This window comes from Thiomicrorhabdus heinhorstiae (assembly GCF_013391765.2).
In the GTDB taxonomy this organism is placed as follows: Bacteria; Pseudomonadota; Gammaproteobacteria; order Thiomicrospirales; family Thiomicrospiraceae; genus Thiomicrorhabdus; species Thiomicrorhabdus heinhorstiae.
Genome location: NZ_JACBGI020000021.1, coordinates 1 through 44,023, shown reverse-complemented (window position 1 = coordinate 44,023; position 44,023 = coordinate 1). Strand labels below are relative to the sequence as shown.

The 44,023-nt window shown below is 48.4% G+C and carries 39 protein-coding genes; 9 read left to right on the top strand and 30 right to left on the bottom strand.

Translation table 11 applies throughout. The annotated features are described in order from the left end of the window. Positions 1–292: 292 nt before the first annotated feature. The 5 genes from H8792_RS09590 to H8792_RS09570 all read left to right on the top strand — a co-directional run bounded on the left by H8792_RS09590 (position 293) and on the right by H8792_RS09570 (position 3,989). Positions 293–1,117 carry a TIR domain-containing protein gene (locus tag H8792_RS09590; RefSeq protein ID WP_185978733.1) on the top strand — a complete coding sequence of 275 codons (825 nt, stop codon included), beginning with the start codon at positions 293–295 and terminating at the stop codon, positions 1,115–1,117. Between the two features lie 90 nt (positions 1,118–1,207). Further along, the gene (locus H8792_RS09585) at positions 1,208–1,810 is read left to right on the top strand and encodes a DUF4145 domain-containing protein (protein WP_185978732.1); all 603 of its coding nucleotides are present in this window, start codon (positions 1,208–1,210) and stop codon (positions 1,808–1,810) included. A 129-nt stretch (positions 1,811–1,939) separates the two neighbouring features. Next, the gene (locus H8792_RS09580; RefSeq protein WP_185978731.1) at positions 1,940–2,464 is read left to right on the top strand and encodes a hypothetical protein; all 525 of its coding nucleotides are present in this window, start codon (positions 1,940–1,942) and stop codon (positions 2,462–2,464) included. Continuing rightward, the gene (locus H8792_RS09575) at positions 2,448–3,407 is read left to right on the top strand and encodes a ComEC/Rec2 family competence protein (protein ID WP_185978730.1); all 960 of its coding nucleotides are present in this window, start codon (positions 2,448–2,450) and stop codon (positions 3,405–3,407) included. Before H8792_RS09580 ends, H8792_RS09575 begins: the two co-directional genes overlap by 17 nt. Positions 3,408–3,503: 96 nt before the next feature. Continuing rightward, on the top strand, positions 3,504–3,989 hold the full coding sequence (locus tag H8792_RS09570; protein ID WP_185978729.1) for a GNAT family N-acetyltransferase: 486 nt from the start codon (positions 3,504–3,506) through the stop codon (positions 3,987–3,989). A 69-nt stretch (positions 3,990–4,058) separates the two neighbouring features. Here the strand turns inward: H8792_RS09570 and H8792_RS09565 are convergent, their stop codons facing one another. Beyond that, positions 4,059–5,003 carry a Nudix family hydrolase gene (locus H8792_RS09565; RefSeq protein WP_185978728.1) on the bottom strand — a complete coding sequence of 315 codons (945 nt, stop codon included), beginning with the start codon at positions 5,001–5,003 and terminating at the stop codon, positions 4,059–4,061. Between the two features lie 116 nt (positions 5,004–5,119). Here H8792_RS09565 and hisC point away from each other — a divergent pair, with 116 nt between their 5' ends. Further along, positions 5,120–6,178, top strand: coding sequence for a histidinol-phosphate transaminase (gene hisC / locus H8792_RS09560; RefSeq protein WP_185978727.1), 1,059 nt, complete (start codon positions 5,120–5,122; stop codon positions 6,176–6,178). 136 nt (positions 6,179–6,314) lie between these two features. On the opposite strand, the gene argJ is transcribed toward hisC, so the two are convergent. Both argJ and secA read right to left on the bottom strand, forming a co-directional pair. Continuing rightward, entirely contained in the window at positions 6,315–7,517 is a 1,203-nt protein-coding gene (gene argJ / locus H8792_RS09555) for a bifunctional glutamate N-acetyltransferase/amino-acid acetyltransferase ArgJ (RefSeq protein WP_185978726.1), read from the bottom strand. Positions 7,518–7,646: 129 nt separating this feature from the next. Then, positions 7,647–10,379 carry a preprotein translocase subunit SecA gene (gene secA / locus H8792_RS09550; RefSeq protein ID WP_185978725.1) on the bottom strand — a complete coding sequence of 911 codons (2,733 nt, stop codon included), beginning with the start codon at positions 10,377–10,379 and terminating at the stop codon, positions 7,647–7,649. Between the two features lie 220 nt (positions 10,380–10,599). On the opposite strand from secA, the gene H8792_RS09545 reads away from it, so the two are divergent. Then, positions 10,600–11,034 carry a DciA family protein gene (locus tag H8792_RS09545; RefSeq protein ID WP_185978724.1) on the top strand — a complete coding sequence of 145 codons (435 nt, stop codon included), beginning with the start codon at positions 10,600–10,602 and terminating at the stop codon, positions 11,032–11,034. A gap of 50 nt (positions 11,035–11,084) precedes the next feature. On the opposite strand, the gene lpxC is transcribed toward H8792_RS09545, so the two are convergent. The 11 genes from lpxC to H8792_RS09490 form a co-directional block, all read right to left on the bottom strand. Continuing rightward, positions 11,085–12,005, bottom strand: coding sequence for a UDP-3-O-acyl-N-acetylglucosamine deacetylase (gene lpxC, locus H8792_RS09540; protein WP_185978738.1), 921 nt, complete (start codon positions 12,003–12,005; stop codon positions 11,085–11,087). A gap of 226 nt (positions 12,006–12,231) precedes the next feature. Continuing rightward, the gene (ftsA, locus tag H8792_RS09535) at positions 12,232–13,470 is read right to left on the bottom strand and encodes a cell division protein FtsA (RefSeq protein WP_185978723.1); all 1,239 of its coding nucleotides are present in this window, start codon (positions 13,468–13,470) and stop codon (positions 12,232–12,234) included. A 77-nt stretch (positions 13,471–13,547) separates the two neighbouring features. Then, complete coding sequence (locus H8792_RS09530) at positions 13,548–14,246, bottom strand: cell division protein FtsQ/DivIB (RefSeq protein ID WP_185978722.1); 699 nt, start codon at positions 14,244–14,246, stop codon at positions 13,548–13,550. Between the two features lie 6 nt (positions 14,247–14,252). Continuing rightward, the gene (locus tag H8792_RS09525; protein WP_185978721.1) at positions 14,253–15,170 is read right to left on the bottom strand and encodes a D-alanine--D-alanine ligase; all 918 of its coding nucleotides are present in this window, start codon (positions 15,168–15,170) and stop codon (positions 14,253–14,255) included. Between the two features lie 11 nt (positions 15,171–15,181). Then, complete coding sequence (murC, locus tag H8792_RS09520) at positions 15,182–16,567, bottom strand: UDP-N-acetylmuramate--L-alanine ligase (protein WP_185978720.1); 1,386 nt, start codon at positions 16,565–16,567, stop codon at positions 15,182–15,184. 249 nt (positions 16,568–16,816) lie between these two features. Further along, positions 16,817–18,046, bottom strand: a complete 1,230-nt coding sequence (locus H8792_RS09515; RefSeq protein ID WP_185978719.1) for an aminotransferase class V-fold PLP-dependent enzyme — start codon at positions 18,044–18,046, stop codon at positions 16,817–16,819. Between the two features lie 2 nt (positions 18,047–18,048). After that, positions 18,049–19,353: a Fe-S cluster assembly protein SufD gene (gene sufD / locus H8792_RS09510; RefSeq protein ID WP_185978718.1), complete on the bottom strand. Its 1,305-nt coding sequence runs from the start codon at positions 19,351–19,353 to the stop codon at positions 18,049–18,051. 17 nt (positions 19,354–19,370) lie between these two features. Further along, positions 19,371–20,129, bottom strand: coding sequence for a Fe-S cluster assembly ATPase SufC (gene sufC, locus H8792_RS09505; protein WP_185978717.1), 759 nt, complete (start codon positions 20,127–20,129; stop codon positions 19,371–19,373). Positions 20,130–20,183: 54 nt separating this feature from the next. Beyond that, the gene (sufB, locus tag H8792_RS09500; RefSeq protein ID WP_185978716.1) at positions 20,184–21,680 is read right to left on the bottom strand and encodes a Fe-S cluster assembly protein SufB; all 1,497 of its coding nucleotides are present in this window, start codon (positions 21,678–21,680) and stop codon (positions 20,184–20,186) included. A gap of 119 nt (positions 21,681–21,799) precedes the next feature. Beyond that, positions 21,800–22,588 (bottom strand): GTP-binding protein, encoded by a 789-nt coding sequence (locus H8792_RS12770; RefSeq protein WP_185978715.1) that lies wholly within the window; start codon positions 22,586–22,588, stop codon positions 21,800–21,802. Further along, positions 22,581–23,552 carry a zinc ABC transporter substrate-binding protein gene (locus tag H8792_RS09490; protein WP_185978714.1) on the bottom strand — a complete coding sequence of 324 codons (972 nt, stop codon included), beginning with the start codon at positions 23,550–23,552 and terminating at the stop codon, positions 22,581–22,583. The genes H8792_RS12770 and H8792_RS09490 overlap by 8 nt, the downstream gene beginning before the upstream one ends. Positions 23,553–23,636: 84 nt before the next feature. Between H8792_RS09490 and H8792_RS09485 the strand changes: the two genes are divergently transcribed. Beyond that, a complete protein-coding gene (locus H8792_RS09485; protein ID WP_228767061.1) occupies positions 23,637–24,521 on the top strand; it encodes an ATP-binding cassette domain-containing protein in 885 nt (294 codons plus the stop codon). Then, entirely contained in the window at positions 24,514–25,308 is a 795-nt protein-coding gene (locus H8792_RS09480) for an iron chelate uptake ABC transporter family permease subunit (RefSeq protein ID WP_228767060.1), read from the top strand. Before H8792_RS09485 ends, H8792_RS09480 begins: the two co-directional genes overlap by 8 nt. A gap of 30 nt (positions 25,309–25,338) precedes the next feature. Here the strand turns inward: H8792_RS09480 and folA are convergent, their stop codons facing one another. The 16 genes from folA to mraZ form a co-directional block, all read right to left on the bottom strand. Beyond that, positions 25,339–25,827, bottom strand: a complete 489-nt coding sequence (gene folA, locus H8792_RS09475; protein ID WP_185978713.1) for a type 3 dihydrofolate reductase — start codon at positions 25,825–25,827, stop codon at positions 25,339–25,341. Next, entirely contained in the window at positions 25,824–26,657 is an 834-nt protein-coding gene (locus H8792_RS09470) for a thymidylate synthase (protein WP_185978712.1), read from the bottom strand. Before H8792_RS09470 ends, folA begins: the two co-directional genes overlap by 4 nt. Before the next feature lie 29 nt (positions 26,658–26,686). Continuing rightward, positions 26,687–27,496: a prolipoprotein diacylglyceryl transferase gene (gene lgt / locus H8792_RS09465; RefSeq protein WP_185978711.1), complete on the bottom strand. Its 810-nt coding sequence runs from the start codon at positions 27,494–27,496 to the stop codon at positions 26,687–26,689. A gap of 152 nt (positions 27,497–27,648) precedes the next feature. Further along, positions 27,649–29,688: a methyl-accepting chemotaxis protein gene (locus H8792_RS09460; protein WP_185978710.1), complete on the bottom strand. Its 2,040-nt coding sequence runs from the start codon at positions 29,686–29,688 to the stop codon at positions 27,649–27,651. A gap of 343 nt (positions 29,689–30,031) precedes the next feature. Continuing rightward, a complete protein-coding gene (locus tag H8792_RS09455; RefSeq protein WP_319557302.1) occupies positions 30,032–30,811 on the bottom strand; it encodes an SDR family NAD(P)-dependent oxidoreductase in 780 nt (259 codons plus the stop codon). Positions 30,812–30,821: 10 nt separating this feature from the next. After that, positions 30,822–31,886: an undecaprenyldiphospho-muramoylpentapeptide beta-N-acetylglucosaminyltransferase gene (murG, locus tag H8792_RS09450; protein ID WP_185978709.1), complete on the bottom strand. Its 1,065-nt coding sequence runs from the start codon at positions 31,884–31,886 to the stop codon at positions 30,822–30,824. Further along, a complete protein-coding gene (ftsW, locus tag H8792_RS09445) occupies positions 31,879–33,024 on the bottom strand; it encodes a putative lipid II flippase FtsW (RefSeq protein WP_185978708.1) in 1,146 nt (381 codons plus the stop codon). The genes murG and ftsW overlap by 8 nt, the downstream gene beginning before the upstream one ends. A gap of 2 nt (positions 33,025–33,026) precedes the next feature. Beyond that, entirely contained in the window at positions 33,027–34,352 is a 1,326-nt protein-coding gene (murD, locus tag H8792_RS09440; protein WP_185978707.1) for a UDP-N-acetylmuramoyl-L-alanine--D-glutamate ligase, read from the bottom strand. Positions 34,353–34,432: 80 nt separating this feature from the next. Continuing rightward, positions 34,433–35,515 (bottom strand): phospho-N-acetylmuramoyl-pentapeptide-transferase, encoded by a 1,083-nt coding sequence (gene mraY / locus H8792_RS09435; RefSeq protein WP_185978706.1) that lies wholly within the window; start codon positions 35,513–35,515, stop codon positions 34,433–34,435. A gap of 83 nt (positions 35,516–35,598) precedes the next feature. Next, positions 35,599–37,092 carry a UDP-N-acetylmuramoyl-tripeptide--D-alanyl-D-alanine ligase gene (locus H8792_RS09430; protein WP_185978705.1) on the bottom strand — a complete coding sequence of 498 codons (1,494 nt, stop codon included), beginning with the start codon at positions 37,090–37,092 and terminating at the stop codon, positions 35,599–35,601. 2 nt (positions 37,093–37,094) lie between these two features. After that, the gene (locus tag H8792_RS09425) at positions 37,095–38,666 is read right to left on the bottom strand and encodes a UDP-N-acetylmuramoyl-L-alanyl-D-glutamate--2,6-diaminopimelate ligase (protein ID WP_185978704.1); all 1,572 of its coding nucleotides are present in this window, start codon (positions 38,664–38,666) and stop codon (positions 37,095–37,097) included. After that, complete coding sequence (locus H8792_RS09420; protein ID WP_185978703.1) at positions 38,663–40,615, bottom strand: peptidoglycan D,D-transpeptidase FtsI family protein; 1,953 nt, start codon at positions 40,613–40,615, stop codon at positions 38,663–38,665. The genes H8792_RS09425 and H8792_RS09420 overlap by 4 nt, the downstream gene beginning before the upstream one ends. Further along, entirely contained in the window at positions 40,605–40,952 is a 348-nt protein-coding gene (gene ftsL, locus H8792_RS09415; protein ID WP_228767059.1) for a cell division protein FtsL, read from the bottom strand. Before ftsL ends, H8792_RS09420 begins: the two co-directional genes overlap by 11 nt. Before the next feature lie 65 nt (positions 40,953–41,017). Continuing rightward, positions 41,018–42,238 (bottom strand): cell division protein FtsZ, encoded by a 1,221-nt coding sequence (gene ftsZ / locus H8792_RS09410; protein ID WP_185978701.1) that lies wholly within the window; start codon positions 42,236–42,238, stop codon positions 41,018–41,020. Positions 42,239–42,285: 47 nt separating this feature from the next. Then, on the bottom strand, positions 42,286–43,227 hold the full coding sequence (gene rsmH / locus H8792_RS09405; RefSeq protein ID WP_185978700.1) for a 16S rRNA (cytosine(1402)-N(4))-methyltransferase RsmH: 942 nt from the start codon (positions 43,225–43,227) through the stop codon (positions 42,286–42,288). Positions 43,228–43,240: 13 nt separating this feature from the next. After that, on the bottom strand, positions 43,241–43,717 hold the full coding sequence (mraZ, locus tag H8792_RS09400) for a division/cell wall cluster transcriptional repressor MraZ (protein ID WP_319557296.1): 477 nt from the start codon (positions 43,715–43,717) through the stop codon (positions 43,241–43,243). Positions 43,718–44,023: the final 306 nt, after the last annotated feature.

The following is a 44,023-nucleotide window of genomic DNA, read 5'->3' as shown; positions in this document are numbered from 1 at the left end:
ACGCAATATCTAGCATTTAGGATGTCTAATAATAGTTAAAGCGAAGTTATTTTTTTAAATAGGTTTCGTGTTTTTAGAACTTTCCGCAAAATTATTTTGCGGTTCAATTTTTAGCTTAAAAACCACCAGGCCTGGTTAAAATAGATGGCTTTTAAAATTAAAACTGGCGGATTGTCAAAGAACGAAAAGTCTCGTTTTCTTCTGACTTATCTCGCTTTAACAAATCGCTCAAGCGGACTGCGCTAAAGCGCAGCTCGCTTAGCTTGGTCGTTAGCTTTCAAAGGAGAAATTCGTGGCAACAAAGGTTTTCATCAGTTGGTCAGGAGATTTAAGCAATAAACTCGCAGATGCTGTTCGGCAGTGGCTGCCGGGCGTACTTCAGTTTGTTAAGCCATATTTCACACCATCTGACATAGAAAAAGGAACGAAGTGGGCATCAGGTATCGCTGGAGAATTAGAGAGTTCAGATATTGGAATTATCTGCCTAACCAAAGAAAACCTCACAAAACCATGGATACTCTTCGAATCTGGGGCATTATCTAAAAACCTAGAAAATTCTCGAGTATGCACGTTGCTTTTTGGTATTGACTCAACAGATTTGAAAGGACCGCTTACTACTTTTCAGACAACACGATTCGAAAAGTCTGATTTCAAGAAACTTGTTAAAACCATCAATAATACCGGGGGAGATAATAAGTTAGAGGACAATGTTCTCGAACAGGTTTTCGAAATGTGGTGGGAAAAGCTTGAAAACCAAATTAGCGAAATTCTGAGAAATCACCAAGACTCGGAAGAAACCGAGCATCGGAGCGAAAGGGACATTCTTGAAGAAATATTAGAGCTCTCAAGGCTCGGCGCTCGAAGAAGATCAAGTCGCTTAGAAATGCCACCTGATGTTTTGATGGATTTGGCAGAAAGCGCAATGGAATTACAGCATGTTGTCGAGAGAGAAGGATCAAAGCGAGCGTATATGGCCCTACGCAGAATGCAAAAGCCACTCGAATACTTGATGCGACGCTCTGATTACCCTGAAGTTTACGAAAGATACCGAATGATGCGGAATGAAATGCGACATAGAGTTATGCCGGAAGAAGTGGATTCTGGAGATGAAAGCTAACAAGGCAAATTCACTCGGACACCAAAAAGCGCCGCTGCGCTCTGCTTTTTGTCTCCGGTGATTTGCGGCGTTAAGCATAAAAGGAAAAGCATGGTCGTTTATTGCCCTGCATGTGAAGCGCTGGTTCAAACAGAGAAACTTTCATCACATGAAAAATTTAACGTAGATTATGATTTTGCACCTATGCGTTATTCACTGCTTAAATGCACGGCATGTAATGAAATCCAGTTGGTTGAACAGTATCTTGTTGGCTATGAACCAGAAAATGAAGATCATTGGTCTTCCGCCAAACGCAACTGGCCACTACCTGAACTAGAACTTCCATTACATGTTCCAGCGGTAACAAAAAAATCAATTGAAGAAGCCGAAAGGTGTCTTCGAGCAAAAGCATTTACAGCTTGTACAGTTATGACTGGTCGAGCACTAGAAGGTATCTGTAGACATTATGCTACTAGTAGCAGATACCTAGGTGCTGGAATAAAGGAGCTTAAAGAACAGGGAGTAATTGATGAAAAATTATTTGAGTGGAGTGAAGCTCTTCATCTTCATAGAAACATAGCTGCTCATGCAGATGAAAGAACAATTACTGAAGAAGATGCTAGGGATTTAATGGATTTCACAATTGCTATCTGCGAATACATATTTGTTCTTAGTGAAAAGTTCAAGGATTTTAAGGCTCGCCAAAATTCTTAGGCGCAATATCAATGCTTAACAATCACACTAAGTTTGCTCCCTACGGTCGCCGGACCGACCTCGCTATCGCTCGGCCGCTTATGTGGGCGTTAGCGTCACAAGTGCTGTATCCGGGCAATGGAGAAAAAAATGGAGAAAATTCTTGAAAAATTATCTTCCTACAATATTTTTAATTATCTGTTTCCCGGCGTAGTGTTTTGCGTTGTCGCTGATAGGTACTTATCAATTCCCTTGCTACAGGACTCGATTGTTAACGGTTTATTTCTGTACTACTTCATTGGTTTGGTGATAAGCCGGTTTGGGTCGGTCGCAATTGAACCTGTCTTGAAGAAAACCGGTTTCGTAAAATTTACTGAATATCATGATTTCGTTAGGGCTGCGAAAGAAGACCCTAAAATTGAATTGCTTTCAGAGTCTAATAACACGTACAGAACCTTGATGTCGGCAATCTTCATTTTGTGCATCGTAGCTATTGGCGCGCATATGGCCAACAACAATCCAAACTTTCTAGAGTTCGTAAAATATTTGATACTGCCTGGGCTTGTGTTGTTGTTTGGCTTATCTTACAAAAAACAGACTGAGTACATTTCAAAAAGAGTGTCTGCAGCATTAAAGGAAAAAGAAAGGACGGAACCAAGTGGCGATAAAAAGTAAACAAACTCGTTTCAGGGCGTATCAACTAGGTAATGCCGGGTCGTCATTCTCGTATTTCAATGGCGATACCTTCACCCTTATTGAGGCGCGATACAACGATGTAAATAAAGAAAGTATCGAGCAAGAGCTTTCGCTGTGTAAGGTGAAAGGGATAAGCAACATCCACATTACTTCATGGGACATGGATCATTGCTCACCTTCGCAGCTCGAAGAACTACTTGAAGAGTTCAGTCCAAATAAAATTGAATATCCGGGATATGAGCCACACACAGATTCCGGAAAAGAAAGTTTAAAAATAATTCGTGCATACGAAAAGAAAGGAAAAGAAGCCAAGAAAAGCAGAAAGATTGTCAGCGTAACGCCAGAATATATATCAAGTTTAAACGAAGCCGAAAATTATGGTTATAGAGACACCCTGCATCACCCGAGGTCCATTGATAAAGAAAGCTCAAACAATAATTCAACGGTAAAACATTTCAGGTCAGGTTCATTTAATGTACTGAGTCTAGGTGATGTTGAGTGTAATAATATTGCATCGGGTCTTCGTAGACAACGAACAATTAATGAGGAAACGGATGTAATGATTCTTGCGCACCACGGTGCCAGCAATGGATTCACTACATCTGCATTTATCAAGACCGTTCGCCCCACTGTCGCAATTGCGAGTGCAGATTACGCGAATCAATTTAAACACCCAAAACAAGAAATACGGGATCTATTACATAAACACAAGGTAAAGCTATTCACGACGAAAACTGGAGATATCGTAATCTTTTCCACCGGAAATCATACTGGTCACTATCGGCTCGTTAATCTTAAGGCGGGTAGTTCTGAGGTCTCGAGTCAGTGTGATTTTTACGCCCGTAAGTCGAGCTTTCTAAAAAACAATATTGATACTATCAGAGCAAAATTGAACAGAGGCAACCGTGGGCCAAGACGCTAACAAGGCCGTCAACTCGGACGCATTTTTCGCTCGCTGCGCTCACTACAAATGCCCCGGTTACGGCTGGCGTTAGACAGAAAGTAAAGGGAAACCAATATGGTAATCCGCCCTGCCGAAACCTCTGACACAGAAAAAATCGCCGCAACTCATAAAGCATCCATTGAGACGATTTGTTCCAATTTCTACAATTCTCAATCTATTGCAGGCTGGGTGGAAATCTTGTCACCTGCCATCTATGAAGATGCAATAGAAAATAAAGTCATGATTTTGGCCGAAGAAAATGAAGAAATTCTTGGGATCGGAATTCTCGACCTTGCAGAGGGAGAAATAGGGGCAATTTATATCCATCCGAAAGCGAAAGGAAAGGGTTATGGCCGAAAGCTGTTGCTCGAACTGGAATCTATAGCCCTAAAAAATAACGTTACTCAACTGGCCTTGTGCTCGACAATGAATGCTTTAGGTTTCTATCAGCATCATGGATATATCGGCACAGACAAGACCTTTCACGAATTACCAAACGGTATCAAACTCGAGTGCATTAAAATGAGTAAAAATCTGAAAAAACAAAATGAGTCTGCCTAACAAGTAGTCCCAACGGCCCCAAAATAACCAGGTCCAGAATAAATAACTTTACCCTTACCCTATTTCTTCTCACTTCCAAAACTCCGAAATCGCGGCAATGCCTTGCGCGCCATTTAATTTAGCTTGGTTTAGCAATTCTGTTTTCATGCCGCCTAGTGCAAAGACGGGAACTGGAATTTCTTTGACCATTTCGGCAAAAGCCTCCCAACCGAGTGCGTCCATATCGGGATGAGTGGCAGTTGGCAGTACCGGCGAGAGCAGGATAAAGTCGGCGTCTATTTTCAGTGCTTGAGTAAGTTCTTCGGCATTATGGGTCGAAGCACCGAGCAGTTTGTCTTTTCCAATTGGACGAGAATCGTATTCAAACAGTTGGTTGGAGGCGAGTTGAATACCATCAGCTCGGGTTTGTGCCAACCATTCCGGTGTGCCATTCAGCATCAATTTTGCACCCGCCTTATGGATCGCATCGATATTATCCTGCGCCAGTTTTAATACTTCCGCTTCATCCAGACCTTTGGCACGCAATTGAATCAGTTTAATACCATCACTCAACACCTTGTCCAACCTGGCTGAGAAATCTTCGCTATCGGCAAACCGGCCGCTGATCGCATAGCGATCGCCAAGTTCCAGCGCAGTCAAAATACCTTGATTGGCTTGCGGAAAAGTCAGTTCACGCAATTCGTTTTGGTTAAACCAGCGAACCAGCTGTCCTTCCTTGCCGTGCGGCGTGCCGTCAAAATCGTAAGTCTGGTAAACATGCAGACGAACGCTGACTTCTTCTCCTTTCTTGTCATATACCCAAGGAATTTCAATCAATGGTTGCCAGTTATCGGTCTGCACACCAAGTTCTTCGATAAATTCGCGTTTCAAGGCTTCATCAATCGATTCGCCCGCTTCAATCTTTCCGCCGGGGAATTCCCAATGATCGGCATGGCTCTGGTGCTTCTGGCGCAGGCTTAAACAGATTTCTTCTTCACAGCGTAAAACACCGACCGCTATATCCAAAACATCCATGTGACACTTCCCTTGCTGAATTCAAATTGATTGTTATTGTACGGCATTATTTTCCGTTAAAATACACGGCTAATCCAAAGTAACTTAATCTTTAGTCAGCGCAGGAAAGCCGTTTTATGAGTCAATTCTGGAGTCAACTGGTTCACAGCCTTACCCCTTATGTTCCGGGTGAACAGCCAAAGGTGGATAACCTAATTAAGCTCAATACCAATGAGAACCCTTATCCTCCATCGCCAAAGGTAACTGCGGCGATTGCCGAGCAGAATAACGACAAACTGCGCCTGTACCCTGACCCGAATTCGGATCTGTTGAAGCAGGCGATTGCCGATTATCACGGTTTACAGACTAATCAGGTGTTTGTCGGTAACGGTTCCGACGAAGTGCTGGCACACGCTTTCCAAGCTTTACTGAAACAGGATGCGCCACTGCTGTATCCGGATATCACTTACAGCTTTTATCCGGTGTACTGTGGTCTGTACGATATTGATTATGAATTGATTCCGTTGAATGATGATTTTGAAATCGTCGCCGAAGATTATCAACGTGATTGTGGCGGAATTATCTTCCCGAACCCGAATGCGCCGACTGGCCGACTGCTGGGATTGGATGTCATTAAACAACTGTTGGAAATGCACCCTAACCGCGTGGTCGTAGTGGACGAAGCCTATATCGATTTTGGTGGCGAAAGTGCAATTGCCTTGGTCAATGACTACGGCAACCTATTAGTTATCCAGACGCTATCCAAATCGCGTTCACTGGCAGGGATTCGTGTTGGTTTTGCTATTGGTCAGGCGCATCTGATTGAAGCGCTGGAACGTGTTAAAAACAGCTTTAACTCTTATCCGATTGACCGTTTGGCGCTGTATGGTGCAGCGGCTTCTTTTGGCGATGAAGAGTACTTCCAAAATGCATGTCAGAAGATTATCAGTACCCGCGAAACGCTGGTATCTGCGATGACTGAGATGGGCTTTAAAGTCATTCCGTCGGCAGCGAATTTTATCTTTGCGACGCATCCGCAACAGGATGCAGCAGAACTGGCTTTGGCGCTACGTGAGCGTAAGATTATTGTGCGCTACTTCAATAAAGAGCGTATCGACCAGTACCTGCGAATTACCATTGGTACCGATGCTGAAAACGCAGCACTGATTCAGGCGTTTAAAGAGATTATTGGTTAACCTATCCACAGCATCCGGAAATAAAAAAGGGAGCAAGGTTTTAAACCAGGCTCCCTTTTTTATTTGATCGACTTCTTATTCTTAAATCGAAAGATTAAGAACGATGACATCCGAGCGATGCATTAAGATCGATACATCACGAGCGATACTCTGCATTAATCTTTACATAGTCGTATGAGAAGTCGGTGGTCCAAACCGTTTCGTTAACCGTTCCACGTTTCAGTACGATACGGATATCGATGTCAGTTTCATTCATCACCGCCTGACCCTGTTCTTCGGTATAGCTCGCGGCACGGCCGCCGTTTTCGACAATACACACATCACCCAGATAGATTTTCAGAGCTTCAATGTCCAGATTTTCGACACCGGCACGCCCGACGGCTGCCAGAATTCGTCCCCAGTTCGGATCGGAAGCGAACAACGCGGTTTTGACCAGCGGAGACAAGGCAACCGCATGCGCGACCTTCAAGGCTTCTTCTTTACTGTCGGCTTCTTCTACAATCACCGCAACAAACTTGGTTGCGCCTTCACCGTCGCGCACAATCATTTGCGCCAAATCGGTCATGATCTCTTTCACAGCTTTTGCAAATTGCTGGTAGGCAACCGATTCCAGATCGTGGATTTCCGGCATATCGGCCTGTTGAGTCGCGCTCAGGGTACAGGCATCGTTGGTCGAAGTATCGCCATCAACGGTAATGCGGTTGAAACTGCTTTCCACCGCAGCGCTCAAAGCAGCCTGCAGACAAGCCTGATCGATCTTGGCATCGGTGGCAACAAAACCGAGCATGGTCGCCATATTCGGATGAATCATCCCGGAACCTTTCGACATGCCGGTAATCACAATGCGATGACCGTCGATATCGACTTCACGACTGACCAGTTTCTGCACCAGGTCAGTGGTCATAATCGCTTTGGAGGCTGCATCCCAACCGTCGATCTGTAAACCGGCCATTGCCTGAGGAATACCGTTTTCAAACTTTTCCATCGGTAGATTTTCACCGATCACCCCGGTTGAAAACGGCAGCACACGAGTCATATCGCAACCTAGTTCAGCCGCGACAAAAGCGCAGCTAGATAGAGCGTCTTTCATCCCCTGCTCACCGGTTCCTGCATTGGCGTTCCCGGCATTAATCAGCAATGCGCGCGGCGAAACCTCGGCAAGATGGCGCTTAGCCAGAGTCACCGGTGCTGCACAAAAGGCGTTGGTGGTAAAGGTCGCCGCCGTCAGGGTGCCTTCGATCAATTCGATCACCACCAGGTCCGGTTTACCATTCTTTTTAATTTTCGCTGCCGTCGCACCCAAATAAACGCCGGCAACCGGATGAATCTGCATTTCCATGCTTATGTATTCCTCACATAAAATTTACTATGGTGTTTTGTTGTTCTAGTTTAATCCAACACCTTGAACGAAAAAACCCACCGGAAAAAATCACAGTGGGTTTTTTGGCTTTGAGACTGAATTTCAGTCTTAGCTCAATTTTCCGCAGCAGTGCTTATATTTTTTTCCCGAACCGCAAGGGCAAGGATCGTTACGTCCAACCTTAGGCTGTTCACGTCGGAAAGTTCCTTCTTCGGAAGCTTCCTCGATCTCCTCCTCCGCATGCGACTGAATTGCATCGGCAATACCGGCCGCCGCAGGGTGGCTGGCATCCAGTTCCAGAGGGACGTTCTGATCGTCAAAATCCTGTACGTCCTGCGAACCTTGAATTTGTACCAATGACAGGATCTTAACCGTTTCAAAGGTGACTTCGTTCAAGAAGCTGCGGAACATTTCCGCCGACTCGCGGCGATATTCCTGGAACGGATCTTTCTGAGCATAACCGCGCAGGTGGATACCGCGACGCAGATAATCCATTTCCGCCAAATGTGTACGCCACTGCTTATCGATGGTGCGCAACAGCACTTCTTTCTCGAAATGGTGCTTGGTTTTATCATCAATCACAGACATCTTCGTACTGTAGATGTTCTCCATTGTCTCGACGATTTTATCCAGCATTTTCTCTTCATATAGGTTTTTGTCTTCCTCAAGCCAGGTTTGCAACGGAAGATCGACACCGAATTCCTCTTTCAACGCCAGAGTCAAACCATGAATATCCCACTGCTCTTCCAAAGAACCCGGTGGAACATAATTACCCATGACTTCTTCAATTACCTGAGCACGCAAACCGTCAACAATGTCTTTGACATCATCACTATTTGCAGCCATCAGTTCGTTGCGCTGCGCATATACAACCTTACGCTGTTGATTGGAGATATCGTCAAATTTCAACAGGTTGGCACGTTCATCCTGATGCAAACGCTCAACCTGTTTCTGAGCGCGCTCGATCGACTTGGTAACCATTGAGTGTTCAATCGCCTCATTCGACGACATACCCAAACGTTTCATCATCGACTTAACGCGTTCGGAAGCAAAACGGCGCATCAAATCGTCGTCCAAAGACAAGTAGAAACGCGTTAAACCGACATCCCCCTGACGACCGGAACGGCCGCGTAGCTGGTTGTCGATGCGGCGAGATTCATGGCGTTCCGAGCCGATGACTTTCAAACCACCGTAACTTAATACTTCATCATGACGTGCTTGCCAGGCGGCTTTTACTTCAGCGATTTTTTCTTCGGTCGGATTATCAAGAGCTTCGATCTCCATCTCCAAATTACCACCTAGAACGATATCGGTACCGCGACCGGCCATATTAGTGGCAATCGTCACGGCTCCCGGACGTCCGGCATCGGCGATAATTCCCGCTTCTCTTTCGTGCTGCTTGGCATTCAAAACATTGTGCTTGATTCCGGATTGCGTCAATAACCGCGACAAAAGTTCCGACATTTCAATCGATGCAGTACCGACCAAAATCGGCTGTTTGGTTTCATTAGTGACACGGATATCTTCGACGATCGCGGCGAACTTCCCTTCCATATCCAGATAAACCAGATCAGGCAAATCAATACGCTGCGGCGTTTTGTTAGGAGGGATCACGACCACTTCAAGGCTGTAGGTCGATAGAAATTCGCCGGCTTCGGTATCCGCCGTCCCTGTCATGCCCGACAATTTTTCATACTGACGGAAATAATTCTGGAAGGTAATCGATGCAAAAGTTTGACTTTCTTGCTGGATTTTAACGCCTTCCTTGGCTTCAACGGCCTGATGCAAGCCTTCGCTCCAGCGACGCCCTTCCATCTTGCGGCCGGTAAATTCATCGATAATCACCACTTGATTGTTCTCAACGATATAATCGCGATCTTTTTCAAACAGCAGATTGGCTCTAAGGGCTGCATTGATATGAATCATCAGACCGATATTCGTGGCATCATAAAGGCTGTCGCCTTCCTGTAGCAGGCCGATCTCGGTCAACAGTTCTTCGATCTTGGCGTGTCCTTGATCAGTCAGGTAGATCTGTTTGGCTTTCTCGTCAATTGTAAAATCACCGGTCGACGTTTTGGTTTCGGTATCTTCTTCACCTTTTTCCAAATGCTCGATCAGCGGATTAATCGCCTGATAGATTTCGGATTTATCTTCCGAAGGACCGGAAATAATCAACGGCGTACGCGCTTCGTCGATCAAAATCGAGTCGACTTCATCGACAACCGCATAATGCTGGCCACGCATTACGCGCTCTTCGGCAAAGATTGCCATATTGTCGCGCAAATAATCGAACCCGAATTCGTTGTTGGTTCCGTAAGTAATATCCATGCTGTAAGCCAGCTGTTTTTCCTGCGGAGACTGGCCGCTGATGATCACACCGGTCGACAAGCCCAGAAATTCAAACAATTGTCCCATCCAGTCAGAGTCACGCTTGGCAAGATAGTCGTTCACGGTAATAACATGAACACCTTTTCCGGTCAAAGCGTTCAGATAGGTCGGCAAGGTCGCAACCAGAGTCTTACCTTCACCTGTCCGCATCTCGGAAATTTTCCCTTCATGCAGCGCCATACCACCGATCATCTGCACATCATAATGACGCATTCCGAAAACACGCTTACCCGCCTCTCTTACTACCGCAAAAGCTTCCGGCAGAATATCATCCAAACTTTTCCCGGCAGCCAGTTCACTTTTGAAGAAGTCGGTTTTCTGCCTTAGCTCTTCATCGCTTAAGGCTTCTAGTTCCGCTTCCAATGCATTGATTTTTTGGACAGTTTTACGATAGTTTTTCAGCATGCGTTCGTTGCGGCTGCCGAAAAGTTTTTTAAAGATATTAAAGGCCATAGTGAATCTGGTTTCCGGTTAACAAAATATGCGCAGTGAGAGCGGGGGAATCTCTCAAACTACATTTCATTTCTAATAGGGATGTTTTTATCCCTTTCAAGCGCCAAAAGCGTTTTGCGAAATTTTTTGGGTCGATCCGCCTGCAAACGAAATATCAAGCCAGACATTTTTCTGCGCTAAAATGACACAGTATTCTAACACACCTCAGAATCTTATCAGGATGAAACCTATATTAAATCAAGCCAAAGGCGCGCTTAAAAACTTACTTGAAGATGCACAGATCTTTCAGGCCTTGCTTGAGGTCGGACGCGACAATCTGCCGGAGGATTTAAAACCGCATCTGGTCGGTGTCGGCTTTGAAGGACAAACCCTGCTTTTACAGATCGATGTAGCGGTTTTTGCAACCCAATTGCGGTTTTACGAACCAACGATTCTAGGCTGCTTCCAGGAACATTTTCCGCATTATGTCCTCAACCGGGTCAAAGTACAGATTCTCCCACAGACGGCACCACCGGAAAGAAAAATCCGTCCCAGACAGTTGCCGAACGAATCCGACGCACAAATGATGCAACAGCTCAGTGAAGAGATCGAATCTCCGGGATTGAGTGCCGCACTGAAAAAACTCAGTCAACTGGCACAAAAAAAATCCCCGTAAGCAGAACCTACGGGGATTTTTTATTGATACGCTGGCAAACTTAAAGTCGCTTAGCTGGCAATCTTGGTACTGTTATAGCGATAAGGTTCAGTGCCTTCTTCATAAGAAACGAATTCGTAAGAATCCGGCTGCGCCAACATCGCACGAAGCAGTTGGTTATTCAAAGCATGCCCCGATTTAAAGGCGATGAATTCACCGACGATAGGATGACCGATCATATAAAGATCGCCGACCGCATCGAGAATTTTGTGGCGGACAAATTCGTCTTTATCGCGCAAACCTTCGGCATTCATGACTCCCTTCTCGTCTAGACCGATGGCATTTTTCAAGCTGGCGCCCAACCCAAGGTTACGTGCACGCAACATCTCAATGTCCTTCATAAAACCGAAGGTACGCGCCCGGCTGACTTCTTTGAAATAGGACGTGCAGGAAAATTCCAGAATCATATTTTCGGCGGTTTCCTGAAAAGCAGGGTGTTCGAATTGGATCGAAAAATCCAGACGGTAACCTTCGTACGGACGGAACTCCGCAGTCCCGCCCTTCTCGTTTTCTACCTTGATCGGCTTAAGAATGCGAATAAATTTTTTCGGTGCATCCTGAATATGAAGACCGGCGGACTGCAGCAAAAAGATAAAGTGTGAAGCACTGCCATCCATAATCGGCACTTCGTCGGAGGTCAGTTCGATATAGATATTATCGATACCGACCCCAGCCAAGGCCGACATTAAATGCTCGATGGTGGCGATCTTGATCAATTCACCGGCAGCGTCATTGACAATCGTCGTACACAAAGTGGTTTCCCCAACGATTTGCGGAGAGACTTTAAATTCAACAACCGGATCCAAATCAATACGGCGGAAAACAATTCCGGTATTCTCTGGTGCCGGCTTCAGGGTCATGATCGCTTCGTGACCGGTATGTAAACCGATTCCCTTGGCCTTAATCTTATTTGCTATGGTTCTTTGATTCAAAACTTCAAACTCGTCTTTCAATGCAAGCCACCCGCGGCTTTCGGTTATTTTATCTGTTAGGGTTTATTCGATAATCCTTCACACAATAAACCCGTCAAAATCTCAGTTTTCAAAAATGAAAAATCCGGTGCCTATTCTATCACCGGATTCAACTGAGGTAACTGCGCTCAATTCCCTAGTTACGAAATAGAGAACCGAAGCTCAAATGCCACTTTACATGGCGATTTTAGAAACTGTTTTTAAACCAGTTTTTCATACGTTCAAAAACTGAAGCCGTATCCGACAGGCGACTTCTGGCCGGTTCGCTTGGCAGATTGCTATGCTCTTTCGCATACATCAACAATCCGACCGTGGTTGCATACGCCGGACTATTTACCGCTTCGCTCAAACCGGTCACACCTTCCGGATAGCCTAGACGCACCGGCATATGGAAGACTTCTTCAGCCAGCTCAACAGCACCTTCGACCAATGAACTGCCACCGGTCAAAACAATACCTGCCGCCAAAACATCCTCAAAACCGGAAGAACGCAACTCTTTCTGAATTAACTGGAAAAGCTCTTCATAACGCGGTTCGATCACTTCAACCAGCGTTCGGCGTGATAAGCAGCGCGCCGGACGATCGCCGACGCTCGGGACTTCGATTTCTTCGTCGTGATTGATCAACTGCGGCAGAGCGCAGGCGTATTTCAGTTTAATTTCGTTGGCAGCCTGAGTCGGCGTTCTCAGGGCAACCGCAATATCGTTGGTAACCTGATCACCGGCTACCGAGATGACCGCCGTATGACGAATCGCGCCACTGTGGAAAACCGCAATATCGGTTGTTCCACCCCCGATATCCACCAGACAGACACCGAGTTCTTTTTCATCTTCGGACAATACCGACTCGCTGGAAGCCAGCTGCTCCAAAATAATATCTTCTACGGCAAGCCCGCAACGTTCGACACATTTTGCAATGTTCTGCGCGGCACTGACCGAACCGGTTACCATGTGAACCCGCGCTTCAAGGCGCACTCCGGACATGCCGATCGGTTCGCGAATTCCGCCCTGATTATCGATAATATACTCTTGGGCCAAAATATGCAGAACGCGTTGATCGCCTGGAATCGCCATCGTCTGAGCGGCATCCATGACTCTTTCAATATCGTCATACTGAACGTCCTTATTGCGGATCGCCACCATACCATTCGAGTTGAAACTCTGAATATGGCTACCGGCAATCCCGACATACACCGATTCCACCGTATAGCCGGACATGCGTTCCGCTTCATCTATCGCGCGCTGAATCGACTCTACCGTCGAATCGATATTAACGACAACCCCTTTTTTCAACCCACGGGACGGATGTGTTCCCATGCCGATGATTTCAATTTCTCCATCGGATTTAATCTTGCCGATTACCGCGGCGATTTTAGAGGTTCCTATATCAAGACCGACGACAACATTCGAAGCCTGCTTACGAGCCATTCATTCTTACCTTTTTCAACGCTTCTTTGATTTAGACACACAACGGAGAACATATTTTCGGCTTTCGACAGCCACCGTCATTTGTCTTTTTGACCTACTACAAACCCATTACTATAGCGTAAATCATAACGGCGTGCTGAGTTTCTTAAATCTTCGGACAACGCCGGCAGAGCTCTCAAAAAACGCTGCAAGTGCTCTTGCCAGTTTTCATTACCGAGAACCACTTCAACGCCGTTTTGCATCGCTATATCCCACACTCCGTCACCGCGTAATTTTACAGCCGCCACATCCAAACCGGCTTCTTTCATTTTCGGCTGGATTCGGGTCAGCATCAACAGGATATCGGAGGAACGGCTAAGGTCGCCGTCAAGACGGATTAGATTGGAAAACTCCTTAATATCGTTCGGATAGAAGACAACCCCTTCACGGTTGACCAGACCTTCATCACCCCAGCGTGCAACGGGAAACTGCTCCTGCACACTGATATACAACTGATCCGGCCAGCTTCGAGTCACCGTTACCTTATCAACCCAATCCAAACGCGCCAGATCACTTTGGATTTCATCCAAAGGCACATTCCAGAACGAGCTGCCCAAATATGGCAGCAGGACTTCCTTGATCTCTTCGGAACGAACATGCTGAAGCGGAGTCAGAATCTTAAAATCCTGAATCGGTTTGAAAAAAGGCGAATCTTCCTTACTGGAGTAAACCAGCAGAACACCGACTGCTCCCAGCAGGGCTAATAACAGAAGAATCCGCAGTAAGCGTTTTTTCACTGCCAACTATCCGTCTTTTTTCTCTAGGGTCGCCGCAAGGATTTCATGCACCAACTCCTCAAAGGAGATCCCTTTGGCACGGGCCGCCATCGGTACCAGACTGTGATCGGTCATACCAGGCACGGAATTCAACTCGATCAGCCACGGCTGTCCCTGTTCGTCGACCATCAAATCGACACGACCCCACCCTTTGGAACCGATTACATCAAACGCCTGTAAAACCAGTGTCTGTAGTGCTGACTCGACTTCTTCATCTAGACCGCACGGGCAGATATACTGAGTGTCGTTCGAGCGATATTTGGCTTCGTAGTCGTAAAAATCACGCGGTGTCTGTAAACGGATCAGCGGCAAAGCTTCGCCATTAAGTACACCGCCGGTATATTCCTTGCCGGTAATCCACTGCTCGATCAGAATTTCATGGTCGAACTGCTGAGCATACTCCACAGCTTCCTGCAGCTCTTGCAAGTTGTAAACCTTGCGCATACCGATGCTGGAACCTTCATGGCACGGCTTAACAATCACCGGAAAGTCCAAATCAAAAGCCGTTAAATCAAGCGGCATTTTCTCGCTGACACGAACAAATTTCGGGGTTGGTAAACCGGCTCCCAGCCACATCCATTTAGTGCGCAACTTATCCATGGCGATCGCCGACGGCGCCATCGGACTACCGGTAAAAGGAACATCCAGGTCTTCCAATACCGCCTGAACCACGCCGTCTTCACCCCAGCGGCCATGCAGTGCAATAAAAGCGCGGTCGTACTCTTTTGCGACTTCTTGCAAGTCGTCAATCGACTTGACATCCAGGCCGTGCGCGTCAATTCCCTGCGCTTGCAAAGCTTCGGTTACCGCCTTGCCGCTTCGCAGGGAAATTTCGCGTTCGGCAGCCTTACCGCCCATTAATACAGCCACCTTTCCAAACGGCATATTTTTTCCTTTTATACTTCTTGTTGCGATTGCCAGGCCTTGGAAACCTGACCGATATCACCAGCCCCCATGACCAGCACTAAATCATTATCTTCCAGCAGATCACCAGCCAGCGTCTCAAGCTGATCGAAATCTTCGGCATAGAATCCTTGGCCGCCTCTTAGTCGCAAGGCCTTCAGTAACGCCTTGGAATCGAATTTCGGCAGATGCGCTTCACCGGCAGCATAGACTTCGGTCAAAATCACCAGATCGGCTAACAACAACGCCTGCACAAAATCATCAAACAAATCACGGGTACGTGTGTAACGGTGCGGTTGAAACACCAACACCAGACGCTGCTCAGGGAAAGCATTGCGTGCAGTAGTCAAGGTCGCCGTCAGTTCGGTCGGATGATGACCATAGTCATCGACCAAGGTGACATTTTTCCCTTTTATGCAACGCTGCGGATAAACTTCAAACCGACGGCCAACTCCGCCAAATTCCAGCAAGCCCTGTTGAATCGCTTCTATGGAAACATCCAACTGCAAACCAACGGCTATCGCCGCCAAGGAATTTAGAACATTATGCTCGCCCGGTGTATTTAATCTTACCGGAAAGCAATCAATCCCATCAAGACAAACATCGAAGCTCATTTGCAAACCCTCGGATTTGACGTTTGTCGCGCGTACATCGGCTTCTTCGGAAAAACCGTAAGTCAGAATTTTACGTGTCAGTTTCGGAACAATATTGCGGATATTTTCATCGTCTGCGCATAGAATTGCCAATCCATAAAACGGCAAGCGATGAATAAATTCGATAAAGGTATTTTCCAGGTTGTGATAATCGCCCTGGTAGGTATCCATATGATCTTCGTCGATATTGGTGACCACCGACATCATCGGCGACAAATGCAGGAAAGAGGCATCAGATTCATCCGCTTCGGCCACCAGATAATGGCTTGATCCGAGACGCGCATTCGAACCGACCTGGTTCAACTTCCCGCCGATTACAAACGTCGGGTCGACTCCGCCCTGAGTCAGAACCGCCGCTGTCAAACTGGTCGTCGTCGTTTTACCGTGAGTTCCGGCAATAGCGATACCGAATCGCATGCGCATCAGCTCAGCCAGCATCTCGGCACGCGGAATTACCGGAATACGTGCATCCCTTGCCCAGCTGACCTCTGGATTATTTGGCGCGATGGCCGTCGAAACCACAACCACATCCGAATTTTTGACATGTTCGGCCGAATGACCGATCTGAATCCGAGCTCCGAGAGATTGCAGACGTTCCACCGTGGCATTGCACTTAATATCCGAACCACTGACGATATATCCGAGGTTCAAACACACTTCGGCGATACCCGCCATACCAACACCACCGATACCGACAAAATGAATCTGCTTAACTTGGTCTTTCATTTGAGGAGCTGCTCTTCCTATGCGATTTTTAATCGGCATATGATACAACGCTTTGTATCTTTTCAACGAATTTTCTAATGAGTCGCTCAGAGCTTGAGAATGGAAAAATCTACACCGTGAAACCCATTAATTGGATTGAGTCACTACTTTAGTTTTCATAATCGCTTATCCAGAGTTTCTTAGCAGCGGAAATAAAGGTAGAAATAAAAAAGGAGGCTTATTGCCTCCTTTTATAAGGTAAAAATCGGCCTATAGCAGCATCTCTTTGGCTTCTTCAACCGACGCGACCAGGCGATCGATATCATCAAAGTTATTATAGATACCGAAAGAAGCGCGAACCGTAGCAGGCACTTTAAAGTGCTGCATAACCGGCATGGCACAGTGATGGCTGGCGCGAACCGCAATACCGTCCTGATCCATCAAAGTCGCCATATCGTGCGGATGAACCCCGTCAACGATAAAGGAAACCACCGCCCCCTTATGTTCCGCTTCGCCGATAATTCGCAAACCTTCCACCGTCTTGAGCTTTTCCGTCGCGTACGCCAATAACTCGGCCTCATAAGCGGAAATTCTGTCCAGACCAATGCCTTGCATAAATTTCATCGCCGCTGCCAGACCGATCGCACCGGAAATATGCGGTGTACCGGCTTCGAATTTATACGGCAGAACATTGTATTCCGTTTTATCGAAGGTCACCGAGTAAATCATGTCACCTCCACCCTGATATGGCGGCATAGCTTCCAGCAGAGCTTCTTTGGCATACAGCACGCCGATACCGGTCGGCCCGTACATCTTGTGACCGGATAAAGCGTAAAAGTCACAGTCCAGATCCTGAACATCGACTTGCATATGTGGGGTTGCCTGAGCACCGTCAATCAGGATTTTAGCGCCGACTGAACGAGCGATTTCCGCCATTTCCTTAACCGGGTTAATGGTTCCAAGCGCATTCGACATATGAGTCACCGCCAGCAACTTGGTCTTTTCCGAAACCAACCCTTTCAAGGCATTCAGACAAACTTCGCCCTTCTGGTTCATACGCAGAACCGTCAAACGGATACCGATCTGATCGCGCAATAATTGCCAAGGTACGATATTCGAGTGGTGCTCCATTTCAGTCACGACGACTTCGTCGCCTTCCTTAAGCTGCGCGCGCGCCCAACTATGGGCGACTAGATTAATGGCTTCGGTCGTTCCGCGCACAAAGACGATCTCGCGAGTCGAAGCGGCATTCAAGAATTCGCGAACCGTTTCACGCGCACCTTCGTACAACTCGGTCGCTCTTTCGCTTAAGCCGTAGACCCCGCGATGAACGTTGGCATTCTGTAGACGGTAATAGTCGTCCAGTGCTTCAATAACCGACAAAGGCTTCTGCGAAGTGGCGCCATTATCCAGATAAGCTAACGGCTGACCGTTTTCCTGCTGCTGTAAAATGGGAAACTGCGCACGAACCTGAGAAAAATCGACTGTTGAGTTTTGCATTTTTACCCGTTCATTTTCTGTAACTGTTGTGACAATTCCGCCATCAGCCAACTACGCACAGGAGCTTTAGACAACTCTTCCAGCGGCTCTAATAGGAAAGCTTCGGTAATCATGCGAATCGCATGTTCGCGATGAATGCCGCGTGCCTGCAGGTAAAAAATCTGATTTTTATCGATCTGTCCGGTGGCAGAACCGTGCGAACACTGGACGTCATCGGCATAGATTTCCAGCTGAGGCTTGGTATCCATCTTGGCTTTGTCCGACAACAACAGGTTTTTATTATCCATCTGACCATCAGTTTTCTGGGCTTTCTGATCAACACGGATCATACCGTTAAACACTCCGACTGCCTCGTCGAACAGGACGAATTTATGCAACTGGCGACTTAAGCCCGCTACTTCGTTATGCTCGGTATGAGTACGCGAATCGACGGTCTGCTTTGCCGCTGCCAGACAAGCGCTGTTCTGGTTGCTTTCTATGTGCTCGCCGTTCATATACAGATGGTTCTGATGACGGGCAATCTGTGAGCCGGTCGAAACAAAGAACGTATTGAAAACACTGCTCTCGGCTTGAGAAATATACTGATTGGCAAAATAGTAATCGTCGTCATTCATCTGCTGCATCACGATCTGATTGACACGCGCATTTTGCGCCACATCGATCATAGTTACCGCATTACAGAAGCTTGCAGCGTCCATAGAGACATGGCGTTCGATCCAGCTGATTTCGGCATTCTCGCCGATACGCACCAGATTACGACTATGATCGGCCTGACCACCGGTGTGTACGAAAAGAACCAGCAACGGCATTTCCATAAAAGCGTTTTTTGCCACTTGCACGACAAAACCGTCCTGCATCAGAGCCGAGTTCAAGTTAGCGAAAGGCTCTTTAGCCATTTCGGTTTCGTCCACAAACAAATTTGCAGCCTTTTCATCATTCGTCAGCCACGTTGCAGATGGTTCAAAGCTCACGCCTTTCGGCAGCTGACTGACATCGTCGGACAGAGCAGCTTGAAAACGACCATTGACGAAAACCAGTTTGAAGACGTCAAAATCAGGCAAATAAGGTGTGATCTGTTCGGCACTCAGCTGTGGAACTTGATCGTTGGCAAACAAATTCTGCAAAAAACCGCTCAAACGCGTGTATTGCCAATCTTCGTCTTTCAGCGTTGGAAAACCTTCCGCTGCAAGACGAGCGCAAGCCTGCTGACGCAAAGCACCAAGTGCGCCTTGCGAATTCATAGCCTGCGATTGGGCCAGATAAAAATCGACCGCTTTTTTCGCGACCGGAGACATTTTTCTACTCATGACACTGCAACCCCGGATTATGCTTCTTGGTGTTGCTGAATAATGTCGTCATAGCCGTGCTCTTCCAACTCGTGAACCAGCTCGAAACCGCCCGACTTGACGATACGACCGTTATACAGAACGTGGACGTAATCCGGCTTGATGTAATCCAACAGACGCTGATAGTGAGTAACAATAATAAAGCTACGTTCAGGCGTTTTCAGGCTGTTTACCCCGTTGGCCACCAGACGCAAGGCATCAATATCCAGACCTGAATCGGTCTCGTCCATAATGCATAACTTCGGCTCAAGCAGCGCCATCTGGAAAATGTCGTTACGCTTTTTCTCACCACCGGAGAAACCGACATTCACTGAACGATCCAACAGGTCGGCACGCATATCCAACAGTTCGATCTTCTCTTTGGCATATTCGTCGAAATCGAACATATCCAAAGCCGGCAGGCCCTGCTCTTCGCGTACCGCATTCACTGCGGTCTGCATGAACAATTTGTTACTGACACCCGGAATTTCCACCGGATATTGAAACGCCAAAAACAGACCTTTACGCGCACGCTCTTCCGGATCCATATCCAGCAAATCTTCGCCGTTGAATTCAACCGATCCGGCGGTCACTTCGTAGTCTTCGCGCCCGGCAAGAACACTTGCCAGAGTACTTTTACCGGCACCGTTCGGCCCCATGATTGCATGAACTTCACCCGGTTTTACTTCGATACTCAAGCCCTTCAAGATTTGCTTGTCTTCAATTTCCGCTTGTAAATTTTCAACTTTCAATAACATTGTTATGGTCTTCTTTTAAATTTTAAATTCGGTTAATCAAGGTGGTGTGAGCGTTTAGCCCACCGACCCTTCCAGACTGATCGCCAGCAATTCTTCGGCTTCCTGAGCAAACTCCAACGGCAGTTCGCTAAATACCTCTTTACAGAAACCGTTTACGATCATCGAAATCGCATCCTGCTCGCTGATACCGCGTTGCTGGCAATAGAACAACTGATCTTCACCGATACGCGAGGTGGTCGCTTCGTGCTCGATCTGCGCCGTCGAGTTCTCCACTTCGATATACGGGAAAGTGTGCGCTCCGCATTTATCGCCGATCAGCATGGAATCGCACTGCGTGAAGTTACGCGCACCTTCCGCAGAAGCGGCAATTTTCACCAGCCCTCGGTAGGTGTTATCACTATGACCAGCCGACAGACCTTTCGAAATAATGGTACTGCGGGTATTTTTCCCAAGGTGGATCATTTTGGTTCCGGTATCGGCCTGCTGACGACGGTTAGTCAACGCCACCGAATAGAATTCACCGATTGAATTATCGCCTTTCAAGATACAGCTCGGGTATTTCCAGGTAATCGCCGAGCCGGTTTCCGCCTGAGTCCAGGACAACTTCGAGTTCTTGCCTTCACAGATACCGCGCTTGGTTACGAAGTTCAAAATACCGCCTTCGCAGTTCTCGTCGCCCGGATACCAGTTCTGAACGGTCGAGTATTTTACTTCGGCATCTTCATGCACGATGACTTCAACCACCGCCGCATGCAACTGATAGCTGTCGCGAACCGGTGCGGAACAACCTTCCAGATAGCTTACATAACTGCCTTTATCCGCAACCAGAATGGTACGTTCAAACTGACCGGTTTTGGCTTCATTAATACGGAAATAGGTCGAAAGATCGATCGGACTGTGGACACCTTCCGGAACATAAACAAAGGTTCCGTCCGAAGCGACAGCCGAGTTCAAAGCGGCAAAGTAGTTGTCATGATAAGGCACGACCGTACCGATATATTTCTGAACCAGCTCCGGATGATCCTGCACTGCTTCCGAGAACGAACAGAAGATAATACCCAGCTTCGCCAACTCTTCACGTTTGGTGGTGGAAATCGAAACCGAATCGAAAATCGCATCCACCGCCACATTGGCATCATCGTCGTAAATCGGCACACCAAGCATCTCAAACGCCTTGGCTACTTCAGGATCGATTCCGGCTTCTTCTTCGGTTGAGCAGGTTCCGGCGCAACTGCCGCATTCCGGCGCCGAATAGTAGCTGTAATCCTGATAATCCAGAGGTTCGTATTTAGCTTTGGCCCAATGCGGTTCACTCATAGTTTGCCAATGTTTAAAGGCACGTAAGCGAAACTCCAGCATCCATTCCGGCTCGTTTTTCTTTGCGGAAATGGCTCGAACCACCTCTTCGTTAATCCCTTTCGCAAAGGTTTCTACCTGAGTTTTGGTCTCGAACCCTTCGCGATAGCTCAGGTTCTTCTGTAATACGCTTGTGATCTCTTCATATTCCGATTCAACCGAAGTCAAATCGGTCACATTTGCTAATTCAGCCATGAAACTTTACCGTCTATTTTTAATTCCACAGTATTTTAGTAGGTTATTAATTCAATGTCTATGCTTTGGGAATTTTATTGATATAAAAAAACAAACAACTTTGCAGAATCGATAAAGATTTAAACACGACAGGCGTGCAACATCGATTCCAGCCAGGATGAGTCCAGATCGATCCCTTGAAGGCAGAGCTTCCCTAAACCGGACTGATCAAAATCCTGGTTATCGGCGGCATAGGTATCGATCCGCTCGACACCGGCTTCCAGAGCGACTAGATTTTCGTACTCCAAAGTGTGGAAAACGCCTTTGGCACGATAAATCTGCATTCCCAAACTGCGGCGGGCATTGTCCAGCACCATCACCAGATGGTCAAGTACCACTTTTCCCAACTGAAAATGTAACACCTGCATTTGCGCGGCTTGCCAGTGCTGCAATTTGTCTTGCAGATTCATCGGAGGTGAGAGGAATTGCATTGAATCGAGACCGTGTCGTCCCCAACGCAAAACTTTGATATCCGGGTAGTTATGTTTGATGAACAGCGACCAGCGGTTGTGATCCAACAGCGAAACCTCGTCGGCAAAGGCCAGAACCAAAGCGTCGCTGGACTGCAAAAGCGAATCCAGACGTTGATAAACCCACTGCCCTTCAGTTCTTGGAGGTTCACTGCGCGCATCTACCACGCACAGGACGCGGCAACTGTACCCTTCAGGCTCTTCAAAAGCCTGAAATGGCGGCTGAATGCCGCGATCAATCGCAAAAAATCCGCTATCGTCGGCATTATTTTCGTCATCACGCCACTCTTTGAGGTCAAGATGCTCGCTTAGAAAAGCGGCAAATCTCTGCTTGCCGCTGCCGGGTAAACCGGTAACCACAAATAACTGGGCCGCATCTGTCGGCAAACGTTCAGTCACGTTTTTTCTCAAAGCAGTTCTGCATATGTCGAGCCAGTTCGCCGATAAAGAGATCGTAATCGCTAAATTGCTTGCCTTCAGGCGCATAGGTCACCCCCATCGGATCAAGGGTTTCCGTATTGACCTCAAGGCCTTTCGTAACGGCCAGAATGCGTTTTTCAGGGAACTGCGGCTCCTTAAAAATACACTGAACTTCACCGGCCTTCACGCGTGCTCTCAGCTCCAAAATACGTTTTAAACTCGGAGCGATTTCCGGATTCAGACGAATTGAACCGACACCATTCAAACCGTAGTGATGTTCGAAATAATGGAAAGCGTCATGCAAGACCAAGAAAGGCACTTCTTGAAAAGGGTTCAAAATAGTTTGATTTTTTACGTCCTGCACGGAAATTTTCGCCAACCAATCTTCGGTACGCTGTGCAATTTCGGCCGATGATTCCGGTTTTAACTGCTGCAATTTCCGAGACGCCGCTTGAATCAAAATGCGTGCATTATCGACCGACATCCAGATATGCCCATCGTAAGGCGGCAATTCTTTGTGACTGTCGGCAGCCTGCTGTTCGTGCTCATGATGTTCGTCGTGCTCATGCTCGTCAGCATGGACATGCCCGCCCTTCTGCCAAATTCCGCCGGCTCTGAAAGGCAGCGTCTCAATCCCTTCAAGTTGCGCCATTCTCAAAGTTTGCCCATCCGGCAATTTGACCTTCTGCGCCCATGCATCGACCGGCGTACCAACAGTGATTACCAGATCGCTTGTATGCAGCGCCTGCAGATGCGACGGTTTTAATTGAAAACCGTGCGGAGAAGCCCCGGGAGTCAGTAACAGCTGAAGCTCGTCATCCTGATCCAATAAAGGTGCAATCATTCCGGCCAGAGGCGGAACCGATACGGTAATATTAATTGCCTTGGCAGGCATAGCCGGTAGAATCCAAAGACCACACAGCATTCCTAATAGCTTTTTCAAAACTTTACTTCCTTAGATTCAAAAACTCGCTAAAATAAAAACTCAATTCGGGAAGCGGTTCTGCCTGCTACCCCGAATCAACCCATGAACTCTTTGTCCGGCAGACACATTTTCATGAAATACGCCGCGACGGATTTAGATCATTTCAGCGAGTCAACGTTGCACACTATTCCACTTATCGAAGCGAAACACTTAAATCTCAGTTTCGGAAAACAACAGGTTTTGGAGAATGTTTCTCTCAACATCCATCCAAAAGAAATCGTTACCCTTATAGGCCCAAACGGTGCAGGTAAATCCACCCTTCTGAAAATCCTGCTCGGACTCTTGACACCGGACAGCGGAAAAGTGGTTCGTAAACGCCACCTCAATGTCGGCTTTATGCCGCAAAAAATCCAAATCGATCCAACCTTGCCAATGACCGTCGAACGCTTTTTGCAATTAGGGCTAAAAATACAAAAACGCGGCTTTTTCCGGCGAGAATATAGTACCACAAACCTTGAAAAATACGTCGACGAACTCAATATCGGCTATCTGTTAAAGCAACCTATTCAGCAGGTTTCCGGCGGTGAAATGCAACGCATTCTTCTGGCCCGCGCCCTACTGCGCGAGCCGGATCTTCTGGTGCTTGACGAACCGGTTCAAGGTGTCGACCTTCAAGGCCAAACCGAACTTTACCAGTACCTTAACCAGCTCCGTCATCGCGAAGGTTACGGTATTTTAATGGTCAGCCACGATCTGCATATTGTTATGAAGCACACTGATGAAGTTCTGTGCTTAAACCGTCACATGTGCTGCTCCGGCCACCCGCACAGCGTCAGCCAATCCAAAGAATTTCAGGATCTGTTCGGCGAACACACCGAAGCGATCGCGGTGTACGAACACCACCACGACGAAGCCACCTGCGACCACTCTCACGGTCATAACCATATCCACCTGGATGAGACTGGGGAGAGTAAGCACAATGATTGAAATGACTCAATTTCTGGTATTCGCACTACTCGGCGGAATCGGACTGGCGTTGATTTCTGCCCCTCTCGGGGTGTTTATGGTCTGGCAAAGACAGTCCTACTTCGGCGCAACCCTGGCCCATTCCGCTCTACTCGGAATCAGCCTAGGCCTGCTACTCCAAACCGACCTGACCATCACTGTCATCGTCGTTTCAATGGTGATCGCTTGGGGCATCTTTACCCTTAGCCATAGCAAGCAGCTCTCTTCCGACACGCTGCTTGGAATACTAGCGCATAGCAGCCTCGCCCTCGGTTTGGTTTTAATTAGCCTGCAGAACAGCGTACAAATCGACATTATGGGTTATTTGTTCGGCGACATTCTCAGCATTACCAAAACCGATCTATGGCTGATCGCTTTCACCGGAGTTTTAATCCTGCTATTTTACTGGCGCCACTGGCGCGATCTTCTGAACATCACTCTGAATCCACAGCTGGCACAGGTAGAGGGTACGGCAGTTAAGACGGTTCAACTGCAATACATCCTCTTGCTGGCGTTTATGATTGCGCTATCGATGAAAATCGTCGGAATTCTACTGATCACATCTCTACTAATTATTCCACCGGCGGCGGCGAGACGCATCTCCGACACTCCAGAAAAGATGCTGCTGATCAGTATGCTGATCGGTTTATTATCCGTTCTCGGAGGCCTGTTTGCTTCCTACCACTTCGACTTGCCTCCAGGCGCCTCCATCGTTCTGGCAGCCACCGCATTCTTCGCGATACTGCAATTAAAAAAAGCGCCGATGTAAGGCGCTTTTTATCAGGGCAACATTCGTTCGTCAACAACGATCCAGCGTAACAAAATCGAATGCATACGCATGCCGCTCGTCGACAGCGTGACTCTCGCGCTCGATCTCTTGCCAGGAAAGCGCCCGCCAGTCAGGAAAATGGGTATCACCATCAATTTGCGCATGAATCAATGTCAGATACAAACGATCGGCTCGTGGCAGCATCTGTGCATACAGCTGACCGCCTCCCATAATAATCGCTTCCTCCACATCACCGAGACTCTGCAAGGCTTCATCAACCGAAGAGAATACCGCTACCCCATCCAGTTGCAATTCAGCATTGCGACTAATGACGATATTCGGACGGTTCGGCAAAGGTCGCGAGCCAATCGATTCGAATGTCTTGCGCCCCATAATCACCGGCTTGCCGGTCGTCTTGGCTTTGAAATGGCGTAAATCATCCGGAAGATGCCACGGCATATCGTTATCCAGGCCGATGACGCGCTCATCGGTCATGGCGGCAATCATGGCGATTCTCATATCGATACCGTCGCTTTGATATGTTCGTGTGCCTGATAGTTCAGCAATTCGAAATCTTCGAACTTGTAGTCGAAAATCGATTCCGGCTTACGTTTAATGTGCAGGGTCGGTAACGGCAGAGGTTCGCGCTGCAACTGAATTTTCGCCTGCTCAATGGTGTTGTTGTAAAGATGAACATCTCCGCCGGTCCAGACAAATTCGCCGACATCGTAACCGGTTTGCTGCGCCATCATATGGACTAGGAAAGCGTAGCTGGCGATATTGAACGGTACGCCGAGGAAAGTGTCGGCACTGCGCTGATACAACTGACAGGATAACTTACCGTCGGCGACATAGAATTGGAAAAAGGCATGACAGGTTGCCAGCGCCATCTTGCCGTCCAGCACATTCTGCTGCGGACTTTTGGATTCATCCGGCAGATCGGCCGGGTTCCAAGCAGTCACGATCATGCGTCGGCTGTTCGGATTACTTTTCAGAGTTTCAACCACCTCGGCAATCTGGTTGATCACTTCGCCGTTCGGAGACTGCCAGGCAACCCACTGTTTACCGTACAGAGGACCAAGATCACCGTTTTCGGTGGCCCATTCATCCCAGATACGCACACCGTTGTCTTTGAGATATTTGATATTGGTATCGCCCGACAGGAACCACAACAACTCATGCAGAATCGAACGAATATGCAGCTTTTTGGTCGTCATCAAAGGAAAGCCTTTTTGCAGGTCGAAACGCATTTGATAGCCGAAAACCGACCGCGTACCGGTACCGGTCCGGTCTCCCTTATCGGCACCATTCTCAAGAATATGGGATAACAACTGCAAATACTGCTGCATAAAACTCTCTTCTTTTTCTTTGTAAAACCTTACACCACTGCCGATTGAACCGGCTGTTTACGATTATAAGCCCAATAGATCAGACCGGCACCGAATAGAATCATCGGCAAGGACAGGATCTGTCCCATCGTCACCCAGCCCCATAGCAGATAACCAAGCTGAGCATCCGGCACACGCCAGAATTCGACAGTAAAACGGAAAACACCGTAACCAATCAGGAACATCCCGGCGACACTGCCTGCTGGACGCGACTTACGCGCATAGATCGCCAGAATGATAAACAAGACCACACCTTCCAGAAGCGCTTCCAGCAGCTGGGTTGGATACTTTAAAACCGTAGCATGCAAGTGCGGATCATACACCGCCATCCCCAGAGGAGAGTCGGTGACCTTACCCCAGAGTTCACCGTTAATGAAATTACCGATTCGCCCGGTAAACAATCCGATCGGAATCAACGGAGCAACGAAATCGGCCACCTGAAACAGCGATTGCTGAGTTTTGCGTGCAAACAAAACCATTGCGACCGTTACGCCGAGCAGACCGCCGTGGAAGGACATCCCGCCTTCCCAGACTCGCAGCATCGCCAGCGGATCTTGAAGATAATGGCTTAAATCATAGAAGAAGATATAACCGATACGTCCGCCGAGAATCACGCCCATAGCGACGTAGAACAGCAGGTCACCGACCATTTCCGAATTCCACGGCGGGCGACGCTTGCTGCGCATCACGCCATACAACCAGCCACCGCCAAAAGCGAACAGATACATCAAACCGTACCAGTGAATTTTAATCGGCCCCAGCGCTAAAGCGACCGGATCGATAGACGGATACTCCCACATAAGAAGGCGCTCTTCATTGCAATCAAAATTGCTATGCATAATATCAAAAAAAGCGCCCTAACAGAGGCTAATCCGGAAAGGAAATCGAGAAACTTACATGACAAAATCCCGGCGCACTTGTCTCGACACTTCTCGACAAGCCCGCCGAACTTTTAAATTCGAAACTGTTTGACCAGCGTTTCCAGTTGATCGGCCAAGCCTTTCAGACCATCGCCATAGCGTTCGGTATTTTCCGAACGGGCCACCGTCTCTTCGGAAACTTCGTGAATCTGCAAAATATGCTGCTTGACGGTTTCCGCCAATTGCGATTGCGATTGGGCGGCGCTCAAAACCTGCTCGCTCATCTTTTGAATATCGTCCATCAGCACCGACACCGGCTGCAGGGTATCGCGGGTTTTCATGACCGCCTCGCAGCTTGATTTGGTTGCTGCCTTACTGGCTTCAACCACCGATACCGTCGACAAGGTTGCACTGCGGATCTTATCGATAATCGCCTCGATCTCGACGGTCGATTCCTGTGTACGTTGCGCCAAGCCACGCACCTCATCGGCCACCACGGCAAAACCGCGACCATGCTCTCCTGCACGCGCCGCTTCGATCGCCGCATTCAGTGACAGCAGATTCGTCTGCTCGGCGATCTCCTTGATGACACTCACTACAGTACCGATCAGCTCACTGTCCGCACGCAACTGCACAACCGACTCGTTCATCGCCCGCATGCCTTGCGAAAGCTTTTCAATCTCTTCGGCAGCCACCCCTACCATCTCGCCACTCTGCTTGACTCTATCCGTCGCCTGATCGGTTGCGCGCGTGGTGTTACGTGAATGATCTTCGACCGAGGCGGCCTTCTGACGCATCGCCATGACCGAATTCGACAGGTCTTCGGTAGCGGAACGTTGCTGTTGGCTTCCCAAACGAGCATCATGGGTAATATCCAGCAAACGCTTCGAAGACAAATCCAGCTCGTCAACAGTTAGGGCAACCTCTTTTAACATCTGACGGATTTTTTCCATAAAGTCGTTAAAATAACGCGCCATCTCGCCCATTTCGTCCGCGCTGTTCACCGGCAGACGACGGGTCAGATCTCCTTCACCTTCGGAAATATCGCGCATCGCATGCGAGACGGTTTTGATCGGTTCAATCACGGAACGGGTCACCCGTCGCGAAATCAACATACCGACCAGCTGACCGGTAATCGACAGTAATAGCAGCAACACGATATTATTCCAGCTGCTGTCGATCACGTCCCCGCTTAACTGCTTCATCTCGGCAACACTCGCGGACGAAATTTGGTTCAACTCATTCTCCATTTCACGGAAAATCGGCTCGATCTGATTTTGTGCAATCCACAGATCCATTCGCCATTTAGGACTTTCATGGATGTTTCTTAACTCATGGTAATTCTGCAGATACTCTTTGGATAGTTCAGTCAGATTTTCTAGACCGCTCTCTTCTTCAAGCGTCAGATTCTGCGAGTCGGCTTGCTGATTCAGATCGCTTAGCTGCTGGTCGAAATAACCGAGATAGTTTTCGGTCATTTTCTGCATGGAATCATTTCTAAACGCCATATAGCCACGTACCGACGACATCACATTCAACCAGGTTTTCTGTAACTCGATCAGTCGCCCGAGCAGTTGACGGCGGTTTTGAGAATATTCGACCAGTTCGGAATCCAGCATTTCGCTCAGAATCTGCTGCATGCGAATCGCCTTCGGATTCATGTTTTCATCCACATAGGCGAATCCGGGAAATTTCAGCGACGGCTGACTTTGCACCTTCTGAATTTCGGCAATATGCGATGGCAAACTTTCCAGTAATGTCTGCAATCGACGATATGAGCCCGCTATCTCCGAATCCTCCGCCAAATCGACTTTATCGGCGTCACCTGACAGGCGGCTTTCAATCGTTTTAGCCGCCCCTTGGACGCTGGAATTATAAAATTCCAGATTCTTGTCTTCCCCGGTTGCCAGAAACATGCTCAAGGCATTCATCCCTTTTTCCAACTCGAAAGAAATCGACTGTGCTTCAATTGCCAGCGGCTGCTTCTGCTCGATGACTTCCGATACCTTTTCTCGCACCAGAAACAAATTCACTGCCGCTTGAATGGTAATCAACGCCAAAGCAAACCAGATCACTCCGAAACCGAAGCGGATTTTCTGCTGGATCGTCAAACGATGTAAAAACTGATCCATAACTTCTTCTTCCCTTTAAGGCTTGAATGACCAAGCATAGCAATCATACTTCCAGCTTTAAGCAAAGCCAGTGCCAGCCAATCACCCGATAGACGGTCTTCAAGCAAATAGAATAAGCACAATTCTCCGGTACCTCAAACACATAAGCGAACCTTGATACACCTAAGAAAACATGCAATGAAACGGTCTTGTTGGCAAGATCTGCCGTATCTACCTAAACACAACGGCAACGAGACGAAATTCTTAAAGGAAACCGCGCTTAAAAATGCGAAACAGACCAGAGAAAAAGCAAAAAGGCAGCCTAAGCCGCCCTTTCAAGAAGTTGAGAATGACTGTTGTATTCCTAGCGAACCGGATAATTACCGCGAGCGATCAGGCCACCGTCTAATGTCAGGATCGAGCCGGTCATCCAGGCCGCCTCATCCGATAGCAGATAGGCGGTTGCTTCACCCATCTCTTCGGTAGTGCCGTAGCGACCCAACGGCATCCGATTACACCACTTTTTTTCCATCGCCGGTTGCGACAGAATCGCTTCGGTACGTTCAACCGGAACGACACCCGGTGCCAAAACATTGACACGAATACCGTATTGCCCCCATTCCGCCGCCTGAACCTTGGTCATCGCATCCAGCCCGGCTTTGGAAGCGGCATAGGCAGAAAACCATTCGCAAGTCGCCTGACCGTGGATACTGCTGTTATTGACGATCGCACCGCCGTGTCCAGCAGCGATACAGGCTTCGGCAAACGCGCTGCTGAGGCGGTAAGGCGCAAGCAAATTGACGGCAATGGTTTCGGCAAATTGCTTGCCTTCGACATCGTTCAAAGAGGTGACTTTGCTGACCACTCCGGCATTATTAACCAATGCATCCAGGCCATCGAATTTCTGCCATGCCTGTTCGAAAAAACCGCCTAAAGCCGCAGAATCGCGAAAGTCGCATTGCAGGCTAACCGCTTCAGCCCCCATCTCTCTGACTGCCGCCAGCGTCTTTTCAATTCCGCTTTCATTGCGGTTGTAATGCAAAACCAGACGACAACCTTTCCCGGCCAGGACACGCGCCATTCCAGCACCGATACCGCTGGAGGCTCCGGTAATTAAAACTCGTTTCTTTTCCAATCCTCGCACACTTCCCCTCCTACTTTCGGTTGCTGTTGAGAATATCCAGAATCAGACCGACGATTTTTTCGCTGGCTTGAACAGGCGCTTTTTGACGAATCGCATTCGAAGCGGCACTGCGTTTTTCGGCATTCCAGGCCAGCAAACGCTCCTTTAGTAACTCGGCTGTCAATTCATTCTGCTGGATCACTTCGCCGCCTTGCAGGTCGACCAGCGCCTGCGCATTTGCCGTCTGATGATCATCGACCGCATGCGGATACGGCACCATAATTGCCGGACGTGCCGCACCCATCAACTCACTGACGGTTAAGGCACCGGAACGGCATAGGACCAGATCGGCCTGCTGATAAGCGTCGACCATATCGTCGATAAAAGAGACAATTTCTGCCTCGACACCGGCTGCGGCATAAGCATCTTGCGCTTCCTGCAAAGTTTTTTCTCCGGTTTGGTGATGCACCGTGGGACGCTGCTCCTCAGGAAGCAATGCCAACGCTTGCGGCAGAGTCGTATTCAGCGCCAAAGCACCGCGGCTGCCGCCGAGAACCAACAGATTCCACGATTCACGCTCTTCGACTGTCGGCAAGCTTTCCAGACCGGCACGAATCGGATTTCCCAGCATGGTTACTTTATCGCCGTGCAATGCCTGCTGCGGAAAAGCGGTAATCACTGCCTTGGCTATAGGAGTCAGCAACTTGTTGGTCAAACCGGGAATTGCATTCTGCTCGTGCAATACCAGCGGCAACCCGAGACTTTTCGCAGCCAGACCGCCCGGACCGCAGACAAAACCACCCATACCGAGCACCAGCTGAGGTTCAAGCTGTTTCATCAAGCGGCGCGCCTGCCACCAGGACTGCGTGATTTTCAGCGGCGCTTTCAACCAGCCAAGCAGCCCGTTGCCGCGCAGACCGCGTATCGAAATTTCATAAAACGGCAGACCGGCTTTTTCAACCCACTGGCGTTCCATGCCTCCCTTGGTCCCCAACCAGACGGTTTCCACGCCCAATGGCTTCAAAGCGGCAGCCAGAGCCAAGCCCGGAAAAACATGACCACCGGTCCCACCGGCCATAATCATGATTCTAGCCATCTTTATCCTCCTTAATTCCGGCTCTGGTTTCATAATCGACGCGCAATACGACCGCAATCGCAATACTCAGCAACAGCACACTACTTCCGCCGTAACTCATAAACGGCAGGGTCAGCCCTTTGGTCGGAAAAGCTCCAAGGTTTACCCCCATATTGATTCCCGCCTGTAGAATAATCCAGATACCGATACCGTAGGAAATCATACCGCCGAAAAAACGCTCGGAGATGATCGCTTTATGACCGATGCGGAACAGGCGTTGCAAAATACCGATATACAGCAGAATCAAAACCAAGACACCGATAAAACCGAACTCTTCGGCGTAGACGGAAAACAGGAAGTCGGTATGTGCATCGGGCAGGTAAAGCAGCTTCTGTACACTGCCGCCAAGTCCGGTACCTAACCATTCGCCGCGCCCGGAAGCGATTAGCGCCTGCGTCAACTGATAGCCGCTGCCGAACGGATCCTGCCAAGGATCAAGAAAGCTGCTGACGCGAGCCATTCGGTATTCGGAAGTGGTCACCAGAACCACCAGAATCGTCACCATCGGCAGAACCGTCAGCACGAAATAACGCCAGGGCGCACCGGCAATCAGCAGCATACCGGTAATCATGACCGCAATAACCAGCGTACTACCGTAATCCGGCTCCATCAGCAATAGGATCGCCATCAGCCCAAACGGCAGAGCGAGTCGAATAACCGCTTCGAAACTCTCGCGCACCGCATTGGCATGCCGATCAAGATAACCGGCCATAAAGATAACGATGACCAGTTTCATGAATTCCGATGGTTGAAAATTCATTACCACCAGCGGCAACCAGCGTTTACTTCCGTTGATCTCGCGCCCGAAAATCAGTACTGCGATCAGCAGAAAAATTGCCAGGAAGAAGAGTTTTCCGCGATGTTTGGCCCAGAAATCGACGGGAATCTGGAAAAGAAAATAGCCGAACGCGGCGCCCATTCCCATAGAAATCAACTGACGCCAAAAATAGTGATCGGAAGTACCAAAACGAGATTCGCTGATCGCTACCGAACTGGAAGCGACCATTGTCAGGCCGAGAATGCACAGCGCAGTAATCAGACCCAGTAACCAGAAATCCAGTGGCCACTTTCGGCTCGCTTCGCGCCAGGCATCAATCACCTTTACTCTCCTTGCAAATCCATTACCAGACGGCTAAAAACTTCGCCGCGATGCACATAACTATCGAACTGGTCAAAGCTGGCGCAAGCCGGTGAAAACAGGACAACATCACCGTCTTCGGCATTTTCCGCCGCCAATTTGATCGCGCTCGGCAAATCCTCTACCAGCTGCAGATTCACTCCCGGCAGAGCCTGTTGAATAATTCCTTTATCGCGTCCGAAAAGAATCGTCTGCTTGCAGTATTTCCGAACCGCCGGTTGCAGCGACGAGAAATCCGCATCCTTACCGACACCACCGGCCAGTAGAATCAAATGCCCCTCACTCTGCTCACCCAGACTCTGAATCGCGGTCAGGGTCGCACCGACATTGGTTCCTTTGGAATCGTTAATCCAGTCAACTCCTCGCAAGGTGGCAATATGCTGGGTTCTATGCGCCAGACCGTTAAAATTCTTCAAGACTTCGAGAAAGTGTTCTTCGGAAACCGAAAAAGGATGACACAGAGCCATTGTTGCCAAGGCATTCAGCAGATGATGACGCCCTTGTAAACGCATATCCTCTACGGCAACCAGAGGCTGGCTGTGATAGCCGAGCCAGGTTTTTCCTTCGGATTCAACCAGACCGTAATCGCAGTTTTTCAAAGGGCAGTCTAAACCGAAGCGCAAAATTTTAGCGTGGTGAAAAACCCCTTGCGGGCTGAAATCAATCGGCAGAACGGCATAATCGGTATCGGCAAACACTTGTGTTTTAGCCTGAATATAGGCTTCCAGATCATCATAACGATCCATGTGATCTTCGGAAATATTCAGTACTGTAGCGGAAACGGTATGCAGCGAATAGGTCGTTTCCAGCTGAAAGCTAGACAGTTCAATCACGAAAACATCGTAAACATTTTCGTCCAATAACAGATCCAGCACCGGTTGACCAATATTACCGCCGACGGCTACCTTATAGCCGGCTTTTTCCAAAGCCAGGCCGGTTAAGGTTGTTACGGTGCTTTTACCGTTGGAGCCGGTAATTGCCACAACCTGAGAACCGACTGCACGGGCAAAAAGTTCGATATCTCCGATCACTTCCTTACCGAGCTTGCGCAAAGCAACCACCCAGGGTTCGCTCTTGGCGATACCGGGACTTAATACAATGCAGCGAAAACGGTTGAGCCAGCTGCTGGGAATTTCTCCCAAAGCAATCTCCACTCCCGGGTACTGTGCATCAATCGCATTGATATCCAGATTTTCTCGTGTATCAAATGCCAGACATTTTACTTTCTGCGCTTTGAAATAGCGCAACACCGACTGCCCGGTTATCCCTAATCCCGCAACCAGATACATAAGCGACCCTTCCAGTAATAATTAAGCCAAGTCCGTTTAAACGACTTTTAAACCGCTGTTAACTTTGGTACTGAAACCCTCTAACGGATTTTCAAACTAGCCAGTCCGATCATGACCAAAATAATGGTAATAATCCAGAAACGCACGATCACTTTGGATTCGTGCCAGCCTTTTTGTTCAAAGTGATGATGCAGCGGCGCCATCAGAAAAATACGCTTGCCGCGCAGCTTGTAAGAACCAACCTGCAGAATAACCGAGACGGTTTCCGCGACAAAGATTCCGCCCATGACCACTAACACCAATTCCTGCTTGACTGCCAGCGCCATGGTGCCCAAAGCCGCACCGATCGCCAATGAACCGACATCGCCCATAAAGACTTGTGCAGGATGGGCGTTGTACCATAAGAACCCCAAACCGGCGCCGGCCAGAGCGGCGGCAAAGATCGTCAACTCTCCTACACCGGGAATATACGGAATATTCAGATAATCGGAAAAATATACGTGCCCTGACAGGTAAGCGAACACTCCGAGTGCGGCCGAAATCATTACGGTCGGCATAATTGCCAGACCGTCCAGACCGTCTGTCAGGTTGACCGCATTCGAGGTCCCGACAATCACGAAATAGCCCAGCAAAATACTCCAGGCTCCGAGGTGAATCACGGTATCTTTCATGTAAGGAATCAGCAGCTGAGTTTCCGCCGGCACCGTTGCCATCATATACAGCGCTACCGCGGTGGCAAAACCGATGATCGATTGCCAGAGATATTTGGTGCGCGCACGCATACCATTCGGATCACGGTAGACCACTTTTTTGTAGTCGTCGATAAAACCGACGATCCCGAAGGCCAGCATGGAAAGCGTTACCGTCAACAGATAATGATTGCTCAGGTCTCCCCACAGCACGACACCGACGGTGACCGAAAACAGAATCATGGTCCCACCCATCGTCGGGGTACCGGTCTTAACCAAATGTGTTTGCGGGCCGTCCTCTCGAACCGCTTGACCGACTTTTAAACGCTTCAACCAGCGAATCATCGTCGGTGCAATCAAAAACGACAGTATAAGAGCCGTGAGAATACTCATAATGGCTCGCATGGTAATGTAGCTAAACACCCCAAAACCAGAAATATACTGCTGCAAATATTCGGTTAAATAGACCAGCATAATTTACTCTTCGCTCTAATCCGCATCCGCCAGTCAGACGAACGCTTACTGATAAAATTCAAAGACTCGGTTTATTCTTTGTTCTACTTCTCGACAGCGAATTCATCAGTCAAAGCCTGAGTGACCAATTCCATTCGCGCCGTTCGCGAGCCTTTCACTAAAATATTGACCTCATTCGATTGCCGCAAAAAAGCTTTCAATTCGGCAATCATCTGCTGGTGATCGTCAAAGCGTCGTCCATCCGCATGAAACACACTCAACATAGGTTCAGTCTCTTCTCCCAAAAGCCAAAGGTGCTGAATCCCTGCCTGCTGCGCAAACTCGGCCACAGAACGATGTCCCTGCTCACTGTCCACGCCCAATTCACCCATGGCTCCCAGACACAGCATCGAAATTCCGCCCAAATCCTTAAGAGCGCGAATTCCGGCCTTGACCGATTCCGGATTGGCATTGTAGCTATCGTCAATCAGATAACCGAATTGCAAACGGCACGGTTGCAAACGACCGCCAACTCCGGTAAACGACTGAAGAACCGGTTGCATTTGTTGCCATTGCAGACCGGCTGCATGACAGACTGCAATGCAGGCTGCTGCATTATAAGCGTTATGCGTCCCAAGCACAGGCATTTTAACGGCATGCTTCTCTGCGGCGTATTCGACTGTAAAGCCGACTCCGTCCGCGTCACTCTCAACGGAGTTCAAACGCACATCTGCTGACGGAGCCAGACCGAATTTCAGTATTTTGCAGGCGTTATTTTGCTGTAATTTTTGTAGCCAAAAATCGAATCCGGCCGATTCGCAGTTAATGATCGCCACGCCGTTTTGATGAAAACGGTTGAGACCATCAAAAATCTCTCCTTTAGTCTCGATCACCCCTTGCAAACTGCCGAAGCCTTCCAGATGCGCACCGGAGGCGTTATTAAGCAAAGCGATGTCCGGCTTGGCCAACTCGGTTAAATAGGCGATTTCACCGGGATGGTTCGCCCCCATCTCGATCACCGCATATTGATGCCTCGGCCGCAGATTCAGCAAAGTTCGAGGAACCCCTAAATCGTTATTCAGGTTACCTTGCGTTGCCAGAGTCTCTCCAACTGAGGAAAACAGCTGATTCAATAAAGTTTTGGTTGTAGTTTTACCGTTACTGCCGGTTATCGCTACCAGAGTTTGCACCGGCATCTGCATCCGATGCCAAGCGGCAAAACGCCCCAAAGCCAGACGGCTGTTATCGACCACCACTACCGGCACAGCAGCATCAACACTGCGTTCGGCCAAAATCACTGCTGCGCCTTGTACAACCGCCTGTTCGATAAAATCATGCCCGTCAAAACGCTCACCCGCCAAGGCGATATACAAAGCTCCTGGCGCGAGCGTTCGGCTATCGGTACTCACTGAATTAAAATGAATCGCTTCCGGCTCGCATGCTGCGGCCTCCAGACTCAATTCGGCGTCACCTTGCAGTGCTAATAACAAATCCGCCAAAGTCCATGAGAACTCAGAGCTCCCAATATCGCTTTGCAGGCTTCTTAACTGTGCTTCCGCTTGGGCCAGCGTTTGTTCAGGCGACTCCGTCTTCTGCATTTCTATCCTTTGAGTACCAATTCGATTGTATCTTCTGCACTTTGTCTGTTTTCGGTTAAGCCAACGCGGCAAAACTCACCTGCTATTTGTGCATCGCTAAACGGATATTTTATTCCGGCTATTTCCTGATAGGTTTCATGCCCTTTACCCGCCAGCAGCACCAGATCGTGATCGGCAGCCTGTTGCAGAGTCCACTCGATCGCTTGTCTACGATCCTGTATAACCGTCACCATTTCAGATTGCGAAAAGCCCTGGCAGATTTCACCGATGATTGCCTCCGGATCCTCGTCGCGCGGATTGTCACTGGTCACAACCACTTTATTCGCCAACTGCTCGGCAATCTGAGCCATCAATGGTCTCTTACCTCTATCTCGATTACCTCCGCAACCAAACAGCACCCACAATTGCGACTCTGAAGCCGATAGATGATCACGAATAGCTTGCAACACCGAACGCAACGCATCTGCCGTATGTGCAAAATCCAACACGACAATCGGTTGTCGGCACAGCGTCTGCATGCGTCCGTCAACCGCTTTGAGTTTGTGCGCACCATTCAGAAGCTCATGCCAGGAAAAGCCGTTTGCCAATAAGATACTCAAAGCGCACAGCAGATTCTCGGCATTAAACCGTCCCAGCAGAGAGACACTTAAATCCGCATGCTTTTCGGAAAAACTCAAGCTCAACTGCAAACCTTCCGGGTGCAATCGCAAATGATTGCACAGTAGTTCCTTACTTGACCCGCTATGACCTCCTTCTTCTAACCGATAAGAATAAAGATCAGATAAGGCCATACTGTCACACAGCTCTCTGCCGGTTTCATCCTGCAGATTCACTATCTGGACATTTGAAGCAAACTCGGTAAACAAACTCTTTTTAGCATTCCGGTAAGCTTCGACACTGCCGTGAAAATCCAGATGATCGCGAGTAATCTGCGTCAGTGCCACCGTTTGAAAATGAACACCATCAACACGCCCCAAACTCAGAGCATGTGAAGAAACTTCCATCACCACCCATTCATAGCCTTGGCGAAGGAAATCCGCCAGCAAACGCTGAACCGAAATCACATCCGGTGTGGTATTGAGTGTCGGACTCAAATTTTTCCAGTAACCGTTACCCAAAGTGCCTATCAGAGCAACTCTGTTACCGAGATGCTCCAGCAGCTGAGCGGTATAAAATGCCGTCGACGTTTTGCCGTTGGTTCCGGTAATTCCAACCACCTTCAGATGTCGGCTTGGTGCGTCATAAAACCAATCCGCCAGCAACGGAAGAATGGCCTTTAAATCACTGCTCCAGAAAAAAACACTTTCGCATCCACTCTGTTCCCAGATGCTGCGCTCTTCTTCATTCAGAGGGCGGTCGCTTAAAACCAGGCCTGGTTTTTTATCCAGCACCTGAGATAAAAATGCCAGCCCGTGCTTTTGACCACCCTGTATAGCAATAAAAGCATCACCCGCGTTTACACCTCGTGAATCCAGATGCAGGTCAAACACCGGTTCGGAGTGTAAGTCTCCCAGACTCTGCACAGCAAAGCCGTGGTTTTGAAAAAACGCTTCAATCCGTTGCAGCGTTTTCATCTATGCGACGCCACAAGATGGGTTTCGGTTTCAACCTGGTCAGGAGGTACATTACGCAATCGCAACGCCTGCTCCATGACCTCTTTAAAGACCGGAGCTGCAACGGCACCACCATAGTAAATACCGCGCGCCGGTTCGTTAATCGCCACCACCATGACCATATTCGGATCGGACACCGGCACAACACCGGCAAACAACGACATATAGGTGTTTTGCTGATAACCGCCTCCGCGACTGGTTTTATGCACGGTCCCGGTTTTCCCTGCCACTCTATAACCCGGGACCTGAGCCAAAGGCGCAGTCCCTTTCTTGGATACCACCGATTCCATCATCGACAGCACATCAAATGCCGATTGCGGTTTGACCAATTGAACCCCCTGCGGCGGTTGCTGCAACTTAATCAAGCTCAAAGGCAACATTTCACCACGGTTGGCAAACAACAGATAGGCGTGTGCCAAAGAGAGAATATTGATATTAAAACCGTAACCGAAGGAGGCCGAAGCCTGGTCAATCGGCTGCCACTGCTGCGCGGGTTTTAAATAACCGTTATTTTCCCCCGGCAGATAAAGACCGCTCTCCTGCCCGAAACCAAGCTCCTTCCAAAACTCACGTTGCTGTTCGGCCGTCAATTTCAGGGCAATCTTCGAAGCACCGACGTTACTCGACTTCTCGATAATATCGTGTGGCGTCAATTCGCCGTAATTATGAGTATCGGTGATTCGCTCGCCCTGAATCCGCACCGATCCGGGAGCGGTATCAATGACCGTATCGGTCGTAATCACCCCTTCGTCTAGAGCCTTGGCGATCACGAAAGGTTTGATCGTCGAACCGGGCTCGATTAGGTCGGTAATCACTCGATTGCGAATCGCCCGTCCTTTTCTCTGCGATGAATCGTTCGGGTTATATCCCGGCAGACTGACCATCGAAAGAATTTCTCCGGTTTTCGCATCCAGAACTACCGACACTGCCGATCTTGCCTGATGCTTGATCATGGTCTCTTTCAGCGCTTTATAGGCAAAATGCTGGATGCGCTCATCCAAACTCAAAACGATCGGTTTGCCGGCTTCCGATGCCTTAACATCGCGGACAAAATCCACCACATGCCCGGCGCGGTCTTTAATGACCTGTTTCTTTCCGGGCTGTCCGCTCAACCAGTCCTCATACGCCAATTCGACACCTTCCAGTCCGCGATCGTCGATATTGGTAAACCCGATCAGGTGCGAGCTGGTTTCCGCCGCTGGATAATAGCGTTTATATTCGTCCTGAGTATAAACACCGTACAAATTCAACTGATCGATTCGTTCGGCGATCTGCGGTTGCAACGAGCGTTTTAAATAGAGAAAACGCCGCTTATCATGCGATTCAATCTTCTTGCGTACAACCTTTACCGGCTCGCCAAGCACCTGAGCCAATAGAGCAAAACTGTGTCGATAGCGTTCGATCAAACGCATATCCACCCATAAAGACGGTGACTCTTTATTAATAACGATTTTGCGGCCGTCACGCTGCAGAGTCATTTCGATTAATTTCAAATAGACGCCGGGAAGCTGCAGTTCCTTAAGAATCTTCAAACGCTCGGAATCGTTTACCTGTGTAATAAAGCTAAGCTTTTTATCCCGATTCTTTTCTGCCAGCGCGACCAGCTCAGCATCATTCAATCCCAAAACATTGAGAAAAGAGCGATAATTTCGGTCATACTCCAGCAGTATTTTCGGGTCGACCCAGACCGATGCCATCGGCGTACTCAGAGCCAGCAACATACCGTTGCGATCATAAATTTCACCACGAGGCGCCGGAATTTCGATATTACGAACATGGCGCTTATCACCTTCGTTGCGCAGAAAATCGGTTTTAAGAACCTGCACATAAAAGGCCCGCACTGCAACCGCCAAGAAACCGATTACAATCAGATAGAACACCACCTTGTCACGTCGAAACTCACTGGCCACTCTCTACCTCGAAGGCTTGTGCGGACTGAGGCGGCAAAATCACCGTCTCGTAATGGTCTTTTTCAGATGTCATATGCAAACGACTGCGTGCGATCTGCTCAACGCGGATCGATGAAGTCAGATGGGTTTTTTCCAACATTAGACGTCCCCACTCTTCACGCGCTTTCAGCGCCTGCTGCATCACATCGTAGTACTGCGATTCCAGATAACGGATTTCATATTGAATTTTCACTATGGCAACCAGACTGCCCAGAATCGCAACCAGGAATATAAATAGAAAAAGCCCGCGCCATTTAAACGCAATTAAATGGGCAGGCATTGGGAATCGATTGATCATCTTAAACCTTTATCAAGCGCTATAGAGTTGACAATTCAGAGGTTGCGGCTCCGAATTGTACCCTATTAATCCGCTTGACGGCGTAAGAAGGCCGGGATATCCAAATAGCTTGAACCGCTTCCAGCAGAAGGGGCCACACTACCGTTAACGGCCATTTTAGGACGAACCAGTTCCGGTTCAGCCAACATATCCGGCTTAATTGAATCGGTTGAACCAAAAGCCGGCTCACTCTTAACCGCTTCAATGACAGGCTCAGCTTCCAGTTTAGGAGCCGGCGCTTCTACTGAAGTAGCCGTTTTAACAAACTGCGGCTTGGTAGAAATCGCATCGCTTGGCACAAGACCGGTTGCAACAACAGTAACACGAATGTCTTCAGTCATACTTTCATCAAGAGAAGTACCAATAATAACGCGGGCATCCGGGGCAGCTACCTGATCGATAACATCACCCACCTCATTGAATTCACCCAGAGTAAAGTCCAAACCGCTGGTGATATTGACCAACAAACCTTTCGCACCGGAAACAGCAATATTATCCAGCAGAGGGTTGGCAATCGCTTTTTCGGCCGCCTTGATAGCGCGGTCGTCGCCTTTCGCGTGACCGACACCCATCATCGCCATTCCACGCTCACCCATAACGGTACGCAAATCTTCAAAGTCGACGTTGATCATACCTGGACGGGTAACCAATTCAGAAATACCTTGAACTGCACCGTACAAAACCTCGTTAGCGTAGTCAAACGCTTTGGCCAGGACAAAATCGCGTCCAAGCACTTTTAGCAATTTATCATTTGGAACCGTAATCAGAGAATCAACATGTTCGGCCAGCTCTTCAATACCGGCATCGGCCACCTTATTACGGCGTTCGAAGCCAAACGGCTTGCTGACAACACCTACTGTCAGAATACCCATTTCGCGCGCAGCCTGCGCAACAACCGGAGCCGAACCGGTCCCAGTTCCACCGCCCATACCAGCAGTGATAAATACCATGTCGGCACCACGCAAAGTCTCTTTGACTTTTTCGATATCCGCCTTAGCCGCTTGTTTACCTTTTTCAGGATCAGCTCCGGCACCTAAACCGTTTTCGCCCAATTGTAGACAAATATCTGCAGGAGAGTGTTCCAAAGCCTGCGCATCGGTGTTAGCACAAATAAACTGCACACCTTCAACATTCGAGCGCACCATGTAGTCAACGGCATTACCGCCGCCGCCGCCCAGACCGATAACTTTAATGACCGGCATGCCGGGCTTGCGTAAATCCGTTGTTTCTGTTCCGATAAATTTCATGACGACGATTCCCCTTGATCAACATGATTCTAATAAGCTAATGGACTTTACTCCGCTGAACCGATCCGTTCGGCAACCCGCAACACAGCGCTTCGGGATCTTGCATTCAAGCGGCACTCTTCTGCAGATGGAAAGACAGGCTTTCCAATTCTCTTCAACACCGGCTCAATTACTTCGATTTGAATCGGCGAATCAGGAAATAGATCTTGAAATCGAGACTGATCTCGAATAAACACCTTGACGATTCGGTCTTCCAGAGAGTGGAAACTGATCACTGCCAATCGTCCCTGCGGTGCCAACACCTCAATCGAGGCCTGCAATACATTCTTTAAAACATCCAGCTCTCGGTTGACCGCTATGCGAATCGCTTGAAATGTCCGGGTAGCCGGATGTTTGTTTTTTTCGGTTTTCGGCGAGGCTCTTTTAACCAGCTCCGCCAGTTCCAGAGTGGTATTTAGTTTATTTTCCGCCATCGCCTCTTTTATTTGTCGTGCGATGCGTCCGGAAAAACGCTCTTCACCATAATTTTGCAAAGCCAGTTTGAGAGTCTTCTCGTCCACTTCCGCCAACCACTGTTTGGCACTCAAACCGCTTTTATTATTCATGCGCATATCCAAAGGACCTTCGCGCATGAAACTGAAGCCTCTATCAGCGTCATCCAACTGTGGTGACGACACACCTAAATCAAGCAGCAAACCGTCAATTTTTCCGAGCAATCCACGTTCTCGGCAATAATCGGCAAGCTGCTCAAAACTCCCGTAGACTATTTCAAATCGCGGATCGTCAAAATATTCTTTGGCATAAACAATCGCTTGCGGATCCTGATCGATGGCAATCAAACGACCTTTTGCACCTAAACGGGAAAGAATCGCTTTTGAATGCCCGCCTCTTCCGAAAGTGCCGTCAATATAGATACCATCTTCTTTAATATTCAAGGCATCGATCGACTCTTCCAACAATACGGAAAAGTGACTCAAGTTTTCCGACACACAATTCTCCGTTTTACAGACTCAAGCTTGCCAAAGATTCAGAAACTTCATTGGACATGGCTACATCCAACATTTGAGGACGACTGGCATCCCAGGCTTCCTGCGACCAAAGTTCAAACTTATTTCCCTGACCCAATAAAATCGCCGGCTTATCAATCTTGGCGTGTTCGCGCAGCAGGCTCGGCAATAAGACACGGCCCTGGGAATCGATTTCCATCTCAGAAGCATGCCCCAGCAACAGACGCTGATAAAGACGTGCCTGAGGGTCGACATTCGGTAAGGACATCAGTTTGCGTTCAATCACTTCCCACTCGTCCAGAGGATAGATCAGTAAACAGGGGCTATGCAGATCAATAGTCGCCACCAGCTGATTATCGCTGGCTTCTTCTATAGCCTCACGATACTTCTTAGGAACGGCCATGCGTCCCTTAGCATCGATATTGACCGAATTGATCCCTCTAAAAAACAGCATAACACCAAAATTCGCCACTTTTCCCCACTTGATGCCACTATATTGATTATCAGCGCCACTGTCAACCACCCTTACTAACGGAATTTTTCATTACAAGACAATGACTTAGCGAGCTACCAACAAGTAATCGCCACAAAACTTAAAATTTTTTATACTTAGTTATCAATAACTTAAAAGACACTTAAAAACTTGTCACTTAAGTATCAAACAAAAACTATTAAATTTTTTTTGTAAAAAGCGCATTTTCAGGCATTAACAGACAAGTAACTATATATTGTGGACACAATTAAGCACATGCACTAAATAAAGGAATTACCCAATAAC

Coding starts and splice junctions, on each gene's coding strand:
- H8792_RS09585 (WP_185978732.1), top strand. CDS start 1,208: ATGGTCGTTTATTGCCCTGCATGTGAAGCGCTGGTTCAAACAGAGAAA.
- H8792_RS09580 (WP_185978731.1), top strand. CDS start 1,940: ATGGAGAAAATTCTTGAAAAATTATCTTCCTACAATATTTTTAATTAT.
- H8792_RS09570 (WP_185978729.1), top strand. CDS start 3,504: ATGGTAATCCGCCCTGCCGAAACCTCTGACACAGAAAAAATCGCCGCA.
- H8792_RS09565 (WP_185978728.1), bottom strand. CDS start 5,003: ATGGATGTTTTGGATATAGCGGTCGGTGTTTTACGCTGTGAAGAAGAA.
- hisC (WP_185978727.1), top strand. CDS start 5,120: ATGAGTCAATTCTGGAGTCAACTGGTTCACAGCCTTACCCCTTATGTT.
- argJ (WP_185978726.1), bottom strand. CDS start 7,517: ATGGAAATGCAGATTCATCCGGTTGCCGGCGTTTATTTGGGTGCGACG.
- secA (WP_185978725.1), bottom strand. CDS start 10,379: ATGGCCTTTAATATCTTTAAAAAACTTTTCGGCAGCCGCAACGAACGC.
- H8792_RS09545 (WP_185978724.1), top strand. CDS start 10,600: ATGAAACCTATATTAAATCAAGCCAAAGGCGCGCTTAAAAACTTACTT.
- ftsA (WP_185978723.1), bottom strand. CDS start 13,470: ATGGCTCGTAAGCAGGCTTCGAATGTTGTCGTCGGTCTTGATATAGGA.
- H8792_RS09525 (WP_185978721.1), bottom strand. CDS start 15,170: ATGCCGTTTGGAAAGGTGGCTGTATTAATGGGCGGTAAGGCTGCCGAA.
- murC (WP_185978720.1), bottom strand. CDS start 16,567: ATGAAAGACCAAGTTAAGCAGATTCATTTTGTCGGTATCGGTGGTGTT.
- H8792_RS09515 (WP_185978719.1), bottom strand. CDS start 18,046: ATGCAAAACTCAACAGTCGATTTTTCTCAGGTTCGTGCGCAGTTTCCC.
- sufD (WP_185978718.1), bottom strand. CDS start 19,353: ATGAGTAGAAAAATGTCTCCGGTCGCGAAAAAAGCGGTCGATTTTTAT.
- sufC (WP_185978717.1), bottom strand. CDS start 20,129: ATGTTATTGAAAGTTGAAAATTTACAAGCGGAAATTGAAGACAAGCAA.
- sufB (WP_185978716.1), bottom strand. CDS start 21,680: ATGGCTGAATTAGCAAATGTGACCGATTTGACTTCGGTTGAATCGGAA.
- H8792_RS09485 (WP_228767061.1), top strand. CDS start 23,637: ATGAACTCTTTGTCCGGCAGACACATTTTCATGAAATACGCCGCGACG.
- H8792_RS09480 (WP_228767060.1), top strand. CDS start 24,514: ATGATTGAAATGACTCAATTTCTGGTATTCGCACTACTCGGCGGAATC.
- folA (WP_185978713.1), bottom strand. CDS start 25,827: ATGAGAATCGCCATGATTGCCGCCATGACCGATGAGCGCGTCATCGGC.
- H8792_RS09470 (WP_185978712.1), bottom strand. CDS start 26,657: ATGCAGCAGTATTTGCAGTTGTTATCCCATATTCTTGAGAATGGTGCC.
- lgt (WP_185978711.1), bottom strand. CDS start 27,496: ATGTGGGAGTATCCGTCTATCGATCCGGTCGCTTTAGCGCTGGGGCCG.
- H8792_RS09460 (WP_185978710.1), bottom strand. CDS start 29,688: ATGGATCAGTTTTTACATCGTTTGACGATCCAGCAGAAAATCCGCTTC.
- murG (WP_185978709.1), bottom strand. CDS start 31,886: ATGGCTAGAATCATGATTATGGCCGGTGGGACCGGTGGTCATGTTTTT.
- murD (WP_185978707.1), bottom strand. CDS start 34,352: ATGTATCTGGTTGCGGGATTAGGGATAACCGGGCAGTCGGTGTTGCGC.
- mraY (WP_185978706.1), bottom strand. CDS start 35,515: ATGCTGGTCTATTTAACCGAATATTTGCAGCAGTATATTTCTGGTTTT.
- H8792_RS09430 (WP_185978705.1), bottom strand. CDS start 37,092: ATGCAGAAGACGGAGTCGCCTGAACAAACGCTGGCCCAAGCGGAAGCA.
- H8792_RS09425 (WP_185978704.1), bottom strand. CDS start 38,666: ATGAAAACGCTGCAACGGATTGAAGCGTTTTTTCAAAACCACGGCTTT.
- ftsL (WP_228767059.1), bottom strand. CDS start 40,952: ATGATCAATCGATTCCCAATGCCTGCCCATTTAATTGCGTTTAAATGG.
- ftsZ (WP_185978701.1), bottom strand. CDS start 42,238: ATGAAATTTATCGGAACAGAAACAACGGATTTACGCAAGCCCGGCATG.